Annotated in this window: 53 protein-coding genes and 2 pseudogenes (2 of these 55 cut by a window edge); 43 read left to right on the forward strand and 12 right to left on the reverse strand. The window is 61.9% G+C overall.

The window, feature by feature from the left end:
* The 13 genes and pseudogenes from AB4Y31_RS23110 to AB4Y31_RS23170 all read left to right on the forward strand — a co-directional run.
* Positions 1–181, forward strand: a pseudogene (locus AB4Y31_RS23110) (MurR/RpiR family transcriptional regulator) (its annotated part extends 47 nt beyond the left edge of the window); the annotation flags it as partial.
* Positions 182–184: 3 nt separating this feature from the next.
* A complete protein-coding gene (locus tag AB4Y31_RS23115) occupies positions 185–1006 on the forward strand; it encodes a MurR/RpiR family transcriptional regulator (RefSeq protein ID WP_368676577.1) in 822 nt (273 codons plus the stop codon).
* Positions 966–2105, forward strand: a complete 1140-nt coding sequence (locus tag AB4Y31_RS23120) for an ABC transporter substrate-binding protein (RefSeq protein WP_368675999.1) — start codon at positions 966–968, stop codon at positions 2103–2105. Before AB4Y31_RS23115 ends, AB4Y31_RS23120 begins: the two co-directional genes overlap by 41 nt.
* A 2-nt stretch (positions 2106–2107) precedes the next feature.
* Positions 2108–3238: an ABC transporter ATP-binding protein gene (locus tag AB4Y31_RS23125; RefSeq protein ID WP_368676000.1), complete on the forward strand. Its 1131-nt coding sequence runs from the start codon at positions 2108–2110 to the stop codon at positions 3236–3238.
* Positions 3235–4113: an ABC transporter permease gene (locus AB4Y31_RS23130; RefSeq protein WP_368676001.1), complete on the forward strand. Its 879-nt coding sequence runs from the start codon at positions 3235–3237 to the stop codon at positions 4111–4113. Before AB4Y31_RS23125 ends, AB4Y31_RS23130 begins: the two co-directional genes overlap by 4 nt.
* A complete protein-coding gene (locus AB4Y31_RS23135; protein WP_368676002.1) occupies positions 4110–4889 on the forward strand; it encodes an ABC transporter permease in 780 nt (259 codons plus the stop codon). Before AB4Y31_RS23130 ends, AB4Y31_RS23135 begins: the two co-directional genes overlap by 4 nt.
* Before the next feature lie 42 nt (positions 4890–4931).
* Entirely contained in the window at positions 4932–6071 is a 1140-nt protein-coding gene (locus AB4Y31_RS23140) for a M24 family metallopeptidase (protein ID WP_368676003.1), read from the forward strand.
* Between the two features lie 22 nt (positions 6072–6093).
* Positions 6094–7530 carry a M81 family metallopeptidase gene (locus tag AB4Y31_RS23145; RefSeq protein ID WP_368676004.1) on the forward strand — a complete coding sequence of 479 codons (1437 nt, stop codon included), beginning with the start codon at positions 6094–6096 and terminating at the stop codon, positions 7528–7530.
* A gap of 415 nt (positions 7531–7945) precedes the next feature.
* On the forward strand, positions 7946–8302 hold the full coding sequence (locus tag AB4Y31_RS23150; protein ID WP_368676005.1) for a nucleotidyltransferase family protein: 357 nt from the start codon (positions 7946–7948) through the stop codon (positions 8300–8302).
* A complete protein-coding gene (locus tag AB4Y31_RS23155) occupies positions 8299–8694 on the forward strand; it encodes a HEPN domain-containing protein (RefSeq protein WP_368676006.1) in 396 nt (131 codons plus the stop codon). Before AB4Y31_RS23150 ends, AB4Y31_RS23155 begins: the two co-directional genes overlap by 4 nt.
* A gap of 360 nt (positions 8695–9054) precedes the next feature.
* Positions 9055–10008, forward strand: coding sequence for an ABC transporter substrate-binding protein (locus tag AB4Y31_RS23160; protein WP_368676007.1), 954 nt, complete (start codon positions 9055–9057; stop codon positions 10006–10008).
* Complete coding sequence (locus AB4Y31_RS23165) at positions 10005–11717, forward strand: ABC transporter permease (protein ID WP_368676008.1); 1713 nt, start codon at positions 10005–10007, stop codon at positions 11715–11717. The genes AB4Y31_RS23160 and AB4Y31_RS23165 overlap by 4 nt, the downstream gene beginning before the upstream one ends.
* Complete coding sequence (locus tag AB4Y31_RS23170) at positions 11705–12727, forward strand: ABC transporter ATP-binding protein (RefSeq protein ID WP_368676009.1); 1023 nt, start codon at positions 11705–11707, stop codon at positions 12725–12727. Before AB4Y31_RS23165 ends, AB4Y31_RS23170 begins: the two co-directional genes overlap by 13 nt.
* Before the next feature lie 18 nt (positions 12728–12745).
* On the opposite strand, the gene AB4Y31_RS23175 is transcribed toward AB4Y31_RS23170, so the two are convergent.
* On the reverse strand, positions 12746–13729 hold the full coding sequence (locus tag AB4Y31_RS23175; RefSeq protein ID WP_368676010.1) for a phytanoyl-CoA dioxygenase family protein: 984 nt from the start codon (positions 13727–13729) through the stop codon (positions 12746–12748).
* Positions 13730–13767: 38 nt separating this feature from the next.
* Positions 13768–14196: a carboxymuconolactone decarboxylase family protein gene (locus AB4Y31_RS23180; RefSeq protein WP_107152411.1), complete on the reverse strand. Its 429-nt coding sequence runs from the start codon at positions 14194–14196 to the stop codon at positions 13768–13770.
* Between the two features lie 92 nt (positions 14197–14288).
* On the opposite strand from AB4Y31_RS23180, the pseudogene AB4Y31_RS23185 reads away from it, so the two are divergent.
* Positions 14289–14429 (forward strand): annotated as a pseudogene (locus tag AB4Y31_RS23185) (RNA-guided endonuclease TnpB family protein); the annotation flags it as partial.
* Between the two features lie 27 nt (positions 14430–14456).
* Here the strand turns inward: AB4Y31_RS23185 and AB4Y31_RS23190 are convergent.
* Positions 14457–16049 (reverse strand): methyl-accepting chemotaxis protein, encoded by a 1593-nt coding sequence (locus tag AB4Y31_RS23190; protein ID WP_368676011.1) that lies wholly within the window; start codon positions 16047–16049, stop codon positions 14457–14459.
* 315 nt (positions 16050–16364) lie between these two features.
* Here AB4Y31_RS23190 and AB4Y31_RS23195 point away from each other — a divergent pair, with 315 nt between their 5' ends.
* From AB4Y31_RS23195 to AB4Y31_RS23210, 4 genes are all read left to right on the forward strand, one after another.
* Positions 16365–17264 (forward strand): LysR family transcriptional regulator, encoded by a 900-nt coding sequence (locus tag AB4Y31_RS23195; RefSeq protein WP_368676012.1) that lies wholly within the window; start codon positions 16365–16367, stop codon positions 17262–17264.
* 150 nt (positions 17265–17414) lie between these two features.
* Positions 17415–18203 (forward strand): SDR family NAD(P)-dependent oxidoreductase, encoded by a 789-nt coding sequence (locus AB4Y31_RS23200; RefSeq protein WP_368676013.1) that lies wholly within the window; start codon positions 17415–17417, stop codon positions 18201–18203.
* Between the two features lie 486 nt (positions 18204–18689).
* Positions 18690–19004 carry a hypothetical protein gene (locus AB4Y31_RS23205; RefSeq protein WP_368676014.1) on the forward strand — a complete coding sequence of 105 codons (315 nt, stop codon included), beginning with the start codon at positions 18690–18692 and terminating at the stop codon, positions 19002–19004.
* 11 nt (positions 19005–19015) lie between these two features.
* Positions 19016–19576: a nuclear transport factor 2 family protein gene (locus AB4Y31_RS23210; RefSeq protein ID WP_368676015.1), complete on the forward strand. Its 561-nt coding sequence runs from the start codon at positions 19016–19018 to the stop codon at positions 19574–19576.
* Positions 19577–19646: 70 nt separating this feature from the next.
* Here AB4Y31_RS23210 and folE read toward each other — a convergent pair whose 3' ends face one another.
* The gene (folE, locus tag AB4Y31_RS23215; protein ID WP_368676016.1) at positions 19647–20282 is read right to left on the reverse strand and encodes a GTP cyclohydrolase I FolE; all 636 of its coding nucleotides are present in this window, start codon (positions 20280–20282) and stop codon (positions 19647–19649) included.
* A gap of 167 nt (positions 20283–20449) precedes the next feature.
* On the opposite strand from folE, the gene AB4Y31_RS23220 reads away from it, so the two are divergent.
* Positions 20450–21427: an NAD(P)H-dependent flavin oxidoreductase gene (locus AB4Y31_RS23220; protein WP_368676017.1), complete on the forward strand. Its 978-nt coding sequence runs from the start codon at positions 20450–20452 to the stop codon at positions 21425–21427.
* A gap of 92 nt (positions 21428–21519) precedes the next feature.
* On the opposite strand, the gene bktB is transcribed toward AB4Y31_RS23220, so the two are convergent.
* Entirely contained in the window at positions 21520–22701 is a 1182-nt protein-coding gene (bktB, locus tag AB4Y31_RS23225) for a beta-ketothiolase BktB (protein ID WP_368676018.1), read from the reverse strand.
* 360 nt (positions 22702–23061) lie between these two features.
* Here bktB and AB4Y31_RS23230 point away from each other — a divergent pair, with 360 nt between their 5' ends.
* From AB4Y31_RS23230 to AB4Y31_RS23250, 5 genes are all read left to right on the forward strand, one after another.
* A complete protein-coding gene (locus AB4Y31_RS23230) occupies positions 23062–24960 on the forward strand; it encodes an AMP-binding protein (protein ID WP_368676019.1) in 1899 nt (632 codons plus the stop codon).
* 43 nt (positions 24961–25003) lie between these two features.
* Positions 25004–26215, forward strand: coding sequence for an acyl-CoA dehydrogenase family protein (locus AB4Y31_RS23235; RefSeq protein ID WP_368676020.1), 1212 nt, complete (start codon positions 25004–25006; stop codon positions 26213–26215).
* 65 nt (positions 26216–26280) lie between these two features.
* Positions 26281–27441, forward strand: coding sequence for an acyl-CoA dehydrogenase family protein (locus AB4Y31_RS23240; protein ID WP_368676021.1), 1161 nt, complete (start codon positions 26281–26283; stop codon positions 27439–27441).
* Between the two features lie 19 nt (positions 27442–27460).
* Complete coding sequence (locus tag AB4Y31_RS23245) at positions 27461–28198, forward strand: enoyl-CoA hydratase (protein WP_368676022.1); 738 nt, start codon at positions 27461–27463, stop codon at positions 28196–28198.
* A 104-nt stretch (positions 28199–28302) separates the two neighbouring features.
* Positions 28303–29295: an NAD(P)H-dependent flavin oxidoreductase gene (locus AB4Y31_RS23250; RefSeq protein WP_368676023.1), complete on the forward strand. Its 993-nt coding sequence runs from the start codon at positions 28303–28305 to the stop codon at positions 29293–29295.
* Between the two features lie 81 nt (positions 29296–29376).
* On the opposite strand, the gene AB4Y31_RS23255 is transcribed toward AB4Y31_RS23250, so the two are convergent.
* The 5 genes from AB4Y31_RS23255 to AB4Y31_RS23275 are packed head-to-tail and all read right to left on the reverse strand — an operon-like array spanning position 29377 to position 33943.
* The gene (locus AB4Y31_RS23255; protein ID WP_368676024.1) at positions 29377–30153 is read right to left on the reverse strand and encodes an enoyl-CoA hydratase-related protein; all 777 of its coding nucleotides are present in this window, start codon (positions 30151–30153) and stop codon (positions 29377–29379) included.
* Between the two features lie 43 nt (positions 30154–30196).
* Positions 30197–30961, reverse strand: coding sequence for a glucose 1-dehydrogenase (locus tag AB4Y31_RS23260; RefSeq protein ID WP_368676025.1), 765 nt, complete (start codon positions 30959–30961; stop codon positions 30197–30199).
* 38 nt (positions 30962–30999) lie between these two features.
* Positions 31000–32253, reverse strand: coding sequence for a CaiB/BaiF CoA-transferase family protein (locus tag AB4Y31_RS23265; RefSeq protein ID WP_102606993.1), 1254 nt, complete (start codon positions 32251–32253; stop codon positions 31000–31002).
* A gap of 2 nt (positions 32254–32255) precedes the next feature.
* Complete coding sequence (locus AB4Y31_RS23270; RefSeq protein WP_368676026.1) at positions 32256–32732, reverse strand: MaoC family dehydratase; 477 nt, start codon at positions 32730–32732, stop codon at positions 32256–32258.
* Positions 32733–32779: 47 nt separating this feature from the next.
* The gene (locus AB4Y31_RS23275; RefSeq protein WP_368676027.1) at positions 32780–33943 is read right to left on the reverse strand and encodes an acyl-CoA dehydrogenase family protein; all 1164 of its coding nucleotides are present in this window, start codon (positions 33941–33943) and stop codon (positions 32780–32782) included.
* A 381-nt stretch (positions 33944–34324) separates the two neighbouring features.
* Here AB4Y31_RS23275 and AB4Y31_RS23280 point away from each other — a divergent pair, with 381 nt between their 5' ends.
* From AB4Y31_RS23280 to AB4Y31_RS23370, 19 genes are all read left to right on the forward strand, one after another.
* A complete protein-coding gene (locus AB4Y31_RS23280; RefSeq protein ID WP_102606990.1) occupies positions 34325–34690 on the forward strand; it encodes a Zn-ribbon domain-containing OB-fold protein in 366 nt (121 codons plus the stop codon).
* Between the two features lie 60 nt (positions 34691–34750).
* Positions 34751–35902: a thiolase gene (locus AB4Y31_RS23285; protein ID WP_368676028.1), complete on the forward strand. Its 1152-nt coding sequence runs from the start codon at positions 34751–34753 to the stop codon at positions 35900–35902.
* On the forward strand, positions 35902–36678 hold the full coding sequence (locus AB4Y31_RS23290) for an enoyl-CoA hydratase/isomerase family protein (protein WP_368676029.1): 777 nt from the start codon (positions 35902–35904) through the stop codon (positions 36676–36678). Before AB4Y31_RS23285 ends, AB4Y31_RS23290 begins: the two co-directional genes overlap by 1 nt.
* Positions 36679–36689: 11 nt before the next feature.
* Complete coding sequence (locus AB4Y31_RS23295) at positions 36690–37496, forward strand: enoyl-CoA hydratase/isomerase family protein (RefSeq protein WP_368676030.1); 807 nt, start codon at positions 36690–36692, stop codon at positions 37494–37496.
* An 18-nt stretch (positions 37497–37514) separates the two neighbouring features.
* Positions 37515–38330: an enoyl-CoA hydratase/isomerase family protein gene (locus tag AB4Y31_RS23300; protein ID WP_368676031.1), complete on the forward strand. Its 816-nt coding sequence runs from the start codon at positions 37515–37517 to the stop codon at positions 38328–38330.
* A 44-nt stretch (positions 38331–38374) separates the two neighbouring features.
* Positions 38375–39229, forward strand: coding sequence for an SDR family oxidoreductase (locus tag AB4Y31_RS23305; protein WP_368676032.1), 855 nt, complete (start codon positions 38375–38377; stop codon positions 39227–39229).
* A gap of 3 nt (positions 39230–39232) precedes the next feature.
* Positions 39233–40375 (forward strand): CaiB/BaiF CoA transferase family protein, encoded by a 1143-nt coding sequence (locus AB4Y31_RS23310; RefSeq protein ID WP_368676033.1) that lies wholly within the window; start codon positions 39233–39235, stop codon positions 40373–40375.
* Between the two features lie 44 nt (positions 40376–40419).
* Positions 40420–41619, forward strand: a complete 1200-nt coding sequence (locus tag AB4Y31_RS23315; RefSeq protein ID WP_368676034.1) for an acyl-CoA dehydrogenase family protein — start codon at positions 40420–40422, stop codon at positions 41617–41619.
* 30 nt (positions 41620–41649) lie between these two features.
* Complete coding sequence (locus tag AB4Y31_RS23320) at positions 41650–42804, forward strand: acyl-CoA dehydrogenase family protein (protein WP_368676035.1); 1155 nt, start codon at positions 41650–41652, stop codon at positions 42802–42804.
* Positions 42805–42840: 36 nt separating this feature from the next.
* Positions 42841–44007 carry an acyl-CoA dehydrogenase family protein gene (locus AB4Y31_RS23325; RefSeq protein WP_368676036.1) on the forward strand — a complete coding sequence of 389 codons (1167 nt, stop codon included), beginning with the start codon at positions 42841–42843 and terminating at the stop codon, positions 44005–44007.
* A gap of 16 nt (positions 44008–44023) precedes the next feature.
* Entirely contained in the window at positions 44024–44830 is an 807-nt protein-coding gene (locus AB4Y31_RS23330; RefSeq protein ID WP_368676037.1) for an enoyl-CoA hydratase, read from the forward strand.
* 89 nt (positions 44831–44919) lie between these two features.
* On the forward strand, positions 44920–45789 hold the full coding sequence (locus tag AB4Y31_RS23335) for a MaoC/PaaZ C-terminal domain-containing protein (RefSeq protein ID WP_368676038.1): 870 nt from the start codon (positions 44920–44922) through the stop codon (positions 45787–45789).
* Between the two features lie 22 nt (positions 45790–45811).
* Positions 45812–47020 (forward strand): acyl-CoA dehydrogenase family protein, encoded by a 1209-nt coding sequence (locus AB4Y31_RS23340; protein ID WP_368676039.1) that lies wholly within the window; start codon positions 45812–45814, stop codon positions 47018–47020.
* A gap of 9 nt (positions 47021–47029) precedes the next feature.
* Positions 47030–48163, forward strand: coding sequence for an acyl-CoA dehydrogenase family protein (locus AB4Y31_RS23345; RefSeq protein ID WP_368676040.1), 1134 nt, complete (start codon positions 47030–47032; stop codon positions 48161–48163).
* Between the two features lie 46 nt (positions 48164–48209).
* Complete coding sequence (locus AB4Y31_RS23350) at positions 48210–49436, forward strand: cytochrome P450 (RefSeq protein ID WP_368676041.1); 1227 nt, start codon at positions 48210–48212, stop codon at positions 49434–49436.
* Positions 49437–49810: 374 nt separating this feature from the next.
* Positions 49811–51451: a DUF1302 domain-containing protein gene (locus AB4Y31_RS23355; protein WP_368676042.1), complete on the forward strand. Its 1641-nt coding sequence runs from the start codon at positions 49811–49813 to the stop codon at positions 51449–51451.
* A 40-nt stretch (positions 51452–51491) separates the two neighbouring features.
* Positions 51492–52853, forward strand: a complete 1362-nt coding sequence (locus AB4Y31_RS23360) for a DUF1329 domain-containing protein (RefSeq protein ID WP_368676043.1) — start codon at positions 51492–51494, stop codon at positions 52851–52853.
* Between the two features lie 184 nt (positions 52854–53037).
* On the forward strand, positions 53038–54093 hold the full coding sequence (locus tag AB4Y31_RS23365; protein WP_368676578.1) for a WD40/YVTN/BNR-like repeat-containing protein: 1056 nt from the start codon (positions 53038–53040) through the stop codon (positions 54091–54093).
* Positions 54094–54116: 23 nt separating this feature from the next.
* Positions 54117–56588 carry an RND family transporter gene (locus tag AB4Y31_RS23370; RefSeq protein WP_368676044.1) on the forward strand — a complete coding sequence of 824 codons (2472 nt, stop codon included), beginning with the start codon at positions 54117–54119 and terminating at the stop codon, positions 56586–56588.
* 57 nt (positions 56589–56645) lie between these two features.
* Here AB4Y31_RS23370 and AB4Y31_RS23375 read toward each other — a convergent pair whose 3' ends face one another.
* The gene (locus AB4Y31_RS23375; protein ID WP_368676045.1) at positions 56646–57428 is read right to left on the reverse strand and encodes an SDR family oxidoreductase; all 783 of its coding nucleotides are present in this window, start codon (positions 57426–57428) and stop codon (positions 56646–56648) included.
* Between the two features lie 29 nt (positions 57429–57457).
* Positions 57458–57527, reverse strand: partial view of an NAD(P)-dependent alcohol dehydrogenase gene (locus AB4Y31_RS23380; RefSeq protein ID WP_368676046.1) — the final stretch only. It continues 941 nt past the right edge of the window; 70 of the gene's 1011 nt are visible here — the last part of the coding sequence; the start codon falls outside the window, past its right edge; the stop codon is at positions 57458–57460.

The following is a 57527-nucleotide window of genomic DNA, read 5'->3' on the forward strand; positions in this document are numbered from 1 at the left end:
TCAGAATTTCGATTCGCTCACGCGCGCTCAACAGGCGCTGGCTCGCCATATCGTCGATCACCCCGAGCAGGCCGCGTTTCTGACTGCGCGGCAACTCGGCGACGCGACGGGGCAGAGCGACGCGGCGATAGTGCGATTCGCGCGCGCCATCGGTTATCCGGGCTTCCCGCAGATGCGCAGTGCTTTGCGCGAGGGTTTGCTAGAGCGAGTCGGCGCAGGCGGCATGCGCAGTTCGAAAGAAGGACTGGCTGCCGGTGAAGACCTCAAGAACGAAGTCTTCTCAGCCGACGCAGCCCTGCTGGAAGCCACCGCGCGACTCAACCCCGTTGCGCTGGGCGAACGCGTGGCCGACCGGTTGATTGCCGCGCGACGCATCTGGGTGACCGGTCATGGCACCACCTATCCGTTGGCGCTGCTGCTCTCGATGCACCTCAACCAGATTTTGGGCAACTGCGAGACGCTGATTGTCGGCCACGGCGACATCGCCGACCGCATTCGGCATCTCAGTGCGGACGACGTGCTCATCGGTGTCGGTTATGCGCGTTATCTGCCGTACACGATCGAACTAATGAAGATCGCGCGCAAGTACGGCGCTCACGTCGTCGCCATCACCGACAAACCTTCCTCACCGCTTGCGCAGGCCTCCATCGATTCCTTCGTGGTGGGGCGCGATGGTGCGTCGTTCGCTTGGTGGTCGCAGGCTGGCACGATGGGTCTCATCAACTGGCTCGTCACGCTCACGATGACGCGCAATCGCGAGCGGGCCACCGCGCTCCTCCAACGCTCCGACGACGCCTGGCGTCTCCTATCGCATTGGAATGCCCACGATGATCACGCCAACACGCCATCACTGGCAGCGCAATTGGATGAACGCTTGCGGCATGCGCGCGTGAGCGACGAATCGACGGCTGCATCGAAAGATCCGGTCGAACGCGACCGGACAATCAGGAAAAGGAGACTAACTGATGAAATCGGGCAAGGACACAAACAGCGAAAACGCAGCTGATCCGCATGACCCTGAACGTCCGGCTGATGTTAGCCGACGCCGCTTCCTTGGAACAACCGCTGGATTGGTGGCAGCAGGCGCGTTGCCTTTCACGGCACCGTCTTTGGTGCGCGCTGCAGCAGGCGCCGGTAAGGTCGTAGTGCGAGGCCTTGGAGGTGCGTATCAGGAGGTGATGGCCTCAGCGATTCACAAGCCGTTTACGGCCGCAACAGGTATTGAAGTGGTCGTCCAACCTGCGACCGCTGCGCAAATCCGTGCGATGGTGCAGGCAGGCCGGGTATCCATTGACGTCGTGGACCTTGCGGACATCGCGTTGGTCACGCTTGACAAGATCGGCGCCCTGGCGCCGATCGACTACGACAAGATGAAATTCACGCACCCGGACGATATCCAGCCGATCGTGCGCAAGCCGAACTACGTCGGAAGCCTGTTCTTCTCGACGGTGATGGTCTACAACACCGAAATCTTCAAGAACGGCGCGCATCCGAAGTCATGGGCAGAATTCTGGGATGCCAAGAAATTCCCCGGCGCGCGCACGCTCGCGGACCAGCAATCAGGGTCTGCTGAACTGGAATTTGCTCTGCTCGCCGACGGCGTGTCGATGGATAAGCTCTATCCGCTCGATATTCCGCGCGCGCTCAAATCACTTTCGCGCATCAAGCCGCTGATTACGGCGTGGTGGACGACCGGCGCTCAGTCCGCGCAATTAATGGAGCGCAAGGACGCCGTGCTCGGCGGACTTTGGAACGGCCGTGCCCAGGATCTGATCGATAAGGGCGCGCCGCTCGCGATCGAATGGAACGAGGCGAAGCGCCAGACGCAATGCTTGAGCGTTATCAAAGATGCGCCGAACGCGGCGAACGCGCAAAAGTTCGTCGATTTCGCCTTGCAGCCGTCAGTGCAGGCCGAGATTGCGCGCCATCTCGCGTACGGGCCGACCAACAGCGCAGCACGTGCGTTGCTGAAACCTGTGGAGCTGGCGCGCCTACCGAGTTCCAAAGAGCACTTCGCGGAGTCGTTCCAGCAAGATCCGCAATGGTGGTCGGACAATTTGGCGTCGGTGGGTCAACAGTGGCAATCGTGGGTCCTTCAGGCGTAAGCATGAGCAAGTCGAAAACTGCCGGCGCAAGCCTCGAACTGCGCGGTATTACAAAAACCTATGGCCGCGCGGCGGCCGTGCGCGATCTCGACCTGAAGATCGAGGCCGGCGAGTTTGTCACGCTGCTCGGCGCAAGCGGTTCGGGCAAGACCACTTCGCTAATGATGCTCGCCGGTTTCGTCGAGCCCACTTCGGGGCAGGTGCTGATTGGTGGCGAGACGGTCACGGCCCTCGCGCCCGCGCGGCGGAATCTCGGCGTGGTCTTTCAGAACTACGCGCTGTTTCCTCATCTGACGGTAGCGCAAAATCTCGCTTTTCCGTTGCAGATGCGGCGGGCTGGCAAGAAACAGATCGCGGAAAAGACCGCGCAACTGCTGGAGACGGTGCAGCTCGCGGATAAAGGTCATCGCTACCCGCGCGAGCTCTCGGGCGGCCAGCAGCAACGAGTCGCGCTGGCGCGCGCGTTGATTTTCGATCCGCGCGCGCTTCTCTTAGACGAGCCGCTCGGGGCGCTCGACAAAAACCTGCGCGAGCGCATGCAGCGCGAGATCAAGGCGCTACACACGTCGCTTGGCACGACGATGGTCCTGGTCACGCACGACCAGGAGGAAGCGCTGACTCTTTCGGACCGTATCGCCGTGATGCACGACGGCGCTATTGCGCAGATCGGCACGCCTGCCGATCTCTATGAACGGCCACTCACGCGCTGGGTCGCGGAATTCGTCGGCCAGTCGAACCTGCTTAATGGCGTGGTCGAATCGGTAAATGACGGACGTGCCGTGCTGCGCCTTGCCAACGGCGCCGCGCTCTATGGCGGGGCGGCCCCGTCGCTGCGTCCAGGCGAGCGTGCGAGCGCGCTGCTGCGGCCTGAGCGCATCATGTTGTCGAAGCGTGGGCAAGGGGCCGACGGCGAGGGCGCCACGCTCGACGCGCATGTCATCGATTCTCTTTATCTTGGCCATACAGTGAAGTACACCGTCGCGCTCGCTGACGGCCAGAGCCTGGCGGTGCAATTGCCAAACACCGGTGCACCGTCGATGCCTGTGACAGGCGACGGCGTCACGCTTATGACCAACGCGCGGAGCGCATGGCTGATGCACTCATCATGCACGAAAGCGGAGAACGCAGCATGAGCGCCCTGCCAATGTACCGCCGGCGTGCCGTGCCGATGCGTCGGCCGCGCGCGCCCGCCTTCTGGCTGCTGCTGCCGCTCATCGCGTTCGTCGCGGTGTTCTTTATCTATCCGCTTGCCGCAATGCTCGTTCGCGCCGTCCATGACAAGACCGGATTCACGCCGGTCTACATGCTCCGTGTTCTGCAAGGACCAGCGTATCTAATGGTTTTGCGCACCACTTTCGTGATCGCCGCGCTCGTCACGGTCCTTACGCTCGTGATCGGCTATCCGCTCGCGTATTTCCTGTCGCAGCGCAAACCGCGCACAGCAACGCTATTGATGATCCTGGTCATCATTCCTTATTTCACGAGCGTGCTCGTGCGCACGTACGCATGGATGGTGCTCCTTGGCAGCCACGGCATCATCAACGATCTGCTGATGCATTTGCACTGGATCGACGAACCTGTGAAGTTGCTTTATAACCGCACCGGCGTGCTGATCGGCATGACGTACATGCTTCTGCCCTACATGGTTCTCGCGCTCTACAGTGTCATGCGTTCCGTCGATACGCGCCTGCTGCTCGCCGCCGAAAGCCTCGGCGCTGGCTGCACCCGGGCGTTCTGGCGCATCTTCTTTCCGCTGTCCATGCCTGGCGTGGCATCTGGTGGGCTTCTTGTATTCATTCTGTCGCTTGGTTACTTCATCACGCCGGCGCTGATGGGCAGCCAGCAGGACAGCCTCATCTCCATGGTCGTCGAGGCGCAGGTCGAAACCTACTTCGATTGGAACTTCGCATCCGCGCTCGCCGCAGTGCTGCTCGCAAGCACGCTGGTGCTGTTCGCGCTGTACGAACGTCTGATCGGACTTAACCGACTTTTTGAGGCAAAACTGTGAAACCGCGTCGAACCAGCCTGCCGCTCGCGATCTTCGCGAGCGCCGTGCTCCTCTTCATGGCCGCGCCAATCTTGCTCGTTTTTCCGCTCGCGCTGAACAATGCCGGCTATCTGTCTTTTCCGCCCAAGACGCTCTCGATGCGTTGGTTTGTGTCGGTACTCACTGATCCGGAATGGCTGGCATCGATCTGCCTGAGCGTGCGCATTGCCTTCATTTCGACGCTGATTACGTTGACACTGTCGATGCTTGCATCGCTTGCGCTTGTTCGGCATCGCTTTCCGCTCAAGCGTGCGGTCTATGCGCTGATCCTGCTACCGATGATCGTGCCAAACATCATCGCGGCCATCGCTATGTTTTTCTTTTTTTCTGACGTCGTCATATTCGGCAACATCGGCGCCATCGTGATTGGACATGCGGTCGTGTCATCGCCGATAGCCGTGATCATTCTTGCGTCGACCCTCCAGGCGTTCGATGGGCGTCTCGAAGACGCCGCGCTGAGTCTCGGCGCGAGCCGTATCACCGCATTCCGCCGCATCACGTTGCCGATCATCGCGCCCGGCGTGATGTCCGCCGCAATTTTTGCGTTCCTTACCTCGTTTGACGAACTGTTGATCGCGCTTTTCATGGCCGGCACATCGTCGCAGACGTTGCCCGTGCGGATATGGAACGCCGTTGTGTTCCAGCTCGACCCGAAAATCGCCGCAGTGAGCGCGCTGCTTGTCATGGTATCGGCGACGACGCTCGGCCTGAGCGCGTTGGCCGGCCGCCGCGCCTGATTTTCCTACTCTTGAACCTCTTCTTACGATTACGCCCCACTCATGAGTATCGATAAAAACCTTTTGTTTTCGCTTGATGAATACCGCGACCGCCTGGAGAAAGTGCGTGCCGCCATGCGTGCGCGTCAGCTCGACACGCTGATCATCGATCAGACTGACTTCCTGTTCTATATCAGCGGTTTCGGCATTTCGGAGAACATGTACCGCGCCTGCGTTGTGCCGCTCAAAGGCGAGCCGGTGTTCATGTTGCGCGCGCTCGATCACCGGCCGTTCATGGAAACAACCTGGCTCTCGCAGCACGTCAGCTTCTCGGACTGGCAGGACCCGCTCGAGGTGCTCGCCCAGCTCCTCCGCGAACGTGGCTGGGACGCAGGACATATTGGGCTGGACGGCGATTCGTACTGCATGACGCTCAACCGCTTCAACCGTCTGAAAAGCGCGCTGCCCCAAGCGCGATTCGGTGACTTCTCCGGCGTGCTCGAAGTGCTGCGCGCCCGCAAGTCGCCCGCCGAGATTGAGTACGTACGCCGCGCGGCAGAGATCGGCGATATTGCAATCAGCGAGGCGCTCGCGGTGTCGGGCGTCGGCAAGTCGGAGCGCGATGCCGCCGCCGCTGTTAGCTACGCATTCATGCGGCACGGCGCGGACTCCGGCCGTGCAGGTCTCATCACGAACGGCGTCGGCGATGCCTTTCTGCACGGCAACCTGCATAGCCGTCCGCTGGAGCGCGGCGAGATCCTGCATATGGAGTTGCTGCCGTTCGTGAATGGCTATAGCGCGCGCATTATGCGCCCGGCTGTGATGGGTGAGGCGAGTAACGAGCAACAACGCATCGCGTCGAAGCTCCTTGAGATTCAGGACCGTCAGTTTTCGACGATGCGTCCGGGAGCGGTAGCGAAAAAGGTCGACGCCGTCGCGCGCGATGCGATTGTCGCTGCTGGCCTGCGCAGCACGTTTCCGAACATCACCGGGTACACGCTCGGCTATTACCCGCAATCGACGCCGCATACGAGCGATTTCACGCGCGTGTTCCTCGCCAATTCCGAGTGGGTGTTGGAGCCGGGCATGATCTTCCATATGTACGTGTCGGCCAGCGGTATTGCGTTCAGCGAGACGGTGCTCGTTACAGACGGTGGCATTGAACTGCTGACGCGCAGCCCGCGTCGTCTTGCGGTAGTTTGAGCCATTGCCGGAGAACGCGTCGATGAGAATCGCCGTTGGTGGTATTCAGCACGAGACCAATACACAGGCGGCAAGTACCCCGCTTGAGGCTTTTATCGTCGGCGGCGGATGGCCGGGCTGGCAAAAGGGTGAGCAGATCGCGGCGACACTCGGCGCAATGAACCTACCGGTGAGCGGCGCAATCGCCGCACTTACCGCCGACACGCGCGTGGGCGAGGCCAACATCGTGCCGCTGATTTGGGCGGCGGCGACTCCATCGGGCCGCGTCGAGGACGATGCGTTCGATGTGCTCGCCGATGAAGTAATCGACCGACTGCTATCGGCTGGTCCACTCGATGGGCTTTACCTCGATTTGCACGGCGCAATGGCAACGGTTTCTCACGACGATGCCGAAGGCGAGTTATTGGCGCGTATCCGCGCGTGTACAGGAGATGCGCTGCCCATTGTCGTGAGTCTTGATTTGCATGCGAACATCAGCCGGCGTTCGTTTGATCTCAGCGACGCGATGGTCGTGTACCGGAGCTATCCCCACGTAGACATGGACGAGTGCGGGGCGCGTGCGGCGCGTCTGCTGATCGAGCGCATCATGCGAGGCAAGCCATGGGCGAAGGCGATGGCGGAAATTAATTTTGTCGCGCCACTTACTGCACAATGCACGCTCGTGGAACCAGCACGATCGCTTATGATGCTGCTCAAACGCACCGAGGGCGACGAACGGTTGGCTTCCATGTCATGGGCGAGCGGCTTCTCACTGGCCGATGTCGCGTGCCGTCAACAGACGGTCCTCTCGTACGGTGAGGACCTTGCGACCGTGCAGCGCGTCGGGGACCAATTCGCGCGAGCCATCGAGGCACAGCGCGAGCGTTTCACTGAAACGACGCTCGCGCCCGCTGATGCGGTTGACGAAGCCCTTCGACGCGTGGCGGCTGAGCCTGGTTTGCCGGTCGTGCTGTGCGACACGGACGACAATCCAGGCGCGGGGGCGCCATCGGACAACACGGCAATACTGCGCGCACTGGTTGAACGCAATGCCGATCGGGCGGTCGCCGCTATTGTCTGCGATGCACAGTCCGCGCTGGCGTCACATGCCGTTGGCGCGGGCGCTCGCATTAGACTGGCGTTAGGCGGCCGCGCTCCATTGCGGGGCAACGTGCCTTTTGAGGGCGTATTCATCGTCGAGCGCACGACTGATGGGCGTTTTACGGGGACTGGTCCGATGTGGCGCGGTTCACCCATTGATCTCGGCCCCCTCGCGCTTCTGCGCGTCGAACATACCGGTGTGCACGTGATAGTGTCGTCACGTACGATGCAGGCCGCCGATCAGTCAATTTTTCGTCATGTCGGGATCGAACCGCAGACGATGCGTGTGCTAGCGCTAAAAAGCTCGGTTCATTTCCGGGCAGATTTCAACGAAATCACGTCGTCTGTCATTGTCGTACGGACGTCTGGAACCGCCTGATCCATAACCGCCGGAGCGTCGCGGCAAGGCATGCGGCTATGCCGAACGACGGTATTTTCGGCGGTATCTCGGATGCTGAGAATCCATGGTGTCCTGCTGCTACTGGTAAAGGAAGTATCTTTCGACTCCCGGGGGGCCCACCAAATTCCTTTTGAATATGCTCCTGCGGGAGCTTATTCGTCGCTATTGGCACCTAGGGCACGCTTTCACCGCGCGCGTACGATCTCTCGAACGAAGCGCCATTCGGCGGGAGTTGGCGGTGGTCGAACTTCTGGCGACGTCAATGTCCGACGGCAGCGTTCATGCCGCGGTCGCGGCCACTTCCCGACATCTCGTTCCAGAAGGTCCGTGCTAGACTCGAAAAAGGTCACAGCAGTCGCTGCTCGATTCTCAAGGATCTTTTGGTGTTAACGACATGCAAACCCTCAAAGATCATCCGCTCGATGGGGCCACGGATCGCGCAGTGCGTGCCTTTTTGAGGCAAATTACAGCGCTGTATCCGATTCGCGGTGCTGTGCTATATGGCTCGCGAGCCAGAGGCGACAATCGGCCCGACAGCGATGCCGATGTCGCGGTGCTGTTGCCGGGAGCGCCGACACAATACTGGCAGATTGTCCGCACTATGTCTGATGTGGCATTCGACGTGATGATCGAGACCGGTATTCTTGTTCAAGCGTTGCCGATCTGGGAGGACGAATGGTCTGACCCGGACGCATACAGTAATCCGACGTTGCTGCGTAAAATCGAGCATGACGGAGTGCGTGTCTCGTGACAGTCTCGACCTTGCTATTGCGCGCTGAACGCGCCGCGGAGTCTGCCGACATGCTGTTGAAGGCAGGGGATACAACCGGCGCTTGCAACCGTGCCTACTACGCGATGTTTGATGCTGCGCGTGCCGCGCTCGTCGCGTCCGGTTCGATCACAGACATCGACAATGTCAGCACACATCAGGGCGTTATTGGGATGTTCGGCAAGCACTTGGTGGCCGCCGGCAAGATCGACAGGCAATGGGGGCGTGCGTTCAATAACGCCGAGGCGATTTGCATCGCTGCCGATTACACGTTCAAGGACGTCGACGCTGACGAGGCAAAGTTTACAGTCGAGCGCGCCAACGAATTCGTGCAGTTGGTGCGGGATTTTTGTCTGCGTATCCATGAAGGATAGTCGCCAAGGACACGTGAGAGACGGTATGGCTGACGGTATCCCGCGTTCTCGGAGCTACTGAGGCCCTGCCGAAACTGGCCGGGCATGAATATTTCGACTCCGGGGGGCCACCAAAATCCCGGACGAGGGGAACGATTCCCCTGGCGGCTGCGAAGAGTCTCATCTCCACGCCATGTCGCTTCGATCCTTGGCGGCAAAGTGGCGTCGCGGCTCGCAGGCGGTTCATCGGCCCGTCACACAAATCGTGCAGCTTGCTGGATTTTGCCAGCCATGCCCTGTTTGCGACTAATGACACGTCCGACTGCAACCTTGAGCGCACATACGAGAAGTTTTTTTACAGCCATCGTGCTTGGATGGCTCGTGTCCCCGTTCGGCGCAGGCTATGCGCAGGCAGCCGACGATGCGCTCGTGCTCTATACCAGTCAACCGACCGCCGATGCGCAAACAACGGTGGACGCCTTTCGAAAAATCCATCCGGAAGTACGGGTGGAATGGGTGCGAGACGGCACGTCTCAGCTGATGACGCGCCTCGAGGCTGAGATTGCCGCGGGCGTGACGAAACCCGACATCCTGTTGATCGCCGATAGCCTCACCATGCAAGCCCTCAAGCAGAAGGGCCTGCTTCAACCGTATCTGAGCGACGAGCGCGGACAATACGCCCCGACTTTGTACGACAAAGAGGGCTACTACTACGGGACGAAGTTGATTACTACCGGCATCGCGTACAACACGGGCAGCCCATTCAAACCTTCCAGCTGGAATGACTTGACGCGGCCCGAGGTGAAGAACCAGGTCACGCTACCCAGCCCCCTGTATTCGGGCGCGGCGATGATTCATCTCGCTGCGCTGAGCGCAAATCCGCAGCTTGGCTGGGCGTATTACGAGAAGCTCAAAGCTAACGGGGCGAGCGCGCAAGGCGGCAATGGCGGTGTACTCAGCGCGATTGCGAGCGGCGCGAAGACATGCGGCATGCTGGTTGACTTCATGGCGATTCGCGAGAAGGCAAAAGGTGCCCCGATCGAATTCGTATTCCCCAAAGAGGGCGTGAGTGTGGTCACCGAGCCGGTCGCGATCCTCAAACAGGCGCGACACGTTCAGGCGGCGCGTGCATTCGTCGATTTCCTGCTGTCCAAGGACGGTCAGAAGCTCGTGCTTTCCCAGGGCTACATTCCTGCGCTCGCTTCGCTGCCGGTTCCGCCCGGTTTCCCGAGTCGCGATCAGATCAAACCGCTGCCGGTCGATCCTGCCCGGGCGCTTGCGGCTGCCGAAACCAACAAGGCCCGTTTCAACGCGCTGTTTGGGACGGCTAAATGACGCGCTCACGTGCGGCCCGCGCGGCGGGCTCCACGAAAATGGGTGATCGAGCGATCCTGCTACCGGTGTTGGCCGTGGCGGCGCTCACCGTCGCGCCAACCGCGCGTTTAGTATGGGAAGCGTTGAGCCCGCGGCAATGGTCGACCCATCCGTCAGGGTTGGACGTGCTGACCGAGCCCTCGACCTGGCAGGCGCTGAGCCATAGCGTCTATACGTGCGCATTGGGTACGATCGTCGGACTACTGCTCGGCGGTTTCATTGCGTTCGCCCTGACGCTGACCGACTTGCGCGCAAAGGGCATCTTTGCCTTCTGCTTCGTCCTGCCGATGATGATCCCTCCGCAGGTAACGGCGCTCGCATGGCTGCAACTGACGGGCCCGGCCAGTCCATTATTGAAGACGCTGGGGCTCGCACCGCCTCTCGGCAGTCCCCAGCCGCTCTATTCGGCCGGCGGCATCGCGCTGTTGTTGGGAATCCAGTACGCGCCAATGGTATTTCTGTCGTTGCGGGCGAGCCTGGTGGCGTTGCCTGCGGATCTTATCGAAGCGGCTCTGCTGGCGGGCGCCAGCCGGGTGCGCGTGTGGCGCGACATCGTTGTCCCGCTGGTGCGCCCTGGTCTTCTTGCCGCTGCTGCGCTCGTGTTCGTCTCAGCGCTCGGCAACTTCGGCATTCCTGCACTGCTAGGCATTCCGGCCAGCTATTACGTGCTGCCTACGCTGATCTATCAGAAGATGGTGAGCTTCCGCAACGCGACGCTGCCCCAGGTCGCGGTGCTATCGCTGCTGATCGGCGCGGTCGCCCTGGCCGGTATCGGGTTGCAGTCTCGACTACTGGCGCGCCCCGCGCATCGGCTTTCCGGCCAGAGCGCTCGCGTCATGCTGCGCCTGGGCCGGGCGCGCGGAGTCGTCGAAGCGGTGATGGCGTTGATCCTTGCGGCGATCTTGTTTGCCCCGCTGCTGGCGCTCGTCGCGAGCTCGCTGGTGCCTGCAATAGGTGTCGCGCTCAACGCTCACACATTGACTTTGCAGGCCTATGGCGAAATGCTCGGCCGACAGGGCGTTACTTTGCGTGCGCTGCGCAATAGCACGACGCTTGCCGTTACGGCCGCGGTCCTGTTGCCTTTGTTGATCGTGCCCGTGGCATGGCAATTGGTACGCCGTCCCGGTCGGTTAGGCGCGTGGCTCGCTGCAGCCATCGAGATTCCGTACGCCGTGCCGGGCGTGGTGCTGGCGATCGCCTGCATCTTGCTGTTCGCCCGTCCATTGCCGTTCATCGAAATTAGCCTTTACGGCAGCCTGATCATCATTCTCCTTGCCTATCTGGCGCGCTTCATGGTTGTGGCGCTCAAGCCGGTGCAAACCAGCATCGCCCAGCTCGACCTGTCGCTCGAGGAGGCAGCGCGGCTTGCCGGCGCCAATCACAGGCGAAGTCTCGGCGATATTGTGTTGCCGCTCGTGGCGCCGTCGGCCCTTGCCGGAGCCATTCTGGTGTTTCTCATGGCGTTCAGCGAATTGACGGTCTCGGCATTGCTATGGAGCGCCGGCAACGAAACGCTGGGCGTGCTGATCTTCAATCTGAACGAAAGCGGCGAGAACGCACTGGCCGCCGCGGTTGCCGTAGCAATCGTCTTGTTGGTCGGGACGCTGATGGGACTCCTCGGCCTCTTTTCCCACCGTCTGCCAAGAGGGGTGATTCCGTGGCGGACTTGATATTGCGGGGCGTGAGCAAGCGTTATCCCGATGCTATGGCGGTGGATGGGTTGGACTTGGCGATACCGGCTGGCGCCTTCGTTGCTTTGCTCGGCCCGAGCGGCTGCGGCAAGACGACGACGCTACGCATGCTCGCCGGTTTCGAAAATGTCGATGCCGGGCAGATCGTACTCGGCAATCAGGTGTTATCGAGCCCCGACACACACGTTCCGCCGGAGCATCGGCGGATGGGCATGGTCTTTCAGTCCTACGCGCTTTGGCCGCATATGAGCGTCGCGCAAAACGTCGGTTACGCGTTGAAACTACGCGGCGTGCGCGCAGCGGAATATGAGCGGCGCGTGCGCGAGGCACTTGAATCGGTGCACCTCGCCGAATACGCCGATGCCGCACCGCAAGCCCTCTCGGGCGGTCAGCGTCAACGCGTGGCGTTGGCGCGCTGTCTTGCGAGCGAAGCGAGAGTCGTGCTGCTCGACGAGCCGCTCGCCAACCTCGATCGTCATCTGCGTGCGTCGATGGAGCAGGCTTTTCGGGAATTCCACCGACGCACCGGTGCCACTTTCGTCTATGTCACCCATGATCAGGCTGAAGCGATGGCGCTCGCGGATCGCGTTGCAGTGATGCACCGCGGGCGTCTTGTGCAATGGGCGACGCCTGAGGAACTCTATCAACGTCCTCGTAACGAGTGGCTCGCGCGGTTCATCGGGAACGGGAGCCTGCTCGAGGTAGTCGGACAACCGCTCGGGCCTATCGATGGGCAGCCGTTGATGGACGCACTCGGCTGCGCAGAGGGGCAACGCGTGCCGGTACTCGTTCGCCCGCAACACGTTCGGTTGGATGAGAGCGGGGTGGTAGGCGAAGTGCGGGACTGCGTGTTCCGTGGCGAGCGCTACGAGGTGCTGATCGGGTTGCCAGACCAACAGCAGCTGTTGGCTTATCACGGCTGCCATGTGGCGATCGGGCAGCGCGTGACGGCTCGGATAAGTCAAGCCTGGGGCCTTGAACGAGGTTGAGGCTCCGGCGAAATGATGTCAATGCTGCGGCCGCATCGTCTGAACGAGGTCGCCTTCATACGCAACGATGACCTCGCAGCCCGGCTGATAGACGGCGCGGATCTCTTCGCCGCGCACTCGGTTGCCCTGTAAGCCGCGCAGATAACTCGTTTCGTCCAACCGCAAGACGTGCTCGCCTTGTCCATCGCGCAAGACGATCTCATTCGGCGTGATCGACGTCAGGGTGCCGACATAGGGCAAGCGCGGCGCAAACGGGAACGTGCCGCCGTGCGGCAAAATGCGCGTGTCGAGCGAAAGCCGAAAGCGATCCGAGTGATTGCTCAGGCCGGAATGCGGCGTGTTTCGGCTCATCAAGAGGACGTCGCCCAAGCGGTAGTTCGTGCGTCTCCATGCGTCTCGCGGCACTTGCGATAGCTGGATCGAGTTGATCTTGTCGCCGTCTTTCGTATGCAGAGAGGGAAGGTTGTGCAAGCCCTCGGCGACAGCCAGCCCGCCCACCTGCGCGTCAATATTACTGAGCGGAACCCAGCAGATGATGAAATCGAGCCGGTCGCTGTAGATTGCGTCCGCGTGAATGAAGTCGAAGCGCGTGCGGCTTTTGTCGATGGCGGGAGGCGAAGTGCGATATTCGGTAAACGGCACCCAATATAGCGGTACGCCGAAGAGGCGTTGAAAGAACGCGCGAATAGCGGGATCTTCCATCACGATGCGCGCGGCGCGCTGCTCGTTCATTTCCTTGACGGGAAAGAAGCTGAAGTTTTCGCGTTCCTTACCGGTCCATCGCACGTCAGGATCTTGCCGGCGCGCAAATCCATGGCGGTCCAGGTGATCGACGAGCAGGCCGCGCATCCGTTCCAGCGGCCCGTGATCCAGTACGTCGCGAAAAAACAAATAACCGTCTTCGTCCCATCGCGCTTGCAGCGCGGCCTGATTGCCGAGCAAATCGTTCGATACATTGAGCTCGCGCATCGTCGGCACGATATCCACGATTGTTGTTTCCACGGTGTTCTCCTCGGGGACCTGTGCGATCGAATGCCGCTTTACAGCAGCCCGCGTTCTTCCGACGTTCGGGTGGTGGTGTCGATACCGAGTTCCCTCAGCGTCTCGAGAACGGCCGTGGTGGCGGAGGCGATTGCCGGGAACCCGACATAGGGGAGCGCCTGAATAAGCACGCCTTCCAGCTCGCGTGCGCTCAAACCGTTGCGCACCGCAATGCGGACATGGTTCTTGAGCTCGAGCGTCTGGCGGCTGGCGATGAGGATGCCGAGCGTCACGAGACTGCGCTGCTTGCGCTCGAGCTTGTCGTCGCCCCATACATCCGCGAACGCATAGTTGATGGCGAGTCGTGAAATGTCAGCGCCAAAACCGCTGGACTCGCTTGCGGCGCGCAAGCCGGCTGCCTTTTCTTCGCCCATGATTTCGCCGAATACCTTTAGGCCATAGGCGTGCTTTTCTTCGAGGGTTTTCATCAGATTTTGCTCCGAGAAACCTCGGACTTCAGTCCGAGGAGGAAAGGGGCGCCGCCGAAAGGCGGCATTCCTGGGTTAGCATCGTCGGCACGATGCTCGTCTACCGCTACCGCGTGAAATCCCTCAATGGCTTGCTCAATCGGCAAAGCCGTGCGGTGAACTACGTCTGGAACTTCTGCAACGACACGCAGAAGCATGCGCTCAAATGGGGCAAGAAGTGGCCGCGCGGCTTTGCACGAATGGCGATTGATTGTCGTCATTCAGTCCCCCGGTGCGGACAAGAGCACGTTCCGCTCGTCGCGGGAAAGCGTGAAAACGCAGAGCATTTCGGCGAGCCGCTCGGTCTGTTGTTTGATGTTGCCTGCGGCTTCCGTATGCACTTGAACGAGCGTCGCGTTCACCTGCGTCATCTGGTCTAACTGCTCGACAGCCTGGCTCACCAGACCGACGCCCGCCGATTGCTCGCGCGATGCCCTGGCGATCTGGCCCACCAGGTCCGTTACTCCGCGCACCTGCGAAACGATCTCGGCGATGGTCTTACCGGCCGAGTCGACGAGCTTCGATCCGTCATCGACGGTCTCGACGCTCTGCGTGATCAGCGCCTTGATCTCCTTTGCCGCTTGCGCGCTGCGCTGGGCGAGGTTGCGGACTTCGCCGGCCACGACAGCAAACCCGCGCCCCTGCTCGCCAGCCCGAGCCGCTTCAACGGCCGCGTTCAAGGCGAGTATGTTGGTCTGAAAAGCGATGCCGTCGATGACAGAGATGATGTCGGATATCTTGCGGCTCGATTCCTTGATCTGCGCCATCGTCGCGATGACCTGATTCACGACCAAACCGCCATCTTCAGCCGCTTCGCTTGCGAGTGTGGCGAGGTCGCTGGCTTGCCCGGCGGCGTCCGCGTTATTGCCGACCGTCGAGTTGATCTCTTCCATCGATGCGGCCGTCTCCTCGAGACTGCTGGCCTGGGTTTCCGTGCGTCCCGAAAGCTCCATCGTGCCTGCGGCGATCTCGGTCGTTGCCTGCCGCATCGCTGCCACGCCGTTTCGAACATCGAGGACGGTGGCGCGCATGTTGATACTGACTTGGTTGAGGGTTCGCATGACATCGCCGATCTCGTCGCATCGCTCGCTGCCGTAGCTGGCGCATAGGTCTCCGGCCGCCATTTTCATGGCAGCTTGCACGGCGTCTTGCAAAGGTAACGCGATCGCACGGGACAGGAAGGCGCCGGCGGCCACAGTAGAGAGGAGAATAGTGCAAACCTCGGCAAAAAACGCGAACGAGGCGAGGCCGTTACCGTTGATCGCCACGACGAGAATCGCAACCATGGCGAGCGCGAACACGCAACCCCAGATGTACCGTTTCAGGCCCATTGAGCGGATTTGGCGGGTGATTTTCCCCAGCAAATTCAGACGGACGATGCGACCTTGTTCCCAGCCGAGCTTCTTGTCGCGGTCCGAATGCAGTCGGCGATAGAGCGTTTCATACCGCTCGATTTCCCCTTGAGCAGGTTTGCTCAAGACCATCAGAGATCCGATGTATTGGCCATGAGAAAGGAGCGGGGCGGCGTTCAGGCGGCACCAGACGAGCCGCTCGCTCTTGCAGGCAAGCTTGATAAGGCCGGTCCACGGCTTGCCTTGCCGCACGGCGGCTCCCAAATCGGCCAGGACTTGCGGCGGGACATCCCGTATGCGGTTCGCACCTTGCATGGCCTGGCTTTCCTGCAGCGAATACCCCGTGACCCGCTGGTAGACCGGGTTCGAATAGACGACCTGCGAATTCGCGCCGACACACGAAACCATCAGTTCATGGTCATGCAGTTCGAACTCGAGCTTTGAATTGTTCTCTTGCCCCATCTCTCTTCCAGATGTTTTGGGTGATGCGGATGCCACGCTCCCCGTGGCGCGGGCATGTACCGATATCAGGTCAGTCTTGCATTCGAAATTTAGAACGGCATTCGGTTAAATCTATTGCGAATGCTGTACGCAGTCAAGCGCGGACAGACCCGCGGGCAGACCCGCGGGCAGACTTGCGGACGGACGAGGTATGGCTTTAGCCCAACCCAGGCCTCGGCGCGTTCGCTCGAATTGTGATCAGGGTTCGCCCTTGGTGAGGCGCAGCGGGGGATGGCGATATGCTGGCGGCACTCGATATCGAAGTCATATCACGCCATGGAATTGCGTCACCTGAGACACTTTGTTGCAGTCGCCGAGACCCAGCACTTTGGCCGCGCGGCCGCGCGGCTCGGCATGGCGCAGCCGCCGCTCAGCCAATCGATCATGCGCCTCGAGGAGCAGCTTGGCATCAAGCTCCTCGAACGCACGCCGCGCGGCGTTTCGCTTACGCCTGCCGGCGCCGCGCTGCTGACGGAAGCGAAGCCGCTCATTGCACAAGCGGAATTGGCCGAGCGGCGTGTCAGGCAAGCGGCCGACGAGCTGGCGAGCTTAAGCATCGCGTTCGTGCCCATGTGTGCAATGCGCATCATGCCGCTCGCGATTCAGGCCTTGCGCAAGCAATGGCCTGGCGTGGACGTCCGGTTGATCGAGCGCGGCAGCGCCTTGACGGTCGCGAGCGTCAAGAATGGCAGTATCGATCTGGGTGTGGTGGTCACGAGTTTGGCGGATGTCTCGGGACTGGAAAGCGTCGTCATCGAGCGTTTGCGCGTGGTGGCGGCCGTGCCTGCGGCATGGCCGGTAGCGACACAACGCTCGATCCGTATCGTCGATCTTGCGCAATATCCCCTCATCATGTTCCCGCAGCAGATGTCCCAGCCCGTGTTTGCCGCGTTCGAAGCGGCGCGCCGCGAGGCCAATCTCTCCCCTCGACTCACGCAGCAAGCCCGGCACCCTTACACGATGCTCAATCTCGTCGCGAATGAGCTAGGCATTGGGCTCATGCTCGATTCAGGCCGCCACTTGCCGGTGCAGGGCGTCTCGTTCGTCGACATCGAGGATGTGCCTGGATCTTGCGAAACCGAAGTATCGTTGGTTTGGGCAGATCGCCCTCACAAGCCCTATCACCGGTCGATGCTCGAGATCATGCGGGAAATCGCATCGCCGGATGCCGCATAGCACGCGCTGCGGCATTGCTCATCCGGGCCCTTCGCGCTGCTCCTTCCGATATTCGCCTCCTCGTCCTTGACACCCCAGGACGGGACGTTTATTTTTACGAATGGCGTTCACAAAATAAACCCGCTCGCGCGGCGAGCCAAAGGAGGAGCAGTGAGCACGTTGAATGTGGCGAATCTATTCAGTCTCGATCAGAAGGTGGCCGTGGTAACGGGGGCAGGCTCGGGCATCGGCCGTGAGACCGCGCTGCTGCTCGCGTCGGCGGGCGCGGCGGTGGTGGCTGCCGACCTGAACGAGGAAGCAGCGCAACAGACCGTCAACCAAATCGAGAGCGCATCGGGCAAGGCGATTGCCGTCAAGGTCGATATCGGCGATGAAGGGTCGGTTCTCGCGATGTTCGAAACGGTGCAGGGGAAGCTCGGGCGTCTCGACGTCCTCGTCAACAACGCCGGCATCTACCCGAAGACGCATTTCGTCGAGACATCCGCCGAGAAATGGGACAAGGTTCTCGGCGTCAATCTGCGCGGCACTTTCCTTTGCATGCGTGAAGGCATCAAACGCATGCGTGCGGCGAAGTCCGGGGGCTCCATCGTGAACATTTCCTCGGTGGCTTCGCTGCAGCCGGTGATTTTTGACAACGGCGATTACGGGGCATCGAAGGCAGGTGTCAACAACCTGACCAAGGTTGCCGCGCTCGAATTCGCCGCGGACGGGATTCGCGTCAATGCGGTCCTGCCCGGCGGCGTGGCAACAGAAGGCGCAGCCGCGTCGACCAAGGTGCACCAGGCGAGCGGCCCGATTACTCAGCCCGGCCGCATGCCGCTTGGGCGCATTGGCGTCGCTTCCGATATCGCAAAAGCGGTGCTCTTCTTTGCTTCGCCTGCGTCTGACTACGTCACCGGTCAGTTGCTGGCTGTCGATGGCGGCTTCCAGGTTTCCTGATCGCCACCGCGCCTTCTGCCTTCGCATACCGGCGCCGCATCAGCACCGCGGCTTCCGGTTATGGACGGCTCCTCGCCTGACTGCTCGCCGGTTGCACGTCCGTGCACGCCTGATGCATGCGCGCGTCAAGCGAGCGTTCGCGCGCGCCTCGAACCCTGCACTTGCGGGTAGTGAAAACACCGACGCGATTAATTGAACGAGTAGTTGCATAACGGTTTTGCGTCGCCTAGGATGTCCATCAAGAGGCGCCATACAGGCGCCCACAAGGCAAAGGCCTGATTGGAGACATGCGATGTTCTTTCTCGACAGCGATTTGCGCGGTCCTCTCGCGGACTACACGTTTCACTATGGTCGCCAGCCCGTCGACAAGGGTCCCCCCTCAACGGGCCGGCCGGCTCGCGCAAAACGATCGAAATGGGTGGCCCGCGTGCTGGGGGCCATGCCACTCAATATCTTCCAGCTGACGCAGCACGAAGGGGAGCCGCGATGAAAGCGCTGACGCAAGAGAGCGCCCGCGAAGCCCGGCGGGTATGGCTACCGCTCATTCTGCTGTCGATCTCCGCGGTTGCGGTGTGGCAGCTGCTCAGTGACGTGCGCATCGAAGAACTGGGTCGCTCGGCGATCTTCGACATTGTGATGACCATTGCCGTCCTGGGCGCCGCGGCGCTCGCCGGTATAGTCGGATGTGCGATTGCGAGCCATGCACGCGCGCAGGAAACCGATCTGTCGGCAGGCGAGGGGTACTGTTTCGTCGGCGCGCTGATCGGCGCGGTGATCTTCTTTTTCGCCATGACAATCTAACGGCGGAAACCATGAGCGAAGCGTTGAACCCACGCATTCAAGCGCTGCTGGACAAACAGGCCATACTCGAATGCGTGCATCGGTATTGCCGCGGGATCGATCGCATGGACCGCGAGTTGACGTTGTCGGCATACCATCCCGACGCGATCGACGATCACGGCGCGTTCGTGGGGAACGCCGAGGAATTCGTCGATTGGGCGTTCGCGTACCACGCCGAGCATCAACTGTCTCACCATCACATGGTGTTCAATCATAGCGTCGAGTTGCAGGGCGACACGGCCCACGCGGAAACCTACTGGCTTTTCTTCGGCGACAATCGCGTCAAACCGAACACGCTGGCGGTCGGGCGTTATATCGACCGCTTCGAAAAACGCGAGGGGGTATGGGCTATCGCGGCTCGCGTGTGCATTTCGGAAGCGATCAACGACCTGACGCCCAGCGACGTGCCTGCTGCCTGGCGTGAGGTTCTGATGAGCAACGGTGTCAGTGCGCGCAATTGCGAGGACGTCTCTTATGAGCGGCCTCTGACGACGCGTGAGCGCAGCCAAGTTTCGGGCCTTGCGCAATCGTAGCGCGGCGTTCGAACGGGTACTGGTGTTGCCATGCCATGAAGGCCGACGTCGGCGGAGCCGACGCCGGCCTTCAGCTATTTGGCAAAGGCATGATGGTGCCGTTGCCGACGATAGCAAGGAACTCGCGCCGCGTGGACGGATCATCGCGAAAGGCGCCCAGCATTCGGCTCGTCACGAGCGATGCGCCGGCCTTATGCACGCCTCGCGTGCTCATGCACTGATGCGCGGCTTCGAGGATCACGGCGACGCCCTTGGGCTGCAGGACGGTATTCAACGCGTCAGCGATTTGAACCGTCATCTTCTCCTGGATCTGCAACCGTTTCGCATAGACATCGACGAGGCGGGCGAGTTTTGAAATGCCGACTACGCGATGTTCGGGCAAATAGGCAACATGTGCGCGCCCGATGATGGGCACCATGTGGTGTTCGCAGTAGCTTTCGAAGCGGATGTCCTTCAGCACCACCATCTCGTCGTAGCCGTCCACCTCCGAAAAGGTCGTGGCGAGAATCTGCATTGGATCGGACTGGTACCCCGAGAAGAACTCACGATACGCACGTACGACGCGCGCGGGCGTTTGTACCAGACCTTCTCTGTCAGGGTCGTCGCCGGCCCACCGGATCAGCGTTCGCACGGCTTCTTCGGCATCGTTCCGGGTTGGCCGGGCCGACGCTTCCTCCGCGGCTAACTCGTTGTCCCGCTTGTTCATCCACACTCCTTATCGTTCGTGCCTGGTGCGTGCCGCATGCTGCAAACCGATGTCGGCAACATCCAACCGAGTGTATATAATTGCACGGTGTTCGTAAATACAAACGATGGTTTGCTAGGACCCGACGGCGGCGCACAGCGAGGCCGGCATACATCAGAGGAGCGCAAATGAAAACACGCATTACGGAGTTGCTTGGAATTCGATATCCCATTGTGCAAGGAGGCATGATGTGGGTGGGACGCGCGGAACTGGCTGCTGCAGTTTCGAACGCGGGGGCGCTCGGCACCATCACAGCGCTTACGCAGCCCACGCCGGAGGCGCTGCGAATCGAGATCGAACGGGTGCGGTCGATGACGGATCAACCCTTCGCCGTGAACCTGACCATTTTGCCGACGATCAAGCCGGTGCCCTACGACGAGTACGTGCAAGCCATCGTGGAGAGCGGCGTCAATATCGTCGAGACGGCGGGGCGCAATCCGGAACCCTACATGCCGACGTTCAAGGCCAGGGGAGTCAAGGTCATCCACAAGTGCACATCGGTCCGGCACGCACTCAAAGCGGAGTCGTTGGGTTGCGATGCCGTAAGCGTGGACGGCTTCGAATGCGCTGGCCATCCGGGCGAAGACGACGTGCCCAATCTCATCCTGTTGCCAGCCGCCGCTGCGAAGCTGCGCATTCCAATGCTTGCTTCGGGCGGTATCGCCGATGCGCGCGGCATGGTCGCGGCGCTCGCGCTCGGCGCCGATGGCGTCAACATGGGTACGCGATTCATGGCCACGCAAGAAGCGCCGATACACGAGAACGTCAAGCGTAAGCTCGTGGAGCATGACGAGCTCAATACCGCGCTGATCTTTCGCACACTGAAGAACACGTCGCGCATTTTCAGGAATTCGGTCGCGGAGCAGGTGTTGGAACTGGAACACAAGGAAGGTGCGACGTTCGCCGATCTGAAGCCGCTCGTGAGCGGAGAGCGCGGCAAGCGGATGTATGAGACCGGCGACACGGAAGACGGTACGTTCCCGGCCGGTCTTGCGATTGGCCTGATCGACGATATTCCGACCTGCGCGGAACTCGTGAACCGAATGGTTGCGCAGGCCCGCGCGCTCATTCAGGGTCGGCTGGCTGCGCTCGTCGAGGAGGGCTGAACAAGGAGGATCACGCGGCGCTGGCGATCGAATACCGCTGCCGCGCCGCACTGCCTGAGGGTCGATTGAATTCCCGCCGGGAAGACGAAGGTCTAGAGGCGCTCGAAGACGGCCGCGATGCCTTGGCCTCCGCCGATGCACATTGTCACCAATGCATAGCGCCCACCGCATCGTTGCAACTCGTGGATGGCTTTCACGGTGATCACCGCGCCTGTGGCGCCGATCGGATGCCCGAGCGAGATTCCCGAGCCGTTCGGGTTGACCTTGGCGCTGTCGAATTCGAGTTCTTTCGCTACCGCGCAAGCCTGGGCAGCGAATGCTTCATTCGCCTCGATGACGTCGATGTCCACCACGCTCAGGCCTGCGCGCAGCAGGGCTTTGCGCGCTGCGGGCACTGGGCCGATTCCCATGTATTGCGGGTCGACGCCAGCCTGAGCGTAAGAGACCAGGCGCGCAAGCGGGCGAATGCCGCGTTGCTCCGCACTGCGTCGTGTCATCAGGAGGACTGCCGCGGCACCGTCATTGAGACCGGAAGCATTGCCGGCCGTCACCGTGCCATCTTTCTGGAATGCCGGACGCAGCTTGGCCAGGTCCTCGATCGTCGTGCCGGCCCGCACGTGCTCATCCGTGTCGAAGACGCTCTCGCCTTTTTTCGTACGCAGCGTGACCGGCACGATCTGTTCCCGAAAACGGCCGTCACGGATTGCATCCGCGGCGCGCCGATGCGATTCCACAGCGAGTCTGTCCTGATCGTCGCGTGAAACGCCCCACTTTTTTGCGACGTTCTCGGCGGTCACGCCCATGTGGCAATCACTGAACGGATCTGTGAGCGCACCGACCATCATATCGATCAGGCGAATGTCGCCCATGCGCGATCCCCAGCGTGCGCAAGTCGCGACGTATGCTGCGCGCGACATGTTTTCCGCGCCGCCGCCGATGGCGACTTCCGTGTCGCCGAGCGCGATCGCTTGCGCAGCGGAGATGATCGCCTGAAGGCCGGAGCCGCATAGACGATTGAGCGTCAGCGCCGGCGCGTCGGCGCTGACGCCGCCTTCGAGCGCTGCAACGCGCGACAGATACATGTCACGAGGCTCGGTATGGATCACATTGCCGAACACAACATGACCGACTTCGCTGCCCTGCAGACTGGTGCGGTCGAGCAACGCACGCACGACAGTGGCGCCCAACTGCGTGGGCGGAACGCTCGCGAGCGCCCCCCCAAAATCTCCAATGGCCGTGCGAACGGCAGCGGTGACTACAACTTCATCTTGCATGACGGCTCCTAGGACTCGGCAGATGGCTACTCATCTGAGCAGAGTTTATAAATACGAACGACGTTCATAAAATAGTCCATTTTTTTCTTGCTGTCCACGTTCTCGCGCCGGCGCCGGATCGTCACGACGACGCACACGTTGCGCACGGCAGGCTCGCTCCGCGTGTGATTTGTCGACAGTCCAATGTGGGTGACGCCTGATAGACGGGCGTTCGATTTCGCGCTATGCTAAATTCGTATACATGATCAACGTTCAATTATTGGTTTCGTTGCGGATTGGGCCGTGGAGACCGATGGATGCGCGGTAGCGTTGCAATGGCTCGCAGGCCCTGTCTAACCGGATAACAACAGGATGATCCAGATGGATGCTGGTTCCGCTTCGCACGATGCGCTGATGGATGTACCGTTCCGCCCGATTCGCCTCGGCAGCATGGAAGCGCTCGTCGAACGGCGTCCGGACGGAAGCGTGGTGTATGAACTCAAGGAACCGCTCCAACCGTATCCGATGCGTTTGACGGAGCGGCTCGAACATTGGGCGAACGTTGCGCCCGATCGCGGACTGCTCGCGAGGCGCACGCGCGACGGCACGTCGTGGGAATACCTCACCTACAGGCAGGCATTGGACGGTGCCCGCGCGCTCGGTCAGGTGCTGCTAGATCGAGGGCTGTCAGCCTCACGTCCGCTGATGATTCTCTCGGATCGAAGCTTCGAGCACGCATTGTTTGCGCTTGCGGCGCTACACGTCGGCGTTCCCTATGTCCCGGTGACGCCCGCCTATTCGCTGCTCTCCGAGGATTTCGTGAAGCTCAGGCACCTTGCTGCCGTTTGCAAGCCGGGTCTCGTATTCGCAGAGTGCGGTGTGCAGTATGGTCGCGCATTGCGTGAGGTGTTCGGAGATATCGAGTGTGTCGTCGCCGGCTTGCTTCCCGAAGGGCGCGATGCGTCGCGCGTCGCGGACTGGTTGACAACGCCGGTCACGGTCGAGGTCGACAGGGCGTTCAGCGCGGTCGGTCCCGACACGATCGGCAAGATCATGTTTACCTCGGGAACGACTGGCGCGCCAAAGGGTGTCATCTATTCGCAGCGGATGCTGTGCAGCAATCGCCAGCAGGTCGCGCAAGTGTTCGCGTTCCTTCAAGACGGGCCGCCGGATCTGGTCGACTGGCTGCCTTGGCATCACACATTCGGCGGCACGCACAACTTCGGCATGGTGCTGTATGGCGGCGGGACGTACTACATGGACCCGGGCAAGCCGGCGCCGGAGGCGATTGGACCGACCGTGCAGGCGTTGCGTGAGATCGCGCCGGTTATCTACCTCAACACGCCTCAGGGGCTGACCTCGCTCATTCCGCATCTCAAAGCGGACAAGGCATTACGCGAGAAGTTTTTCAGCAAGCTTGCGTTGATCTACTACGGTGGCGCGAGCCTGCCCGGATACATCTGGGCTGAGTTCGACGAGCTCGCGATGCGTACCATCGGGCAGCGCGTGTTGATCATGTCGGGGCTTGGCTGTACGGAGGCGGGGCCAACGCCGATGTCGGCGGCCTGGGACCCGCGCCGCGAGGCGATCGCGGGATTGCCCGTGCCCGGCACGAAGGTGAAGGTGGTGCCGGTCGGCGCGAAGCGGGAGATCCGCTATTTCGGGGATTGCGTCACGCCAGGCTACTGGAAAGATCCCGAGCGCACCGCGGCCTCGTTCGACGAAGAAGGCTATTTCTGCTCCGGCGACGCGGGCACGTTCATCGACCCGCAGCGCCTCGAACTCGGCTTGCGCTTCGACGGACGCATTGCCGAGAACTTCAAGCTGTCCACGGGAACATGGGTCAATGTAGCGGAATTGCGCCTGCATGCGCTCGACGTGTTCGGCGCCTACGCGCGAGACGTCGTGATTGCGGGGCACGACCGGGACTATCTGACCGCGCTCGTCTTCCCCGACATCCAAGCGTGCCGGGCGCTTTGCGACGAGCTTCAGGACCGGGCGGCGGGTGCCGAGCAAGTCGTCAATAGCCGGGGCGTGCGCGCGTTCTTCCAGAAGGGCGTCGACCAGCTTTCTGCGCGTCAGGGCGGCAGCTCGGCGCGCATCGCGCGCATCGTGCTCGAAACCGAGCAGCCCACCATCGACAACGGCGAATTGAGCGCGAAGAGCGCGATCAGCCAGCGCAATGTGCTCGATCGGCGGCGCAGCGTCGTGGAGGAGCTCTATCGCGTGCCGCCCACGCCGCGCACGCTGGTCGGCAATCCCACTTCGGGCGCAGCCTAGACGAAGTGAGTTCAACGTACCGAAACACTGGACGCTAAAAACAATGGATTTTCGCGTAGACCCCGCGGACATTGAATTCCGCGAAGAAGTGCGGGCGTTTCTCAAGGAACATTTGCCGGCGGACCTGGCGTTTCGCGGGCAGCAAGGTTTCCTCGCCGGGGACGACGATTCCCAGCGCTGGACCCACATCCTGCACGAAACGCGCGGGTGGTCGGTGCCGCATTGGCCGGTTGCAGACGGTGGCACGGGCTGGACCGCCATGCAGCGCTACATCTTCGAAGAGGAGTGCTATCTGGCAGGCGCGCCCGCGCAGAATCAGGCCGGCGTCTCGCTCGTCGGGCCGGTGATCTGCGAGTTCGGCAACGAAGAGCAAAAGCGGCGCTTTCTGCCGCCTATTCAGCGCGGCGAAGTGTTCTGGGTGCAGGGTTTTTCGGAACCGGGATCGGGTTCCGATCTCGCATCGCTGCGGACGACGGCCGTGCGCGAGGGAGACCACTACATCGTCAATGGACAGAAGATCTGGACGAGCTTCGGCAGCTACGGCCAGTGGAATTTCGTGCTGGTCCGCACCGATACTGAGGCCAAGCCGCAAAAGGGCATCTCGTTCCTGTTGCTCGACATGTCCTCCCCGGGCGTCACCGTGCGGCCCATCGGCACACTGGACGGCTGCCACCATCTCGCCGAAGTCTTTTACGACAACGTGCGCGTGCCGGCCGAGAACCTGATCGGCGAGGTGAACAAGGGTTGGGGATATACGAAGTTTCTCCTTTTCAACGAGCGTGCGTTCCTCGGCGCCGAAGCGCCCGCGCTCAAGCGCTATCTGCGCAAGGTCCGGCACTACGCGTCTCGTGAACGGGCGGCCGGCAAGCCGCTCATTGCGGATCCGACATTTGCGGCGCGGCTTGCGCAGCATGAACTGGAGGTCCGCGCAATCGACATGGCCGTGCAAAAGATTCTGCACCAGGGAATCGACGAGCGCAGCGGCGGCATGGCGATCGGGTCGATGCTCAAGGTGCGCGGATCGGAACTCCATCAGAAGCTCACGGAGATGCTGCTCGAGGTGATTGGAGACTATGGCGCCGTGTTCTATGCCGATCCGAACGAAGAGCGTGAACTGCGCGGCGCTTCGTTCCCTGGACCTGAGTACGCGCCGGGGCTCGCGGCGGAGGTCTTTTATCGCCGCGCTTGCACGATCTATGGGGGGACGGCCGAAATCCAGCGGAACATCATCGCCAAGGCGATGTTTGGCCTGTGACGCCGCGCCGACGGGACGGGGCAGGAAGACTGGGGCGGCCCGGCGTTTTCTAAAGAGGATGCAGCATGGACTTTGAGTTGAGCGACGAACAGCGCATGTTGCAGGAAAGCGCGCAGCGCTTCTTGCAAAAGAGCTATACGTTCGAGCATCGCAGCAAACTTGCGTCGCAAGGTGGCGGCTTTTCGCGCGAGACATGGCGCGCGTTCGGCGAGATGGGCTGGCTCGGTGTTGCCGTTCCGGAAAGCATGGGCGGCATGGGTTTTTCGCCCGTCGAAAGCGCGATCGTGGCCGAGCAGTTCGGCCGCGCACTCGTGCTGGAGCCCTATGTGATGTGCGGCGTATTTCCGGCGTCGCTCGTTGCGCGCATTGGCCGTGAAGGGCAGCGCGAGGCATGGCTCGGTGACATGGTGGCAGGCGAAATGATCTATGCCGTCGCCCACAGCGAGCGAGAGGCGCGTGGACAGGTGCACTATGTGAGCGCCACGGCGAAGCGAACTGTCGACAACACCTGGCGGCTCGACGGATACAAGACGCTCGTGGTGGGCGCGCCCGTTGCTGACCGGCTGCTCGTCGTCGCCCGCACGGCGGGCGCGGCCGACGAGAAGGGCGGTATCGGCGTGTTCCGTGTCGATCCGAAGCAGGCGGGCGTGTCGCTCAAGACGTGCGCGCTGCTCGACGGCACGCCGTCCGCCGACGTACAGCTCGATGGCGTCATCGTTGCCGAAGTGGACGTGCTTGGCGAAGCAGGGAATGCGTTCGATGGGCTGCAGGCTGCCGTGGACGAAGCGATCGTCGCAATCTGCGCCGAGCTCGTCGGCGACATCGAAGACGTGATCGAGCTCGCGGCGGAATACCTCAAGACGCGAAAGCAATTCGGCGTCGCGATTGGAAGTTTCCAGGCCCTGCAGCACCGCATGGCCGACATGGCGATCGATGCGATGCAGGCGCGGGCGACCTTGCACCGCGCGTTGCTCGCACTCGGCGAAGACGGCGCGCACCGCAGCGTGGAGATATCGGGGTGCAAGGCGCAGACCACGCGCAGCGCGAAGTTCGTCACGCAGCAGGGTATTCAACTGCACGGCGGCTACGGCATCACCAACGAATACAAGGTTGGCCATCACTATCGCCGGCATCTGGTGCTCGATGTGTTGTTCGGCAACATGGAATATCACCTGAATCGCTACGCATGCCGCATTCAGGACGAGGCGTTGGCTGCGGCAGCTTGAACATGCATGAGGTGTCGTCATGACCGTAAAACAAACGGATTGGCTCGGCCTGGAACGTGAGGGGGCCGTTCTCACGCTTACCCTGAATCGGCCCGATGCGCGAAACGCACTCAACCTTGCGCTGACCGGCGCGCTCGTCGATGCCTTGCGCGACTTCGAAGCGGACGAGAGCCTGCGGGTGCTGATTGTGACGGGCGCCGATCCGGCATTTTGCGCGGGACTCGACTTGAACGATTTTTCCGCGCCCGATGCGCCGCGGGCGCGCGTAGCGGAAATGATCGACATGTGGCCGCGCCTTTCGAAGCCCGCAATCGCGGCAGTCAACGGCGCTGCCGTCACTGGCGGACTCGAGCTTGCGATGGGATGCGATTTCATCATCGCTTCCGAGCGAGCGCGCTTCGCCGACACTCATACGAAAATCGGCGCGCTTGCCGGCGGCGGCATGACCGCCAGGCTCCCGTATATCGTCGGGCCGAGGTGGGCCAAGCAGATCAGCTTGACGAGCGATCCGCTCGACGCGGCCACGGCATTGCGCATTGGTCTCGTCAACGAGGTCGTCGCACACGATCAGCTGATGGAGCGTGTCGGGGCCCTCGCGAGGACGATCGCGAGCCGCCGTCCGGATCTCGTCGCTACCGTCAAGCGCGTGATCGATCAAGGCGCGCTGACGTCGCTGCACGAGGCGTTGCGCATCGAGAAGGCTGCGTTGTCGGAAAGAAAGCAGAACGGCGGCATGGCGTGGCAAGCGGGGCAATAACCGACTGGGCTCGCATGGCAAAGCGGTACAGCAATGGACAAACCAGCGCAGTGGGCGGCGGTCACACCGTCTCATTCAACTGAATTGCACGAAGGGAACGCACAGTGCGCCCACAATTGTTGAAGACGCGGATCACCGATCTGCTCGGCATCCGCCACCCGATACTTTGCGGTGGTCTCGGGCCGCGCGTGTCAGACGCCCGTTATGTCGCGGCAGTCGTCAATGCGGGCGGCATGGGATTCATTGTGGGGGCCGGCTTTCCCGACCCCGACGAATTCCGCAACGAACTGCGCACGTGCCGCGAACTCACCGGTGCAAAGAACTTCGGCGTCAATCTCTACCTATCGCGGCAAGCGGGCGGTGTGGAGCGAGTCAAGGAGCAAATCCGCATCCTGATCGACGAGAACGTCGCTTGTGTGGAGACGGCCGGCGCGAGCCCCGAAGCGGTCGTGCCGCTGCTGAAGGAGGCGGGCATCAAGGTTTTGCACAAGGTGCCCGCTGTGCGCTATGCGCATACGGCGGTGCGGATGGGTGTCGATGGGGTGATCGTCGTCGGCAATGAATGCGGCGGTCATCCCGGCATCTATCAGATCGGCAGCATTGTGCAGGCGGCCCAGGCACCTCGCGAAATCGGCTTGCCCGTCGTGATCGGCGGTGGCATCGGCACCGGGCGGCAACTTGCGGGCGTCCTGGCGATGGGCGCGGACGCCGTGATCATGGGCACGCGCATGATGGTTGCCGATGAACTGTGGATTCATCGCGACGTCAAGGCGAAGGTGGTGGCGGGCGACGGCAGCGAAAGCGTCGTCGTCAAATCTGCGATTCGCGATCACCACCGCGTGCTGCGTAATGAGAGCGCAGAAGCGGTCTTGGAACTGGATCGCGCGCAGGTGACTGAATTCGAGCAGTTCCGTCCTCACGTGATGGGCGCACTTGCGCACCAGGCCTACGTGACCGGCGATACGCGCAAGGGCATGATCGACTATGGCCATGCGGCGATCTTTGCCGATGCAATCAAACGAGTCGAGGCGATTTTCGACGAGATCATCGACGATGCCGCGCTCGCAATGAACCGGTTAAATGCGCTGGTGACGTAGGCCGAGCGGGGTGACAACAATGCGCGCAACCTCGGGGCGGCTCGTCATCCCGCAGATTGCCCCGAAAGCGCGCGCACCTGTTTACTTCACATACTTGCGAAACTCCGGCTTGCGCTTCTCACGGAATGCGTTGCCGCCTTCCTTCGATTCATCCGTCTCGTAGTAAAGCGCGAGCGCCTGCATCGCAAAGGCGCCGATGCCGCGGATATTCTCCGTGTCGATATTGAAGGAGCGCTTCGCGAGTGCGATCGCGGTCGGGCTCATCTGCAAAATTTCATCGCACCACTTCTTCGTTTCCGCATGGAGTTGCTCGGGCGGCACGACCGCATTGATGAGACCCCAGTCGAGCGCCTGCTTCGCGCTGTATTTGCGGCATAGGTACCAGATTTCCCGCGCGCGCTTCTCGCCGATGATGCGCGCGAGGTACGCCGTGCCGAAGCCGGGATCGACCGAGCCCACCTTCGGGCCGACCTGGCCGAAGATCGCGGTCTCGGAAGCGATGGCGAGATCGCAGATCGTAACGAGCACGTTTCCGCCGCCGATCGCATAGCCGTTCACGCGCGCGATCACGGGCTTCGGAATGTCGCGAATGATGCTTTGCAGTTCCTCGATCGGCAGGCCGACGGTGCCGCGCCCGTTGTAGCCGTCGCCGGACTGGTCGCCGCCCGTGCAGAACGCCTTGTCGCCGGCGCCCGTGAGCACGACGACGCCGATATCCTTGTTCCATCCCGCGAGCCCGAAAGCCTTGATGAGCTCTTCACAGGTGTTGGCGTTGAATGCGTTGTAGACCTTCGGGCGATTGATGGTGATCGTGGCGACCCCATCGGCCTCCTGATAAACAATGTCCTTGAATTCCATGTCGTATTCCGATGTGGTTGTTGGATGTCGCTGGCCGCGCCGTTTAGCCGGCCATGGTCAGACCGCCGGACACGCTGATGACCTGGCCGGTGATGAAGGCTGCATCGTCGCTTGCGAGGAAGGCGACCATGCCGCAGATGTCTCCAGGCTCACCCATGCGCCCGAATGGCACGGCCTTGACGAGCGCGGCCTTGATGCGCTCGCCTTTTTCGCCTTGCGCGAGGTTGTCGAGAAGCGGCGTCGCGGTGGGGCCGGGGCATATGACATTGACGGGGATCTGCTGACGCGCCATCTCGCGCGCCATCGTCTTCGTGAATGCGATCAGGCCGCCTTTGCAGAACGAGTACACCGCTTCCATCGACGAACCTACGCGTCCCGCGTCCGAGGAAATATTGACGACGCGGCCCCGGCCGCGTTCGGCCATGCGCTTGAGCACGGCGTGGTGCATGTTGAGCGGTCCATAGAGATTGATGGCGACGACCTTGTCCCAGAACGGCTTTTCGGTTTGCAGGAAGAAGGCGCCCATGTCCCAGCCGGCGTTGTTGACGAGCACTTCGATCGGCCCGAGCTCTTGCTCGACCTTGGCGACGGCAGCGTGGACGCCTTCGTGATCCGTGATATCGACGCGATACGCGCGCGCATTTCCGCCTGCCGCCTCGATTTCGGCCGCGACACGTTCGGCGCCTTCTTGGTTGAGGTCGAACAGGGCGACGGTGGACCCTTCTTCGCCGAACCGCTTGCTGATTGCCGTTCCGATGCCGCCGGCGGCCCCTGTGACGACGACGACCTTATCCTTGAGCCCCTTCATTGATTCCCTCCGTGATGTGCCAGGCGCTCGCGCGCCGATTAGTCTTTGCTGAGCGCTTCCGAAACCGCCTCGCCTTTCCCCGTGGCCCGCGCAACGAGCGCGCGCGCCTCATCCGCGCCGTAGCCCGCTTCGATCAGGACCTCGACGCTGTGCTCGCCGAGATTCGGCGGCAGATAGCGCACATTGCCCGGAGACTCGGAAAAGTGAACCGGAATAGACGTCATCACCATCTCGCCTTCCGTCGGGTGCTCGAATCGCTGGAAGAACCCGGTCTCCTTCAGGTACGTGTCCTGCATCAGGTCTTTCAGGTCGCGCACGGGACCGTGAGGCACGTCGGCCGAGGCAAAAATGGCGTTCCACTCCTCGGTGGTCTTGGTAAGGATGGCGTCGCCGACGATGCGGTAAAGCTCGTTGATGTTGCGCATCCGTTCCGCCATATGGCAAAAACGCGGATCGTCGAGAAGGTGAGCCGCATCGATCGCGCGCAGCACGCGGCGCCATTGTTCGTTGTTCACCGCAAGCAGGCAGATGTGACCGTTCTTTGTCGCATAGGGCCGGCGATGCGGCGAGAACATGCGCGGATAGCCGAGACCGGTCCCATCGTTCGACCCTAGCGCGCCTTCCCACAGATGCTCGAATAGATTGAACTGCAGCATCGTCTCGAACATCGGCACGTGAACGAGCTGACCCGAGCCCGTGCGCTCGCGGTGATAAAGCGCCATGCCGATCGACGACGCCAGCACATAGCCGCAGAACTTGTCCACGATCACCGTCGGGAAGTAGCGTGGCGATCCGTCCGCATCGCGGTTCATCGCGGCGATGCCGCTCTCGCCCTGAATGACGTCGTCGAAAGCGGGGCGGTCCTTGTGGGGACCGTCGATGCGATAGCCCGCGCCCGATGCGTACACGATGCGGGGGTTGCGCGCTCTCACGCTGTCATAGTCGATACCGAGCCGCTCGGCCGCGCTCGGGCGCATGCTGTGAACGATGACGTCGGCCGTCTCGACGAGCTTGAGCAACGCCTCGCGGCATTCGGCCTGCTTGAGATTCAGGATCACGCTCCGCTTGTTGCGGTTCATGATCGTATAGAAGACGGCCATGTCCGGGTTACGGCCGGGACCGTTCTTGCGGTTCTGGTCGCCTTCGGGCGGTTCGATCTTGATGACATCCGCACCCATGTCGCCCAAAAGCTGCGTCGCGACGGGGCCGAGCACATTGATGGTCAGATCGATCACGCGGACGCCGGCCAACGGTCCGGTCGCCCGTTGCAGCGGTTGTTGGGGATTGTGCATGCTCAGGCCTTGTATTCTTTGCCCTTCACCAGCCTGAGCGGCGTATAGACCATCACTTCCGTGCCGTCCTGCTTGATCACACGATTGCGTGTGCGCACGAGTCCAAGCCCGGGTCGTCCCTTGCTTGGCCGGCATTCGGTCACTTCACATTCCACATGAATCGTGTCGCCGACATAGGTCGGACCTTTGATGTCGAGTTCCATGTTCAGGAACGCAAAGCCGACACCTTGCATGGTGGCCTGCGTGAGCAGCCCTTCCATGAGCGTAAACACCAGCGCGCCCGGCGCGACGCGCCCCTTGATGGCCGATTGCTCCCGGAGAAATTCGGTGTTCGTGAACAGCACCTCCAGCATGCCGGTCACGGAAACGAAGTTGACGACATCAGTCTCGGTGACCGTGCGGCCGACGGTCTTGAACTGGCGTCCAATGGGCAGGTCCTCCCAGTGAATCCCCAAGCCAACCGTTTCGATTTCTTCCATTTGCCTGTCCTCTTTATTGTCGCTTGCCGATTTGCCGAACTGTCTTGTCAGTTCTTCTTGACGCGGCCAAGCACGTTGTCCGCGATGATGTTTCGCTGGATCTGGTTGGTGCCTTCGATGATTTGCACCACCTTTGCGTCACGGAAATAGCGGTTGATCGGATATTCGTTCGAGATGCCCGCCGCGCCGAAGAGCTGCACGGCGTCGGTCGCGACTTTCATGGCGACATCGGACGCGAACATCTTCGCCATCGCGGCCATCGGGGCCAGTTCCCGGCCGCGCACCCCGGCGTCGACGAGCGACGCGGTGCGGTAGACCAGCTGGCGCGCGGCTTCCGTTTGCGTCACCATGTCGGCGATCATCCAGCGCACGCCCTGGAAGTTGCTGATGGTCTGACCGAATGCCACGCGGTCCTGAATAAATTTGACGGTGTGATCGATCGCGCCCTGCGCAATGCCGACCGCGCGCGCGGCCACAATGGGGCGGCTCGTGTTGAGCGCCTCCATGGCCACCTTGAATCCTTGTCCGCCTTCCGGGCCGAGACGGTCTTCGGAACGGATGAAGGCGTCGTCGAAATAGAGCGGGCACGACGCTACGCCGCGGGCACCCATCTTGTCTTCCTCATTGCCGATCGTGAGGCCGGGCGTGTTGCGCTCGACGATGAAGAGATTGATCCCGAGCGGCTGGCCTTCCTCATCGAGCGTCCTCGCCGCGACGAGGATGAAGTCGGCGATATGCGAATTCGTGCACCAGATCTTCGATCCGTTCAGCACATAGCCGCCCTCTGTGCGCCGCGCTGTGGTGCGGATACCGGAGACGTCGGAACCGCTTTGTGCTTCGGTGATGGAAAGCGCGCCGCGCAGCTCGCCCGAGGCCAGGCCCGGTAGCAGGCGCGCCTTCTGCGCTTCAGTGCCGCCTTCGAGAATGGCGCCGAACGGCGTCCACTGCACGACTAGCAGATAACCGGTGTTGTAGCAAACGCGTCCGAACTCCTCCACAGCGATACAGGCCGACATGACGCTCCCAGCGCCGCCGTACGCGTCGGGAAACGGCAGCGTGAAGAGGCCCAGTTCCTTAAGTAGTGCGTACATGTCATGCGGATACTCGGCCGTGCGGTCGATCTCGTCGGCGCGCGGCGCCACGCGCTCCCTCGCGACGCGCCGGATGAGATCGCGGATCTGAACCTGGTCGTCAGTTAGTTCGTATGTCACTTCGGGCTCTCTTGCTAGCGGTGTTCCGGGCCGGGATTCGCGTCCGGAGTGGGGAAACCTTCCCCCGCTGGCCACTCCTGAACATCGCTCGGCATCAGTCTTCGAAAACATGAACAATGTTCGATAACGTAAACGAATCGTCCGGGAGACGTCAAGCGCGGAAACAAGCCGCCGCGGGTTTGTCCGGGGTAGGTTCGGCATTTCCCGCGATGTAGTGTCAGCCTTGCGCGGCGGGGCATGACAGCGCTTTCCCGCCGTTGACAGGGCGCTTCCAGTGCGTTTAGTATTTGGAACATCGTTCGTGTATACGTTTTACGTTCACCCGATATAGCGGCTCTCATCGGCGTGAGCCTGTGGCAAAACGATTTGGAGGAGCGGGGAATGGACTCTCTTTGTCCTGAAGTCGACTATCAGAAGTTTCTGGCCGAGGGTCGCTTGATGATCCAGCGCAGCCGCGGCAGCGGCCGCTATGTCTTCTACCCGCGCGTGGCCGAGCCCGTTACCGGGGCGCGCGACCTGGAGTGGGTCGAGGCTTCCGGCAAGGGGACGGTTTATTCCACCACGGTCGTGCGCCAGAAAGCGCCCACGCCGAGTTACAACGTTGCACTGATCGATCTGGAAGAGGGTGTGCGCATGCTCAGCTGCGTGGAGGGCATCGAGCCGGAGGCCGTGCGCATCGGCATGCCGGTGCAGGCGAAGGTGGTGTACCGGGGGGACGCGGCATTGCTTGTATTCGAACCGGCCTGACACCCGCTAACCCCGCAACCGGCCGTCAAGACCCGGGCGCACCGATAAAAGGTAGATCGAATGGACTTCAACTTGCGCGGGCGTACCGCACTGGTGGCAGGCGCCACATCTGGGATTGGCGAAGCACCCGGCCTGTCGTCGATGGACCTTGCGGCGCGTGCGTCCGTCGACGCACTGGCGCAAGTCGGCCTCACGCCCGGCGACGTGGACGGACTCTTTGTCTGCACGCCGGACGATATGCTCTCGGGGCTTACGTTTGCCGAATACCTCGGTATTAACCCGAAGTTCACCGACAACAACCGCAGCGGCGGCTCGGCGTTCGAGATCTACGCCCACACGGCGGCGATGGCGTTGCTGACGGGGCAGATCGACGTTGCGTTGATCGCCTATGGGAGCAACCAGCGCAGCGCGGCGGGCAAGCTCGTGCAGTCGTCGCGGCCTTCGCCCTGGGAGAGCCCGTACAAGCCGATGAACCCCGTATCGTCATATGCGCTTGCGGCGGCGCGTCATATGCACCAGTACGGCACGAAGCGCGAACATCTCGCCGAGGTCGCCTTGGCCGCGCGCAAGTGGGCACAGTTGAATCCGGAGGCGTACGTGCGCGCGCCGCTATCGATCGACGATGTGCTGGGCGCGCGTCTCGTATCGGACCCCCTGTCGGTGCGCGATTGCTGCCTCGTGACCGACGGCGCGGCGGCCGTCGTCATGGTGCGGGCCGACCGGGCGCGCGATTTGACCGCCCAGCCGGTATATCTGCTCGGCGCGGCTTCGGCCACTTCGCACCGCGAAATCGCGAGCATGCCGGATCTGACTGTGACCGCCGCGGCCGAATCAAGCCGGCGCGCGTATGAAATGGCGGGCGTAAAGGCAAGCGATATCGACGTCGCCATGCTCTACGACGCATTCACGATCAACACCATTCTTTTTCTCGAGGATCTCGGCTTCTGCCCGAAAGGGGAAGGCGGCCGCTTCGTGTCGGACGGCGCCATTGCGCCGGGCGGTCGTCTTGCCGTGAATACGAACGGCGGCGGTTTGTCCTGCGTTCACCCCGGCATGTACGGACTGTTCCTGATCGAAGAATCGATGCGCCAATTGACGGGCCGCGCCGGCGACCGCCAGATTGCCGGCGCGAAGCTCGCGATCGCGCACGGCAACGGTGGCGTGCTGTCGAGCCAGGCCACCGTCATTCTCGGAACGCAGGAAACGCTCTAATGGCAGAGATCGTAGAGGCCCGGCAAGACGGCGCAATCGCGGTCGTCACATTGAATTATGTTCAACGGCGCAATGCGTTCTCGCTGAAAATGCGCGAGGCGTTGTACGCGGAACTTTATCGGCTGATGCATCGCGAGGACAGTTGCCGCGCGATTGTCCTGACCGGCGCGGGTAATACGTTTTGCGCGGGCGGCGACATTTCCGAAATGCAGACGCGCAAGGTACTCGAATATCGTCAGCGCAATCAATTGCCGCTCGATATTTTCAGGCTGATGATCGAAGGTCCGAAAGCCGTTGTCGGCGCCGTGGAAGGGTTTGCTTTTGGCGCGGGTCTTTCACTCGCTGCGGCGTGCGATTACGTCGTCACCTCTTCGGCCGCGCGATATGCGAGTGCGTTCGTCAAGGTGGGGCTGCTACCCGACACGGGGCTCTTCTGGTCGCTCTCGCAACGCGTAGGCGGCGGTCTTGCGCGCGAGCTGATGCTGAGCGCGCGAGAGTTCGACGGCATCGAAGCGGGCGAGACCGGCTTTGCCAATCAGGTTGTCGAGCCCGGCGAGGCGCTGAATGCGGCCATGGAAGTGGCGCAACGATACGCGGACCTGCCCTCGGTGGCCACGGCGCATCTGAAGAGCGCGCTCGCCACGGGCATTCGCACGCTCGACGACGCGATCGAAACCGAAGTCAACCTGCAGCCGATCCTGCGCCGCAGCCGCGAACATCAGGAAGCCGTGAGCGCCTTCATGGACAAGCGCAAGCCTGTCTTCGTGGCCGACTGAAGGAAGCCATCATGAGCGAAAAGCAAACTGCAGGCACCGACGCCGCGCCGCTGATCGAGGTGACGCGCGAGGGGCACGTCGCGATCGTGACCTTGAACAATCCTCGGCGTCGCAACGCCATGAGCCGGCAGATGCGCCAGATGCTGCGCGACACGATGCATCGCCTCATGGTCGATGACGCCGAGTCGCGTGCGATCGTCCTGGCCGGCGCGGGTGAACACTTTTGCGCGGGCGCCGACATCTCCGAAATGACGCAGCGCACGATCTTGCAAAGCCGCGAGATTCTGGCCGAATCGTGTGTCGTCGTGCGCGAAATGCTGGCCGGTCCCAAGCCCGTTGTGGCAGCCGTCGAAGGCGTGGCCTTCGGCGCGGGACTCTCGCTCGCGGTCGCGACCGACTATGTCGTTGCCGCATCGAACGCGCGTTTTTGCGCGGCTTTTCTGCGCGTCGGCCTGATCCCGGATACCGGCATTCTATGGACGCTGCCCAAGCGCATCGGGATGGCCCGCGCCAAGGAGATGCTCTCGCTCGCCACGGAGATCGACGGTAACAAGGCTGGATCGATTCACCTCGCGAACCAAGTAGTCGAGCCCGGCGCCGCACGCGCAAAAGCAATCGATGTTGCGCGTGGCCTGGCCGATCTGCCGCCGCTCGGCGTGGCACTCCTCAAGGAAGCGCTCACGAATGCCGCGACGACGATGGATGGCGCGCTGCGAGCCGAGATCGACTATCAGCCCATTCTGCGCCGGTCGAAGGACCATCAGGCTGCCTGCAAGGCGTTTTTCGAACACACCGTGCCGGTTTTCACTGGCGAGTGACGGCGGGGGAGTGATGCGATGAGTATCGAACAAGAGCAAATGGCAGCGGGCAGCGACCCAATCGTTCACGTGCGTCGCGAAGGCGAGGTGACCGTTGTCACGATGAACTATCCCGAGCGCCGCAATGCATTCTCGATGAAGATGCGTCTCGCGTTGACCGACGTGTTCCAGCGGCTCATGCATGATGATCCCGAAACCAGGGCAATCGTGCTGACGGGCGCCGGCGGTCATTTTTGCGCGGGCGGCGACTTGTCGGAAATGCAGGAAGCCACGCCATCATTGCTGGCGCTGCGCGAACGCATCGCGGTGGGTGTACGCCTTTTCAAGCTGATTTACGCGGGCACGAAGCCGGTCGTCGCAGCCGTAGAGGGAGCGTGTTATGGCGCGGGCCTCTCGCTCGCCGCGGCTTGCGACTTCGTGGTCAGTGCCGAGACGGCGAAATATTCCTGCGCGTTCGGCAAGGTCGGATTGCTGCCCGATACCGGAATCCTCTGGACGCTGCCGCAGAGAGTAGGCGGGGGCAAGGCACGGGAACTGATGCTGAAAGGCGACGTGATCGAGGCATCCGAGGCGCGCCGTATCGGCCTGGTCAGCGAGGTTGCCGCGAGCGGGTGCGCGCTCGATGCGGCGATCGCGGCCGCGTCTCGCTTCGCGAGCTATCCACCGGTGACTCTGGCGCTCCTGAAGGCGAGTCTCGTCAACGCGGGCAATTCGATCGAAGACGCGTGCCGCCTCGAGATCGACCTCAATCCGCTGACGCGTCAGACCAACGATCACTCGGAAGCCGTGAACGCCTTCATGGAAAAGCGCAAGCCGGTATTTACCGGCGCCTGAAGCCGCCGTTCTCCGTTGCTGTTTCTACTGGACATTCACCGCATATGTTTACGCCTGACCTGCTGAAGAACAAAAGAATTCTGATCACCGGCGGCGGCACCGGTCTCGGCAAGAGCATCGGCCGGCGCTATGTCGAACTGGGCGCCGATCTCGTCATCTGCGGTCGCCGCAAAGAGGTGCTCGATGCGACGGCCGATGAGTTCCGTGCGGCAATGCCTGGCGCGCGCATCACGACCGTATCGGCAGACGTGCGCAGCGCGGAGTCCGTCGAGTCGATGATGGACATCATCTGGCAGGACGGCCCGCTCGACGTACTGCTGAACAACGCGGCGGCGAACTTCATCGCGCGCACGGAAAGCCTCTCGCCGCGCGCAGTGGATGCGGTCCTCAACATCGTTCTCCATGGCAGCTTTTATTGCACGATCGCCGCGGGCAGGCGCTGGATCGACGCGGGCCACAAGGGCAACGTGATCAGCACCGTGTCGACGCCCACGATGACCGGCTCGGCTTTTACTGTGCCGTCCGCGGCCGCAAAGGCCGGCGTGCTCGCAATGACGCGCAGCCTCGCCGTCGAATGGGGGCCGAAGGGCATTCGGCTGAACGCGGTGGCCCCTGGCCTCTTTCCGACGCCGGGAGCATGGGAGCAGCTCTATCCGCCCGGCTCGCAGGTCGAACCGCAGGAACGCTCCGTGCCGCTGCGGCGCTTCGGCGATCACAGCGAACTTGCCGACCTCTACGCGTATCTGGCTTCGGAGGGATCGGGCTATATCACTGGAGACATGATCGTGATCGACGGCGGTCGCTGGATGCAGGGCGTGGGCGGCCCGACTTTCCGCGCCATGCAGGATTGGACCGACGAGCAATGGGATGCCATGCGCGCCCATGCGCGCAAGGGTTGACCGATGGGACCGCTTGAAGGAATCCGAATCATCGAGCTGGCCGGTATCGGACCGGGGCCGATGGCGGCGATGTTGCTCGCCGATTTGGGCGCGACGGTGCTGCGCATCGAGCGGCGCCAGCCGGTCAAGCTCGGCATCGAGCGGCCGTTGCGCTACAACCTGTTGCTGCGCAACCGGAAGACGATCGCACTGGATCTGAAGGACCCAAAAGCCGTCGAGCTCGTGCTGTCGCTCGTTGAGCGCGCCGACGCCTTGATCGAGGGTTTCCGCCCCGGCGTAACCGAGCGCCTTGGTCTCGGCCCGCAGGCTGCCCTCGAGCGCAATCCGAAGCTCGTCTACGGACGCATCACGGGGTGGGGGCAGGACGGCCCGCTTTCCGAGTATGCAGGACACGACCTGAACTACATCGCGATCACCGGCGTGCTCAACGCAATCGGCCGCCGCGATCAGCCGGCGTCGATACCGCTGAACCTGATCGGCGACTATGCGGGGGGTTCCCTGTACCTCGCCATGGGGCTGCTTTCCGCCATCCTGCATGCGCGCAACGGTGGCAAAGGCCAGGTCGTTGACGCCGCCATCGTCGACGGCACGGCCAACCTTGCCACGACGTTCTTTGGGATGCAGGCGGCCGGCATCTGGCGCGACGGACGCGGGACGAATATCACGGACTCCGGTTCGCACTTCTACGACGTCTATGAATGCGCGGACGGCAAGTGGATTTCGGTCGGCCCTATCGAAGACAAGTTCTACCTCGAGCTGCTCCGCCTGCTCGACATCGATCCACAAACGCTCGGCGCACAACTCGACGAGCGCAACTGGCCTGCGGCTCGCGCGTTGTTCGCGCTGAAGTTCAAAAGCCGCACACGCGAGCAGTGGACGACGCTGCTCGAGCACACGGACGCGTGCTTCGCGCCGGTGCTGTCGTGGAGCGAGGCACCCGAACACCCGCACCTCAAAGCGCGCGGGACGTTCATCGAAATCGACGGCATCGTTCAGCCGGCTCCGGCGCCGCGTTTCTCGGTCACGGTACCCGAGACGCCGACGGCGCCCGAAGCGCCCGACGCGACGACGATCGATGCCGCGCTGGCCGCATGGCTCCACCCGGAGCGCATCGGCGAGCTGAAAGAAGCGGGAACGCTGGCCTGAGCCGCACGCGGCAATCGGCCCATAAAAAAAGGAACGAGACACTCATGGACCTGCGATATACCGACGAAGAACTGGCATTCCGCAATGAGGTGAGGGCCTTCTTCAAGGAGGCGCTGCCCGCCGACATTCGACGCAAGGCCGTGATGGGGCAGCGCTATTCGGCGGCCGATCTGCGCCGCTGGCAACGCATCCTCTACGAGCGCGGCTGGGCTACGCCAGCCTGGGACAAGGCGTGGGGCGGTACCGGCTGGAGCGCCGTGCAGCAATACATCTTCAAGGAAGAGCTGCATATGGCCCCGGCGCCGGAGACACTGTCGTTCAACGTCAACATGATCGGTCCGGTGCTGATCGCGTTCGGCAGCGAAGAACAGAAGCGTCATTTCCTTCCCCGCATCGCGAGTCTGGAGTACTGGTTCTGCCAGGGCTTCTCCGAACCGGGTGCCGGTTCAGATCTGGCCGCGTTGCGAACGCAGGCCGCGCGCGACGACGATCACTATGTCATCAACGGCCAGAAGCTCTGGACGTCGACGGCGCATCACGCCGACTGGATGTTCTGCCTGGTGCGCACGGATTCGAGCGGCAAGAAGCAACAGGGCATCACGTACCTGCTGATCGACATGAAAACGCCGGGCCTGACGGTGCGGCCCATCATCACGATCGACGGCCACCATGAGACCAATGAGGTGTTCTTCGACAACGTGCGGGTGCCGGTTGCCAACCGCATCGGTGAAGAGAACAAGGGCTGGGACTACGCCAAGTATCTGCTCGGCAACGAGCGCAGCGGCATCGCTCGTGTGGGTGTGTCGAAGATGCGCGTTCGCCACGCGAAGGATCTCGCCAAGCGCGTTCCCTGCGGTGACGGCGTGCTGTGGGACGATCCGCGCTTTCGCGAACGCGTCGCCGACGTCGAGGTTGAGTTGAAGGCGCTGGAGATGACGCAGATGCGCGTGATCGCCGAGACCCGTGCGCACGATAGCCACGTGCCGGATCCGAAGACCTCGATTCTGAAGATCAAGGGCTCGGAGCTCCAACAACGCTCGGCTGAGCTGCTACTCGAGGTGGCGGGCCCGGATGCGCTGCCGCTCGACATCGACTTCTTGCGGGGTCTCGGCGATCCAGTCCGCGAACCCGACTGGGCGCTGACGATTGCGCCGAACCACTATTTCGCGCGTCACGTTTCGATCGTGGGCGGCTCCAACGAGATTCAGAAAAACATTCTTGCCAAGTCGGTACTGGGGCTCTGAGCGACGTCGAACTGCGGAGAAGCATGGGTTATGGACTTTGATTTCACCGATGAGCAACGCATGCTCAAGGACAGCGTCGAGCGGCTCGTGAAAGACGAGTACGGCTTCGAGCAGCGCGCCAAATACCTCGCGGAGCCGGACGGCTTCAGCCGCGCGCAATGGGCGCGCTACGCCGAAATGGGGCTTCTGGGCCTGACGTTCGACGAGCAGTACGGGGGCAGCGGCTGCGGCCCCGTCGAAACGATGATCGTCATGGAGGCGCTGGGGCGCGGCCTCGTAGTCGAACCCTATCTGTCGACGGTCGTGCTGGGCGGTGGCCTCGTGCGGCTTGGCGGCAACGAGGCGCAGCGCGCGGCAATTCTGCCGCGGATTGCGCAAGGCGAGCTGCTGATGGCGTTCGCGCATGGTGAGGCACAGTCGCGCTACGACCTTGCCGATGTTGCGACAACCGCGCGGCGCGAAGGAGACGGATGGTTGCTCGACGGCGCCAAGCGTGTGGTGCTTCACGGCGGCAGCGCGGATTGGCTCGTCGTGTCCGCGCGAATGTCGGGTCGAAGACGCGAGCGTAACGGGATTGGCCTTTTTCTGGTCGAAGCCGATGCGGCCGGCGTGACGCGACATGCCTATCCGACGCAAGATCGTCTGAGAGCGGCGGACATCGAATTGTCCGCTGTACGCGTCGCGGAGACCGACGTTCTCGGCGTTGCGGGCAGCGCGTTGCCGCTGATTGAAGCGGTGGTGGCGCAGGCGATCGCGGCCGTGAGCGCGGAAGCCGTGGGCGCAATGGCCGCCGCGCATGAGGAAACCGTGGAGTACCTCAAGGTTCGCAAGCAGTTCGGCGTGCCCATCGGCTCTTTCCAGGCACTGCAGCATCGCGCGGTCGACATGCTGGTCATGCTCGAGCAGGCGCGCAGCATGGCGCTTTTCGCGACCATGATGAGCGAAGAGCCGGACACCGAAGAGCGCAACCGCAGCATCTCCGCGGCCAAAGTCCAGATCGGACGCTCGGGCCGCTTCGTCGGCCAGCAGGGGGTGCAACTGCACGGCGGCATCGGCATGACCGAGGAATGCAAGGTCGGTCATTACCTTCGGCGCCTGAGCGCCATCGATATTCAGTTCGGTTCGACCGAGCATCATCTGGCCCAGCTCGCCGATGCAGGCGGGCTGATCGATTCAGCAGCCTGAGCCGCGCGCGTTCAGCCAAGCAAACGGAAGCCATTCATGAGCCGACATTCCACCCTCGACCCGTATCGGGAACTGCGCGACGCCTTGCGCGATCTATCGAAGGAATATCCCGACGAGTACTGGCGCCGTATCGATCACGAGCGTGTCTATCCGGAGGCATTTGTCGACGCGTTGACGAAGGCCGGCTGGATGGCGGCATTGATTCCACAGGAATACGGCGGTTCGGGTCTCGGGCTGACCGAGGCGTCCGTGATCATGGAGGAGATCAACCGCAACGGCGGCAACTCCGGGTTTTGCCACGGCCAGATGTACAACATGAACACGCTGTTGCGCAACGGCTCAGAGGCGCAAAAGCGCCAATACCTGCCGAAGATCGCGAGCGGCGAATTGCGCTTGCAGTCGATGGCCGTGACCGAACCGACGACGGGCACGGACACCACCAAGCTGAAAACCATCGCCGTGAAGAAGGACGGCCGCTATGTGGTGAACGGCCAGAAGGTATGGATCTCCCGCGTGCAGCACTCGGACATGATGATCCTGCTCGCGCGCACCACGCCTTTGTCGGACGTGAAGAAAAAGTCGGAGGGGCTGTCGTGCTTCCTCGTGGACCTGCATCAGGCCATCGGCAACGGCCTGACCGTGCGGCCCATTCCGAACATGGTCAATCACGAAACGAACGAGCTGTTTTTCGACAACCTGGAGATTCCCGAAGAGAATCTGATCGGCGAGGAAGGCAAGGGTTTCAAATACATCCTCGATGGTCTCAACGCCGAGCGCGCGCTGATTGCGGCGGAGTGCATCGGTGACGGCTACTGGTTCGTCGACCGCGCGTCGAAGTACGCGAACGAGCGAGTGGTATTCGACCGGCCCATCGGCATGAATCAGGGCATCCAGTTTCCGATTGCCGAAGCGTACATCGACGTGCGCGCGGCGGACCTCATGCGCTACAAGGCCTGCGAGCTGTTCGACAATCACCAGCCCTGCGGCGCCGAAGCGAACATGGCCAAGCATCTCGCGGCCACGGCTTCGTGGAAGGCGGCGAACGCGTGTCTGCAGACGCATGGCGGCTTCGGGTTCGCGTGCGAGTACGACGTCGAGCGCAAGTTCCGCGAAACGCGCCTCTATCAGGTCGCGCCTATCTCGACGAATCTGATCCTGTCCTACGTGGCCGAGCACGTGCTCGACCTGCCGCGTTCATTCTAAGCATCGAGGGGATCTCATGCGCTTCGAGACCATTCTGTACGACGTCAAGGACCGTATCGCGACCATCACCCTGAACCGCCCGGAATACATGAACACCTGGAACGACCAGGTGGCGACGGAGGTGTACGAGGCGATGCAGGCAGCGGGCGCGGATCGTGGCGTGCGCGTCATCGTTTTTACCGGCGCGGGCAAGGCGTTTTGCGCGGGCGGCGATATTCACAGCTTCGGCGGCGATCCTGCCGCGCTCATGACGAAGCTCCCGCGCCCTTTCGATATGCGCAAGCGGGCGGACTGGCAAACGCGCTGCTCCTACTATCCGTCGATTCCGAAGCCCGTGATTGCGATGCTCAACGGCGCAACGGTCGGCATCGGCCTGATTCACGCGCTCTTTTGCGACATCCGCTTTGCCTCCGAGGACGCCACTATTACAACGGCGTTTGCGCGCCGCGGTCTGACTGCCGAATACGGCATGGCGTGGATCCTCGCGCGTCACGTGGGCCAGGCGCATGCGCTCGACCTGCTGCTCTCGGGGCGCAAGATCAAGGGCCGCGAAGCGGAGCGCATGGGCCTCGTGAATCGTGCGATCCCGGCTGAAAGGCTGGCGCAGGAGACCTACGAGTATGCGCGCGAAATGGCCGATTACTGCTCGCCGCGCTCAATGCGCATCATGAAGGAGCAGGTCTGGGAAGTGCCGTTCCAGACGCCGCACGAGGCAGTGATGTACGCCGGGTTGGACATGCCGATCGCGAACCAGTGCGACGACTACAAGGAAGGCATGGCGAGCTTCCTGGAGAAGCGCAAGCCGAACTTCACGGACGATTGACCCCGCGGACTTGGAGCTTCGTTCCAGGCCCCGGGCTGGGAAACTTCGGCCGGCCCGGCGTTTCTTTTGAGCACTGACAGGACACCCTCATGTTGAACTACGAAGTCGTCAAGAACTGGCCGATCGAAGACGTCACGCAGACGTACACCGAGCGCGACGTGATGTTGTATTCGCTCGGCCTCGGCCTGGGCTCGGATCCGCTCGACGCTGCGCAACTGCGCTACGTCTATGAAAAAGAACTGCAGGCGATGCCGACCTGCGCTGCGGCGTTCGCGTGGCCGAAGTCGTGGATGCGCGATCCCCGCACGGGCATCGACTACGTGAAGCTCGTACACGGCGAGCAGGACGTGCGCTTCCTGCGACCCATGCCTGTCGCCGCGACCATCGTCAGTAAGACGCGCGTGAGCCGGATCACGGACAAGGGCGCAGGCAAGGGTGCAATCGTCGAGCTGTTGAGGGACATCATCGATGCCTCGAATGGCGATCGGCTCGCAGAGGTCCGGCAGGTGTCCTTCCTTCGTGGCGACGGCGGCTTCAGCGCTGAGTCCGGGGCGAGCGATCCGCCGCCCGAACCGCTGCCGGCCGTGCCAGAGCGCGCTCCGGACGCGGACTACGTCTTCTCGACGGGCGCTCACGCTGCATTGATCTATCGCCTCTCGGGCGACGCGAACCCGCTGCACGCCGATCCCGAGGTGGCGTCGAAGGCCGGGTTTAACCGCCCCATTCTTCACGGCCTCGCGACCTACGGCATGGCGGGTTACGCCGCGATCCGCATGTTCGCGGCCAATGACGCCGCGCGGCTGAAGCGACTGGCGCTGCGTTTGACGTCGCCGGTCTACCCGGGCGAGGAAGTGCGCTTCCAGTTCTGGCGCGAGAGCGACACGCGTTTGCATCTGCGTGCGCGCGTCGACGCTCGCGATGCCGTAGTGCTCAATAACGGAATCGTGGAAATCGCCTAAAAGCAGCGACTGGAGTCTGACGATGGACCTGACAGAGAGTCCCGCCGAAAAGGAATTCCGCGCGACGGTGCGCGAATTCGTGGCGACGCATTTGCCCAATGATATCCGCGACCGCGTGCTGAATTTCCGCCACGTCCCGCGCGAAGATTACGTTCGCTGGCAACGTATTCTGGCTGCGCGAGGATGGGGTGCGCCGGCATGGCCCGCGGAATATGGCGGCGCCGCCTGGAACGCCGCGCAGCGCAACATCTTCGACGAGGAATGCTTTACCGCTGGCGCGCCGCGCCAGATGCCGTTCGGGCTTTCGATGGTTGGGCCGGTGATCCAGAAGTTCGGTACCGACGCGCAGCGCGAGCGCTTCCTGCCGCGCATCATCTCGATGGAAGACTGGTGGTGCCAGGGCTATTCGGAGCCAGGTGCGGGTTCGGATCTGGCGTCGCTCAAGACCCGTGCGGAACGCATCGAGCGCGACGGTCAGGCCTGCTACCTCGTCAACGGCCAGAAGATCTGGACGTCGTTTGCGCAATGGGCGAACTGGATCTTCTGCCTCGTGCGCACGGATGCAGGCGGGCGCCCGCAGGAAGGCATCTCGTTCCTGCTCATCGACATGGCGACGCCCGGCATCACCGTGCGGCCCATCCGCACGCTGGATGGAGGCCACGACGTCAATGAAGTGTTCTTCGACAACGTGGTGGTTCCGGTGAGCAATTTAGTCGGCGAGGAGCATCGCGGCTGGTCGATCGCGAAGTATCTGCTTGGTCATGAGCGCACCAACATCGCCGGCCTTGGCAACTGCAAGCGCTTCATGCGCCGTCTCAAGGAGATTGCGAGCGTCGAACGCAAGCATGGCAAGCCGCTTATCGAGGACATCCGCTTTCGCGATCGGATCGCCAGTGTGGAAATCGACCTGATTGCGCACGAATGGTCGCTCTTGCGTGTCGTCTCGGCCGAGACGGCAGGGCGCCCCATCGGACCGGAAGCGTCCGTGCTTAAGATTCGCGGTTCAGAGATTCAGCAGCAACTGACCGAGCTGATCATGGAGTGCGCGGGCCCTTACGCGGTGCCTTTCGTCAGCGAAGCGCTCGAGGCGGACTGGCAGGGCGAGACGGCCAACGGCGAACTGCTCAACTCGCTCGCCGCGCACTATCTCGACTGGCGCAAGATCTCGATCTACGGCGGTTCGACGGAAGTGCAGAAAAACATCATCGCCAAGCAGGCGTTGGGCATTTGAGGGCACGCCATGGACTTCACGCTGGTTGAAGAAGAACAGATGCTGGCCGATGTGGTCGGCCGTTTCGTCGAGAAGGAATACGACTTCGAGACGAGGCGCCGTCTGGCGGCTACCCCGCAGGGCTGGTCGGACGCGCACTGGTCCACGCTGGCCGAGATGGGCGTACTGGCGTTGAACATACCGCCGGAGCACGGCGGCCTCGGGGCCGGGCCGGTCGAGACGATGCTCGTGGCGGAAGCCTTTGGCCGCGGACTGGTGCTGGAACCGTTTCTGTCGTCCGCGGTCATTGGCGCGAAGCTGATCGGGCGTGCCGGGCACGAGGCGCGCAAAGCGCAGATGCTTTCGGGGCTCGCGGACGGCAGCCTGAAGACGGCCTTGGCGACGCTCGAGCCTGGCGCGCGTTTCGATTTGTGGAGCGTCGCGACCACGGCCCAGTCAACGAGTGGCGGGTTCGTCCTGACTGGGCGAAAGGGCGTCGTGCTGCACGGCGACAGCGCGGACATCCTGCTGGTGTCCGCGCGCACCTCGGGCGAGCAGACGGACAAGCATGGCATCACGCTGTTCGCGGTCGATGCACGCACGCCCGGTGTGAGCGTAAAGGGTTTTCCGGCGCTCGACGGGCAGCGTGTCGCCGAGGTCGTTTTCGACGGCGTACGCGTCGACGCGCAGGCGGTCATCGGCGCCGTCGATGAAGGCTACCCCTTGCTCGAATGGATCGTCGATCAGGGCATTTTCGCGCTCTGCGCCGAAGCGGTGGGAGCGATGTCGCGGCTGACCGATCTCACGTTCGACTATCTGCGCACGCGCAAGCAGTTCGGTTCGCCCATCGGCAAATTCCAAGCGTTGCAGCATCGTGCCGCGGACATGCTGAGCGCAGTCGAGCAGGCCAAATCGATCGTCTATTTCGCGGCAGCGAAGCTGGGCGATGACGATGAGCAGGCGGCGCACCGTGCGGTGACCGCGGCAAAGGCGCTGATCGGCAAGAGCGCCCGATACGTCGCACAGCAGGCAGTCCAGCTTCATGGGGGGATGGGCATGACAGACGAACTCGCGATCGGCTGGTACGTGAAGCGTCTCACCTGCATCGATATGACGTGGGGTAACACCGAACATCACGTCGAGTTGTACGGCGCCTTCCTCTAAGCACGGTTCACGAATGGTCTGATCGATCGAAAAAAGGAGACACCCTATGTCAGCAGCCAGTCACGCCAGCACGTCGGAACGGGCACCGGTCCCCGCACACGTGTCACCCGAACGGGTGGTCGATGTGGATATCTATGATCCGCCGGGCGCGGAGGACGACTATCACCTCTCGCTGAAGAAGCTGCACGCGGAGGGCATCCCCGACATCTTCTGGACGCCGCGCAACGGCGGTCACTGGATCGCGACGCGCGGCGATGACATCTATCACATCCTCAAAGACTACGAGAACTTCTCATCGAAGCAGCTGACTGTGCCGCTCGTGGAGCATCAGCCGCTCGCGCCCATCTTCTTCGATCCGCCGCAGCACACGGCCTATCGCTCGCTGATTGCTCCCGCCTTCATGCCTCAAGCGATCAGCAAGCTCGAAGAGAAGGCGCGGGAAATGGCGATCGAACTGATCGAAGACTTCTACCCGAAGGGCGAGGTCGAGTTCGTTTCGGGCTTTGCTCAGCATTTGCCGATCGGCATCTTCATGAACATGGTGGCGCTGCCGCCTGAAGATCGTGAATACCTGTTGAGCCTGGCGGACAAGATGGTGCGGCCGTCCGATGCCAACGAGAAGCTCGCCGCGCTTGGCGCGATCTTCCAGTATCTGGGGGTGAAGATCGCCGAACGGCGCGCGAATCCGGGCGACGACCTCATCAGCAAGATCGTCCACTCGAAGATCGACGGACGCCCGTTGACCGACGAAGAGGTGAGAGGCCTGTGCGGGCTCGTACTGATCGGCGGGCTGGACACGGTCGCCTCCGCAATGGGCTTCATCGCACGCTTCCTCGCCGGTAGCCCCGCGCACCGCAAGCAGCTCGTCGACAATCCCGCACTGACGCAAAAAGCCGTCGACGAGCTTCTGCGGCGTTTTCCGGTGGTGAACCAAGGACGGCGTATCACTCACGATTTCGAATATAAGGGCGTGCAGCTCAAAGAGGGCGACATGATCATCATGCCGACCACGCTGCATGGCCTCGACGAAAGGAAGTTCGACGACCCGCTCACCGTGGACTTCTCTCGTCCCACGCCGATTCATTCGACCTTCGGAAACGGTCCGCATCGCTGCCCGGGTTCGTTCCTGGCCCGGGTGGAGCTGAAGGTCTTCCTTCAGGAATGGCTGAAGCGCATCCCTGATTTCCAGATCAAGCCAGGCGAGAAGGCGGGGGTTCACGGCGGCGTGAATGGCACGCTCTATCACTTGCCGCTGGTCTGGGAGGTGAAATAGCGTTAGCGCGGCGAGCCGTTTCGCGCGCCGGGCGAGGCGCGCTTAAGGCGCGCTCGAGCCGCGCCGTGCCGCTCTCGCTCACCGCTTTCTTTCGGTGCCCTGTTTGGGGGCCCCGCTTAGTGCGCAGCACGCGCACTCCCTGTATCGCAGCGCTTCCATTGACCAAGCCGCAGTCGCAAAGGCCTGCGCTGCGAGCCTCGCTCGCTGCCCGCGCGACGAGGGTTCTCTACTGGAAAACACTATTGACACCCCCTCGACGGCGCATTTACGATGCTGAACAACATTCTAAAAGACGCACCGATTGAAACGCTTCGGTCAGATGCGCGGGAAAGAGAGTGACGCGTCCGAGTGGATTCCGAATCAGAGGAGACAAGATGAAATCGACTGTGAAAGGCGGCGTTGCGCTTAGGCGCAGCCTTGAAGCGATGCTGCTGGCTGGCCTGTGCGGGGGCTTCGCGAGCATGGCGCATGCGTTTACGATCACCACGCCGAATCCGGACATCCAGATGGACTTGGACACCACGCTGCGCGCGAACTACGGCGTGCGGCTGCAAGGACTGAATCCGACGATCGCGAACAACCCGGCCTACGACGAAGGCGATAACACCTTCAAGCGCTACCAGACCATGCTCGCGCGGCTCGACATCACGAGCGAATTCGACTTCAAGTACAAGGAAACGACCGGCTTCCGCTTCAGCATCGCGGGCTGGTATGACGCCGCGTATTCGGGCAAGGACAAGAGCGCGCCGGGCCTGCAGAATGTCGCGAACTATCCGGGGAACAACTACACCGGCTACATCAAGAAGTACTACATCGGGCCGTCTGCCGAAGTGCGCGATGCGTTCGGCTTCACCACCGTCAACGCGGGTCACGTGCCGGTCGACATCAAGGTAGGCCGTCTCGCGCAAATCTGGGGGCAGTCGCTCATCGGCAGTGTGGGCGGTGTGAACTCGGTCGCCGTGTCGCAGGCGCCGCAAAACCTGATCGCGGCGACGCAAAGCCCTGGTGCATCGCTGAAGGAATTGTCGCTGCCTACGGGGCAAGTGGCCGCCTCCGCCCAATTGACGAATAAGTTGCAGTTGAGCGGCTACTACTCATTCGAATGGCTGCCGGACCGGTATCCCGAAGGCGGCACCTATTTCGGTGGGTCGGATTCGATCAACTATGGTCCGCCAATCTCCGCGTACGCGGGGACCTTCCCGATCTTCAACCGCAAGGGACCGCAGGGCGACATAGGCGACATCGGTGTGGAGGCCAAATACCGCCTCGAAAAATTTTCGAGCACCGTTGAATTGACCTACCGACGGTTCACTTACAAGACGCCGTGGTTCGATCAGTTCAATCTGGCCAATTTCACCACCGAGGATATCTACGCGAACAAGGTCCAGCTGCTCGGCATCGGTGTGAACAGTCAGATTGCCGGCACGGCGGTCGGCGCGGAAGTCTCGTATCGCCGCAATACGCCTTTGTCGTCGGCCGGTAGCGGCTCGCCGGGTTCGCTCGAAGGGGCGCGTGGCGATACACTGCACGCGCTGCTCAATACGACGACCTACCTGGGCAAGTCGTTCCTTTGGAACGAGGCGCCGCTTGCGATGGAAATTGCTGCGGCGCACCTGATCAAGGTGACCTCCGGTGCGCAGAACTTCAACGCGCCGGGTTACTCCGCGGCATGCACGTCGGCGCCCGACGCGGTCGCGCTCGGTTGCGCGACGAGGAACTTCTATACGTTCGGTGTTTCGTTCACACCGCACTGGAATCAGGTGTTCCCCGGTGTGGATCTCGACCTGCCGCTCTTCGTACAATGGAACATTCATGGCAATACGCCGACTGTCGATGGCGGCAACCAGGGCAGCAACATCTACCAAGCGGGTCTGCAATTCACCATCCACAACAAGCACATCGTGAATTTCACCTACACCGGTTACACGAACTGGAAGCGCACGGCGACCAATGTCAACGGCGCGCCCTATTCGGATAAAGGCTGGTTCGGCATCACCTACCAGACCACGCTTTGAAGAAGAGCTGATCACCCGGGACTTCACAGGAAATTTGCAAATGAAGATAGCAAAGTTACTGACGGCTGCCTCGATCGCCGTCACCTATGGTTGCCATGTCTACGCGGCAGTATCGGCGGACGAAGCGGCGAAACTCGGCACTGAACTCACGGTTTTCGGCGCAGAGGCGGCGGGCAGCGCGGACGGCCAGATTCCGGCGTATACGGGCGGCATCACCCAGCCGCCCGCGGACTTCAAACCGAATAGCGGCAAATGGGCCGATCCGTTTGCCGGCGAGAAGCCGATTTTGACGATTACCGCTCAGAACTGGCAGCAGTACGCGGACAAGCTGAGCGAGTCGTCCAAGGAACTCTTCAAGCGCTATCCCGATTACAAGATGCTTGTCTATCCGACGCATCGCAGTGTGTCGTTTCCAGCCTGGTTCGGTGAGAATTGCAAGATCAATGCAGTCAAGGCGAAGCTGGCGGATGGCGGACAGGATATCGAGGACGCCTTTGGCTGCATTCCATTCCCGATCCCAAAGACGGGCGAGGAAGCGCTCTACAACTACATCATGCGGTTCGTTGGCACTAAGCATAAGAACTTCGTGAACACCTGGCTGATGGATAGTTCGGGCAATCCTGTGCTGACGGGCTCGTTCAAGAGCAGCCTTTATTTTCCGTACTACGATCCGGCACTGGGTCGGGATGGGTTCAAGAAAACGGACGGTGTCTGGTACCAGGTTCAGAATGACTACGCCGCACCCGCGCGCCTGAAGGGCGATACCACGCTCTTTTGGAACTACATGTCGAGTTCGCGCGACTGGCCGGGGTGGGAGTATGCGCCAGGTCAGCGGCGCACCCGCGTTGCCCCCGATCTTGCCTACGACACGCCCAATCCCGGCTACTCGGGCGTGATCACCATGGACGATATCCAGTTGATGTACGGCAAGCTGGATCGCTGGAAGGCCAAATTGCTGGGTACCCGGGAAATGTATATTCCGTATAACGGGTACAAGTGGGAATATGCCGTCCCGGACAAGGAAATGCTCACGCCGCATTTCCCGAACGCCAATCAGATCCGTTGGGAGCTGCATCGAGTCCGCGTGATCGAATTGACGCTCAAACCCGGCGCGCGGCATCTCTACAGCAAGAAGATCCTCTATACGGACGAGGATTTGGGCGGCGGCATGATGGACGCGTACGACCAGGCAGGCAAACTGTATCGAGGCGGATTCGAAGACACGGTACCGGCATATGACACGAAGATCCCATATTCGCTCGGCAACTGGTTCTTCGACTTCAACAGCGGCGTATATCTGCTGGGCAGTCATCCCTCGGACACGGCCGGTATCTTCTTCAATGTCGATTTTCCGAGCAGCTATTTCACGCCTGAACGGATGCAGTCCACCGGCATTCGTTGATTCAAATCGGCTCGACTGATTCCCTTTCAGTTGAGCGAGTCGTCGACAGCACGACCCACCACGGGCGATATGCAGCGGGTCTTTCCCGCTGCATACCGCCTGTGCTGAGATGGACGGCAGCTTTGCATGGGACCAGAGTCAGCCCTCAGGCTGACTTTGATCGACAGGAGACATGATGCGCCGAATGTATTTGAACGCGGCACTGCTCGCGCTCGCGCTAGCTGTCGCCGAGCCGTCGCTGGCGGCATTCGCCGATCCGATCGACACGCCGGCTGCGCCCAACCCGCGTGCGGGAAGGGCGCCTTTGCTTGCGGTTGCGCATGCCGGAAGCCGGCTGGTTGCTGTCGGCTTGCGTGGACTGATCGTCTTGTCCGATGACAACGGCGCGAGCTGGCGGCAAGCCCCAGCACCGGTGAGTTCCGACCTGGTGGCCGTGTACTTTGCGTCGCCAAACTCGGGCTGGGCGACGGGTCAGGACGGCATCGTATTGCATACGGCGGACGGCGGGGCATCCTGGGTCAAGCAACTCGACGGCAGATCGGCGGCTGCCCTGATGTTGGCCTACTACGAAAAGCAGGACCAGTCGAACCCCAAGATCGCCGCAGCACTCGAAGAAGCCAAACGCTTTGTCAATGACGGCCCCGGACGCCCCTTCCTTTCGGTTTGGTTCGACAACGAGCGCACCGGCTACATCATCGGGTCGTTCAACGTCATCTTTAGAACCGACGATGGCGGCGCGAGCTGGACACCCTGGTTCGACCACACCGAAAACGAACAGGATGCCCTGAACCTGCACGCGATACGCAGGATTGGCAGCACGCTGTATATCGTCGGCGAGCAGGGTCTCGTCATGCGCCTCGATGCGGCCGGGCAGCAGTTCGTGAAGCTCACCGTGCCTTACAAGGGCAGCTTTTTCGGCATCTTCGGTACGTCTGAGAACATGATTCTCTATGGCTTGCGCGGCAATGCGCTGCGCAGCGTCGACGGCGGGCAGACCTGGACGAAAGTTGGGATTCCTGACGAATCGAGTCTGCTCGGCGGCGTGCGGCTCGCTGACGGGCGGCTTGCTCTGCTCGGCCAGGACGGCCGCATCCTGATCAGTACGGACGGCGGCGCGAGCTTCAGCGCGGCGGATGTGCCGGGTCAGCCGTGGTCACTGTGGGACGGTACGAGCCTTGAGCGCGGCGGCTTGGTGGCCGTCGGCTCAGGTGGGGTGAAAAACATTGCTGTACTCAAGTGAACCGCGGGAGAGGGGAGCCCAAGATGGCCGGCAACAGCAGTGAGCAGATCAATTCGATGCCCGTAGTCCGGGACCTTGCCGCGTTCGACGCCAAGTCCGGCAATGCGCTCGAGCGGCTGGTTTTCAATCATCGGTTCGCGCTGATCCTATTGTGTGCCGTGCTCTCGGTGTTTTTTGGCTATAAGGTGGCGACCGGACTGCAGATCAACGCCAGCTTCGAAAAAATGATCCCGCAGTCCAGCCCGTATATCCGGAACTACGTGGCAAACAAGGGCGATTTGAAAGGGCTCGGCAATAGCCTGCGCATCGTGGTCGAGAACACGCGCGGAGACATTTACGATCCCGCCTATCTCGAGGCATTGAGGAAAATCAACGATACCGTTTTCCTGATGCCCGGGGTTGACCGGCCGTGGGTGAAGTCGATCTGGATGCCGGCCGTGCGCTGGAATATCGTGACTGAAAAAGGCTATGCGGGTGGCCCGGTCATGCCGTCGACGTACAACGGCTCGGCCGCGTCGATCGATGCGTTGCGAAGCAACGTCGCGCGTGCCGGCATCACCGGCTCTCTCGTCGCCAACGACCTCAAGTCGAGCATGATCGTGGTGCCGCTGCTCGAGCGGGACGCGGCGGGCCAGCCGATCAACTATGCACAGCTCTCGCACCTGCTCGACGACATGGTGCGCGCCCAGCAAAACGGCAACGTCCGCATCCACATAGTCGGCTTTGCGAAATTGATCGGCGACCTGATCGATGGCCTGAAGCAAGTGATGACCTACTTTGGCGTCGCGGCGGCTATTGCGCTTTGCGTGATCTTCTTCTATACGCGTTGCCCGCGCAGCACCTTTCTGGTGGTCGCCTGCTCGCTCGTCGCCGTGCTCTGGCAGCTTGGCATCGTGACGGCGCTGGGGCTTGTCATCGATCCGTACTCGGTCCTGGTGCCATTCCTGGTGTTTGCCATTGGTGTATCGCACGGCGCCCAGAAAATGAATGGCATCTTGCAGGATGTCGGGCGTGGCACGCATAAGTACGTAGCAGCACGCTACACCTTCCGGCGTCTCTTCCTCGCGGGCCTGACGGCACTGATGGCCGACATGGTGGGCTTTGCCGTGCTGACCATCATCGATATCCCGGTCATCAAGGACTTGGCGTTGACAGCCAGTATCGGCGTGGGTGTGCTCGTCTTCACGAATCTTCTGTTGTTGCCGGTGTTGCTCTCGTATTTTGGTGTGAGCCCGGCGGCCGCGCAGCGCACGCTGATCGAAGAGGCCGACGAGCAAGGCGGCCGCTCGCGTATCGCTGGACTGTGGACAGTACTGGATCGCTTCACCGAACGGCGTTGGGCTTTGGGGGCGGTTGTGGTGGCACTGTTGTTGGCGGGAGCAGGTTTCGCCGTCAGTGAGCGCTTGCAGATCGGCGATCTGGATGCGGGGGCGCCGGAACTGCGAGCCGATTCGCTTTACAACCGTGACAATGCGTTCATCAATGGCCATTACGGCCTGTCGAGCGATATGTTCGTGGTGATTGGCAAATCGTCGTTGACCAATTGCGATGCGGATCACTATCAGATGCTGGCGGACGTGGATCGCCTCGAGATGGCACTGCAAGATGTGCGTGGCGTACAAACCACGAGTTCGGCCGCATCGCTCACTCGGCTGATTACGTCCGGCGCTTACGAGGGCTACCCGAAGTGGTACACGATCAACCGGACGCCCGCGATCCTCAATCGCTCTCTCTTCCAGGTGCTGCTCGATCGCCCCGATCTCATCAGCCCGGCTTGTAACACCATGCCCGTCATCGCATACCTGACGGACCACAAGGCGGCGACGCTCAACCGGGTGCTCGACGCGGCGCAGCGTTTCGCGGATTCGCACAAGAACCCGACTCATCAGTTCCTGCTCGCCGCGGGCTCAGCGGGCATCGATGCGGCGACGAACATCGTCGTCAAGGAAGCGAATCAACGCATGTTGCTGCTGGTCTATGCTGCTGTCATCCTGCTTTGCTTGATCACGTTCCGTAGCTGGCGTGCCGCCGTCGTCGCACTGGTGCCGCTCGTCATTACATCGGTCATGTGCGAAGCACTGATGGTCATGCTGGGCATTGGCGTCAAGGTCGCGACATTGCCCGTCATTGCCCTGGGGGTTGGGATCGGCGTCGACTACGCACTCTACCTGTTGTCCGTGCAGCTCAACTATCAGCGTGCCGGATTGCCGTTGCGCGAGGCATACCGTCGAGCCGTGCAGTTCACCGGCAAGGTGGTGGCGCTGGTGGGCGTCACGCTGGCCGCGGGTGTCGTTACCTGGGCGTGGTCGCCCATCAAGTTCCAGGCAGACATGGGAATCTTGCTGACCTTCATGTTCGTCGGAAACATGATCGGTGCGCTGGTCCTGATCCCCTCGCTGTCGCACTTCTTGTTGCGGACTGCGTCGGCCAGGCCCGAACGGGCCGCGGTCGGAAACAGCATGGCGCTCGCCGCCGAGAAATCGAAGGGTGTTTAATCGACCTGTGCTAATGCGTTAAGGAAAGCACTTTGCTGTCGAGGCGGCGCGTCACAGCTACACGACCGACATCGAAAAGCTGAGAATCTCCGAGACGCCGCCGTCGACCATCAGCATGTGGCCGTTCATATAGGAGCTCGCTTCGGAGGCGAGGAATACGGCGGCGCCGCCGAGTTCCTCGGGGCGACCCCAGCGTCCGACGGAAATGTGCGAGCGGACGATTTCTTTCATCTGCGCATTCGAGGTGACGGGTTCAGCCATATCGGTCATGAAGTAGCCGGGGCAGATGCCATTGCAGAGGATGCCGTGGCGTCCGAGCTCCGCGCCGAGCGATTTGGTGAGACCCGCCAGCGCATGTTTGCTGGCCACATAGGCCTGTAATTTCTCGCGCCCAAGCACCGAGACGTACGAGCCCACATTGATGATGCGACCTCGCCCGCGTTCGATCATCGGCCCTGATATGGCCTGCGCGAGCAGGTAGGCTGCCGTGACGTTGATCTGCATGGTGCGTTGCCACATTTCGAGCGTGGAGTGCTGAAAATCGCTCCACTCGCAAATGCCTGCGTTGTTGAGCAACACATCGATGCGGCCGTGACGCGCGAGAACGTTGCGCACGCCGTTGCCGATCGCGGCTTGATCGGTCAGGTCGAAGGGCTCGATGTCGACGTTGCCGCCCGCCTTGCGGATCGACGCCTCGGCGGCTTCGAGATTGGCGCGTGAGCGTGCACAGAGGACGACCGTTGCGCCTGCGGATGACAGCGCGCTCGCCATCGCAAACCCAAGACCGCGTGATGCACCGGTGACGAGGGCGACTTGTCCTTCCAGTGAAAACATGTTCATGACTGCCTCTGCGAATTGTGAAAAGCCGCCTATCGGTGGCGAATGACGATCTTGCCGAAATGCTGCTGACTTTCGAGGTGGCGCAGCGCGGCTGGCACG

It is taken from the genome of Trinickia sp. EG282A (assembly GCF_040965455.1).
Lineage (GTDB): Bacteria > Pseudomonadota > Gammaproteobacteria > Burkholderiales > Burkholderiaceae > Trinickia > Trinickia symbiotica.

Coding starts and splice junctions, on each gene's coding strand:
- AB4Y31_RS23190 (WP_368676011.1), bottom strand. CDS start 16,049: ATGGGGCAAGAGAACAATTCAAAGCTCGAGTTCGAACTGCATGACCAT.
- AB4Y31_RS23340 (WP_368676039.1), top strand. CDS start 45,812: ATGGACCTGACAGAGAGTCCCGCCGAAAAGGAATTCCGCGCGACGGTG.
- AB4Y31_RS23260 (WP_368676025.1), bottom strand. CDS start 30,961: ATGAAGGGGCTCAAGGATAAGGTCGTCGTCGTCACAGGGGCCGCCGGC.
- AB4Y31_RS23140 (WP_368676003.1), top strand. CDS start 4,932: ATGAGTATCGATAAAAACCTTTTGTTTTCGCTTGATGAATACCGCGAC.
- AB4Y31_RS23320 (WP_368676035.1), top strand. CDS start 41,650: ATGGACTTTGATTTCACCGATGAGCAACGCATGCTCAAGGACAGCGTC.
- AB4Y31_RS23280 (WP_102606990.1), top strand. CDS start 34,325: ATGGACTCTCTTTGTCCTGAAGTCGACTATCAGAAGTTTCTGGCCGAG.
- AB4Y31_RS23130 (WP_368676001.1), top strand. CDS start 3,235: ATGAGCGCCCTGCCAATGTACCGCCGGCGTGCCGTGCCGATGCGTCGG.
- AB4Y31_RS23265 (WP_102606993.1), bottom strand. CDS start 32,253: ATGCACAATCCCCAACAACCGCTGCAACGGGCGACCGGACCGTTGGCC.
- AB4Y31_RS23310 (WP_368676033.1), top strand. CDS start 39,233: ATGGGACCGCTTGAAGGAATCCGAATCATCGAGCTGGCCGGTATCGGA.
- AB4Y31_RS23325 (WP_368676036.1), top strand. CDS start 42,841: ATGAGCCGACATTCCACCCTCGACCCGTATCGGGAACTGCGCGACGCC.
- bktB (WP_368676018.1), bottom strand. CDS start 22,701: ATGCAAGATGAAGTTGTAGTCACCGCTGCCGTTCGCACGGCCATTGGA.
- folE (WP_368676016.1), bottom strand. CDS start 20,282: ATGAACAAGCGGGACAACGAGTTAGCCGCGGAGGAAGCGTCGGCCCGG.
- AB4Y31_RS23255 (WP_368676024.1), bottom strand. CDS start 30,153: ATGGAATTCAAGGACATTGTTTATCAGGAGGCCGATGGGGTCGCCACG.
- AB4Y31_RS23375 (WP_368676045.1), bottom strand. CDS start 57,428: ATGAACATGTTTTCACTGGAAGGACAAGTCGCCCTCGTCACCGGTGCA.
- AB4Y31_RS23210 (WP_368676015.1), top strand. CDS start 19,016: ATGAGCGAAGCGTTGAACCCACGCATTCAAGCGCTGCTGGACAAACAG.
- AB4Y31_RS23370 (WP_368676044.1), top strand. CDS start 54,117: ATGGCCGGCAACAGCAGTGAGCAGATCAATTCGATGCCCGTAGTCCGG.
- AB4Y31_RS23195 (WP_368676012.1), top strand. CDS start 16,365: ATGGAATTGCGTCACCTGAGACACTTTGTTGCAGTCGCCGAGACCCAG.
- AB4Y31_RS23300 (WP_368676031.1), top strand. CDS start 37,515: ATGAGTATCGAACAAGAGCAAATGGCAGCGGGCAGCGACCCAATCGTT.
- AB4Y31_RS23125 (WP_368676000.1), top strand. CDS start 2,108: ATGAGCAAGTCGAAAACTGCCGGCGCAAGCCTCGAACTGCGCGGTATT.
- AB4Y31_RS23245 (WP_368676022.1), top strand. CDS start 27,461: ATGACCGTAAAACAAACGGATTGGCTCGGCCTGGAACGTGAGGGGGCC.
- AB4Y31_RS23180 (WP_107152411.1), bottom strand. CDS start 14,196: ATGAAAACCCTCGAAGAAAAGCACGCCTATGGCCTAAAGGTATTCGGC.
- AB4Y31_RS23290 (WP_368676029.1), top strand. CDS start 35,902: ATGGCAGAGATCGTAGAGGCCCGGCAAGACGGCGCAATCGCGGTCGTC.
- AB4Y31_RS23305 (WP_368676032.1), top strand. CDS start 38,375: ATGTTTACGCCTGACCTGCTGAAGAACAAAAGAATTCTGATCACCGGC.
- AB4Y31_RS23150 (WP_368676005.1), top strand. CDS start 7,946: ATGCAAACCCTCAAAGATCATCCGCTCGATGGGGCCACGGATCGCGCA.
- AB4Y31_RS23240 (WP_368676021.1), top strand. CDS start 26,281: ATGGACTTTGAGTTGAGCGACGAACAGCGCATGTTGCAGGAAAGCGCG.
- AB4Y31_RS23230 (WP_368676019.1), top strand. CDS start 23,062: ATGGATGCTGGTTCCGCTTCGCACGATGCGCTGATGGATGTACCGTTC.
- AB4Y31_RS23270 (WP_368676026.1), bottom strand. CDS start 32,732: ATGGAAGAAATCGAAACGGTTGGCTTGGGGATTCACTGGGAGGACCTG.
- AB4Y31_RS23365 (WP_368676578.1), top strand. CDS start 53,038: ATGTATTTGAACGCGGCACTGCTCGCGCTCGCGCTAGCTGTCGCCGAG.
- AB4Y31_RS23360 (WP_368676043.1), top strand. CDS start 51,492: ATGAAGATAGCAAAGTTACTGACGGCTGCCTCGATCGCCGTCACCTAT.
- AB4Y31_RS23330 (WP_368676037.1), top strand. CDS start 44,024: ATGCGCTTCGAGACCATTCTGTACGACGTCAAGGACCGTATCGCGACC.
- AB4Y31_RS23315 (WP_368676034.1), top strand. CDS start 40,420: ATGGACCTGCGATATACCGACGAAGAACTGGCATTCCGCAATGAGGTG.
- AB4Y31_RS23335 (WP_368676038.1), top strand. CDS start 44,920: ATGTTGAACTACGAAGTCGTCAAGAACTGGCCGATCGAAGACGTCACG.
- AB4Y31_RS23120 (WP_368675999.1), top strand. CDS start 966: ATGAAATCGGGCAAGGACACAAACAGCGAAAACGCAGCTGATCCGCAT.
- AB4Y31_RS23145 (WP_368676004.1), top strand. CDS start 6,094: ATGAGAATCGCCGTTGGTGGTATTCAGCACGAGACCAATACACAGGCG.
- AB4Y31_RS23295 (WP_368676030.1), top strand. CDS start 36,690: ATGAGCGAAAAGCAAACTGCAGGCACCGACGCCGCGCCGCTGATCGAG.
- AB4Y31_RS23165 (WP_368676008.1), top strand. CDS start 10,005: ATGACGCGCTCACGTGCGGCCCGCGCGGCGGGCTCCACGAAAATGGGT.
- AB4Y31_RS23350 (WP_368676041.1), top strand. CDS start 48,210: ATGTCAGCAGCCAGTCACGCCAGCACGTCGGAACGGGCACCGGTCCCC.
- AB4Y31_RS23235 (WP_368676020.1), top strand. CDS start 25,004: ATGGATTTTCGCGTAGACCCCGCGGACATTGAATTCCGCGAAGAAGTG.
- AB4Y31_RS23345 (WP_368676040.1), top strand. CDS start 47,030: ATGGACTTCACGCTGGTTGAAGAAGAACAGATGCTGGCCGATGTGGTC.
- AB4Y31_RS23285 (WP_368676028.1), top strand. CDS start 34,751: ATGGACTTCAACTTGCGCGGGCGTACCGCACTGGTGGCAGGCGCCACA.
- AB4Y31_RS23220 (WP_368676017.1), top strand. CDS start 20,450: ATGAAAACACGCATTACGGAGTTGCTTGGAATTCGATATCCCATTGTG.
- AB4Y31_RS23205 (WP_368676014.1), top strand. CDS start 18,690: ATGAAAGCGCTGACGCAAGAGAGCGCCCGCGAAGCCCGGCGGGTATGG.
- AB4Y31_RS23355 (WP_368676042.1), top strand. CDS start 49,811: ATGAAATCGACTGTGAAAGGCGGCGTTGCGCTTAGGCGCAGCCTTGAA.